Here is a 55,232-nt window from a genome sequence, read left to right as displayed (position 1 = left end):
AGCGGAACGGGTGGAGCCGCAACTTCGCCGCCGGGTCGCTGCGCAGTGCCTGGCCGGAGATCGTCGGGGAGAACATCGGCCGGCACACCCGTGTGGTGATGTACAACGAGAAGAAGCGCCAGCTGCACGTGGAGTGCGATTCCACGGCATGGGCGACGAATCTCCGGCTGATGCAGAGCACCATCCTGTCGACCATCGCCCGACGCGTCGGACCCGACGTCGTCGCGGAACTGAAGATCTACGGTCCGAAGGCACCGAGTTGGCGGCACGGACCCCTGCACGTGAAGGGCCGCGGTCCCCGTGACACCTACGGCTGAGCCCTTTTACCTGGTACAATGTGGGGGTTAACCCATTTGTCGAGAAGGAGCTGAAGCGACTGTGGCCGAGGCCGAGAACATCCCCGCCGAGAACACCCCCGCCAACGGAGAGTACGGCGCGGACTCCATCACCATCCTCGAGGGACTGGAGGCCGTCCGGAAGCGGCCGGGCATGTACATCGGGTCCACCGGTGAGCGTGGTCTGCACCACCTGATCTGGGAGGTCGTGGACAACTCCGTCGACGAGGCCATGGCGGGGCACGCCACCCACGTCGACGTCACCCTCCACGACGACGGCTCCGTCGAGGTCGCAGACAACGGCCGTGGAATCCCTGTCGAGATGCACCCGTCGGGCCGTCCGACCGTCCAGGTCGTGATGACCGAGCTCCACGCCGGCGGCAAGTTCGACTCCCAGGCGTACGCGGTCTCCGGTGGCCTGCACGGCGTGGGCATCTCGGTGGTCAACGCGCTGTCTACCCGCGTGGAGACCGAGATCACCCGCGACGGCTACCTGTGGCGCCAGACCTTCGACCGTTCGATCCCCGCTGAGCTGGAGCAGGTGAAGAAGGCCCGCGGCACCGGAACCCGCCAGCGGTTCTGGGCGGACCCGGAGATCTTCGAGACCACGGACTACAACTTCGAGACCGTGTCCCGGCGTCTGCAGGAGATGGCGTTCCTGAACAAGGGGCTGACCATCACCCTGGTCGACGAGCGGCTCACCGTCATCGAGCAGGAGAACGAGGCGGAGGCGGCCGCGGAGTCCGTGGAGGACGCCGCGGCGCCGAAGCCGGGGGAGGACGTCCGCCCGGCACCGAAGGAGCGCAAGAAGGTCTTCCACTACCCGGAGGGCCTGAAGGACTACGTCAACCACCTCAACCGGACGAAGAGCCCGATCCACCCCTCGATCATCGGTTTCGAGGCCGAGGGTGACGACCACGAGGTCGAGATCGCGATGCAGTGGAACTCGGGTTACTCGCAGTCCGTCCACACCTTCGCCAACACCATCAACACCATCGAGGGCGGCACCCACGAAGAGGGTTTCCGTGCCGCGCTGACGTACCTGATGAACAAGTACGCGCGTGACCACAAGCTGCTCAAGGAGAAGGACACGAAGCTCTCCGGCGACGACTGCCGTGAGGGTCTGGCCGCCGTGATCTCCGTCCGTGTCGGCGACCCCCAGTTCGAGGGCCAGACGAAGACCAAGCTCGGCAACACCGAGATCAAGAGCTTCGTCCAGAAGATGGTCAACGAGCACGTCTCCGGCTGGTTCGACGCGAACCCCGCCGAGGCGAAGGCGATCATCAACAAGGCCGTCTCCTCAGCGCAGGCACGCGATGCCGCACGGAAGGCCCGTGACCTGGTGCGACGCAAGTCCGCCACCGATGTCGGCGGGCTCCCCGGCAAGCTGGCGGACTGCCGGTCCAAGGACCCGGTGAAGTCCGAGCTGTACATCGTGGAGGGCGACTCCGCCGGTGGTTCGGCCAAGTCGGGCCGTGACTCGATGTACCAGGCGATCCTCCCGCTGCGCGGCAAGATCCTCAATGTGGAGAAGGCACGCCTGGACAAGGTGCTGAAGAACAACGAGGTGCAGGCGATCATCACCGCACTGGGCACCGGCATCCACGACGAGTTCGACATCTCGAAGCTCCGCTACCACAAGATCGTCCTGATGGCCGACGCCGACGTCGACGGCCAGCACATCGCGACGCTGCTGCTCACGCTGCTGTTCCGCTTCATGCGGCCGCTCGTCGAGGAGGGGCACGTCTACCTGGCACAGCCCCCGCTGTACAAGCTGAAGTGGGGCAAGGGCGAGCCGGGCTTCGCGTTCTCCGACGCCGAGCGGGACGCGCAGCTCAAGGAGGGCCTGGAGCAGGGACGCAAGATCAACAAGGACGACGGCATCCAGCGCTACAAGGGCCTCGGCGAGATGAACGCCAAGGAGCTGTGGGAGACCACCATGGACCCGTCGGACCGCATCCTGAAGAAGGTCACCCTCGAGGACGCCGCCAGCGCCGACGAGACGTTCAGCATCCTCATGGGGGACGACGTCGTCGCCCGCCGCAGCTTCATCACCCGCAACGCGAAGGACGTCCGGTTCCTCGATGTCTAGTGTCGATGTCGTGATGCCCGGTGGCAGCACGTCACCGGTACTGCTGTTCCCCGGGGAGTCGCGTCCCCTGGTCATGGTGTGGCCCGGTCTCGGAATGGGTGCCCGCTACTACCGCCCCATCGCCGAGGCCCTGGCGGCCCGGGGTTTCCCGGTGGCTGTCGGGGAACTCCGTGGACAAGGTGCGAGCACCGCCGTCGCCGGCCGGGACCAGCAGTGGGGCTACCATGACCTGGCGTCGGAGGACTACCCGCGCTCGATCCGGGAGGCGAAACGGGCGTTGGGCCTCCCGGAGGACCATCCCACCGTGCTGCTGACCCACTCGATGGGCGGGCAGATCGGCGCACTGTTCCTGTCCCGTCCCGAGGCACGTGAGCTCAACGTGCGGGGCATGATGGGCGTCGGCAGTGGGTCACCGTACTTCCGCACCTTCCCGAATCCGGAGCGCAACCGCCTGCGTTTCGGCGGGTACCTGATGCAGGGCGTGAGTCGGGTGCTCGGCTACTGGCCGGACGGCAGGCTGGATGTCACGAACTACGGGCGGCAGTCGGACGTCCACCTCGCCGAATGGGCCCGTTTCGGGCGGACCAACCGGCTCACTGACCTCCGCGGTGCGGACATGGACTACATGGCGGCGATGGCGGACGTCGACGTCCCCGTCCTGCTGACCAGGTTCAGCAACGACACCTACTGCACGGTCGACTCCTGCCGGGCGTTGTCCGGGCTGGTCCCGGCGCAGGTGGAGGAGTTCCCGGGGACGCTGGGCCACAACGCCTGGGCCCGGACCCCGGACGTTGTCGTGGACCGTCTCGACGAGTTCGTCTCGTCGCTCTAGAAGGCCAGCGGGTCCTGCCACAGGCGGTGCAACGCGGTCACGGCCGCGGCACGTGACAGGATGCCGTCGCCGGCCCGCTGGATGCTCAGCTGCCGGCCCGTCCCGCGCAGGCTCTCGGCGATGATCCGCACGGTCCCCGGGTCGGCGGTGAACGTCTCACCGGCGAAGACCACGGTGGACGGGTCCACGACGTCGACGGCCAGGGAGATGATCCGGGACAGGAGTTCCGCCCGCTCGTCCAGGATCGCCCGCGCGACCGGGTTGACCTCGGCGAGACCGACGAGGTCCGGCACCGTGGAGACGTTCAGCCCGCGGTGCCGTGCCGCGTCGAGGACCGCGGTGGATCCGAGGGGGTGGCCGTGACCGCCGGAGAAGCTGCCGGACCCGGCGATCTCGTTGAAGGCGGTGGGCGCGGAGCCGGTGTACGGCTGGTGGACGGCGTTGCCGACGATCCAGGCGTGGCCGACCAGCTCACGGGCGTACACGTAGAGCGTGGACGCCAGCGGGTCGCGTTCGAGGGACAGGGGTGAGCTGGTCAGCTCGGACCCGGCCATGGCACTGACACCGGTGGAGACGGCGACAGGGAGGTCGGGGTCGAGGTAGGCGACGGGGTCGACGTCCTCCCACCCGTAGGACGGTGAGGTGATGCGCCCGGCGTAGTCCACGTGGGCGGAGAAGGCGATCCCGAGGCCCACGGGTGACGGGAGATCGCGTCCGAGGGCCGAGAGAGCGTGCTGGACGGCCTCCATGGCCTCACCGGGGGTCAGGTCGGCGACAGGGAGCCGCAGCGTGCGCTTGCGCAGGGGGCGGCCCGCACCGTCGACGGCAACGAGCTGGGTACTGCGCAGGCCGACATGGGCGCCGAGGGCGGTGACGGCGCGGCCGTCGGGGCGCAGCGTGGTGCCGGGGCGGCCCACACCGCCCGCGGTGGTGGGGGAGACCTGTTCCACGAGGCCCGCGTCGATGAGGGCACTGACGTGCCGCGTCACGGTGGGCTGCGACATGCCGAGATCCTCGTGCAGCCGGCCCCGGGTGATCCCCGGGGTGGTGCGGATCTGGTGCAGGCACCGGGCAGGTCCGGTGACGGGTGCGGTGAAGTGCGCAGTCGCGGAGAGTCGGGCTGTGGTCATGGGGTTCAGGATAATTCAGTTCACGCTGAAAAGACAGACCGATCGGTCTATAGATTCACCGCGAACGAAATGTTGGCGGCGACGGCAGACCGAATGGTCTACTCATCCGTCATGACAGACTCACAGAACGTCACACTGCACTGGTTCCTCCCCACCTCCGGTGACTCGCGGGAGATCGTCGGCGGAGGCCACGGTGCCGGCCCGGAATCCGGTGAAAGGCCCGCTGACCTCGACTATCTTACCCAGGTCGCCCGCGCCGCGGAGTACAACGGATTCGAGTCGGTGCTCACCCCCACGGGTCGGTGGTGCCAGGACGCCTGGGTGACCACCGCGGCGCTGCTCGGGGCGACGACCAGGCTGAAGTTCCTCGTGGCTCTGCGACCGGGACTCATCGGGCCCACGCTGACGGCACACCAGGCACTGACCTACCAGGAACTCTCGGGCGACAGGCTGCTGCTCAACGTGGTGGTCGGGGGAGAGGACGCCGAACAGAGGGCTTTCGGGGACTTCACCACCAAGGCTGAGCGGTACGCGATCGCCGACGAGACGCTGCACGTCACCGACCACCTCTGGAACTCCCCGGAACCGCTGACGTTTCACGGGAAACATCTCAGTGTCGAGGAGGCGGCGCTCCGGCGTCGACCGGCGGTCAGCCCTCCGGTCTTCCTCGGCGGGTCCTCGGACGAAGGGATCGAGGTCGCGGCGAAACGTGCGGACGTCTACCTTACCTGGGGTGAACCACCCGAGCAGGTGGCGGAGAAGATCAGCCGGGTGCGTCGGCGGGCCGAGTTCCACGGACGTGAGCTGGAGTACGGGGTGCGTCTCCACGTGATCGCCCGACCGACGGCGGACGAGGCATGGCGTGAGGCGCAGCGACTCCTCGACTCCCTGGACCCCGAGCGCGTCCGTGCCGCCCAGGAAGGGCTCGCCACTTCCCAGTCTGAGGGGCAACGACGCATGACGGAACTGCACGGTGCAGGCTCCGACTTCGACAGGGGTCAGGACGCCCGTACCCTGGAGATCGCCCCGAACCTCTGGGCCGGCATCGGTCTGGTGCGCGGCGGGGCTGGCACGGCTCTTGTCGGGTCCTACGACGAGGTCGCTGAGCGGATCGACGACTACCGTCGCGTCGGCGTCGGTCACGTGATCCTCTCCGGAGTGCCGCATCTCGAGGAGACATTCCGGGTGGGGGAGGGGGTCGTCCCCGCACTCCGGGCCCGTGGCGTCACTGTGATGAATGCCGCCGCATGACGAACACCAGGAGACTTCCCCTTCATCTACTCGTCTTCGCCGGTGCGATCGCCCTCTGGTGGGCGATCGCCCGTTTCACGGGAATCGACCCGGTGCTCCTTCCCGGACCGGGGGAGGTGGCACGCAGGCTCGTCGAGACCAACCTCTGCGGCACACAGTGCGGAGTCCAGGACTACTTCCTCTGGCAGCACCTGCTCGCCACCCTCCAACGGATCGCCGTCGGACTGTCCGCCGGCATCGTCGTCGGGGTTCTGGTCGGATGGTGGCTGGGGTCCAACCCCACGGCGCGGAGTGTCGTCGAACCGTACCTGTCCTTCCTCCGCGCACTTCCGCCACTGGGCTACATCGGTCTGCTCATCGTGTGGTTCGGGATCGGAGACCAGTCGAAGGTCATCCTCCTGTTCCTCGCCGCCTTTCCCACAGTCGCCGTTGCGACGCTGCTCGGTGTCACCGGGGTCCGGCAGGACTGGATTCGGGCAGCGACGTCGCTCGGCGCAAGCCGTCGGCAGGTCTTCCGCACTGTCGAACTCCCCGCGGCACTACCCGAGATCATCAGCGGCTCCCGTGTGGCCGCCGGCCTGTGCTGGTCGGCGATCGTCGCCGCGGAGATGAACGACGGAATCCCGGGCATCGGCGGCCTGGCCTACATCTCGGGAACACAACTGGACACATCCCTCACCATCGCCTGCATCATCGTGATCGGCGTCGCCGCGTTGATCGTCGACACACTGATGCTGGCCGTAGAGGCCCGCTTCTCACCCTGGAGGACGAAACAGTGACTTTACGGAGAACCGGCGCGGTGGTCGCCGCGCTGACCCTGACGGCGGTCGCCGGCTGTGTCGGTCCGCCGGCCAGTGAGTGGAAGGACAGGGGAGAGGACGCGGTGTGTCCCGTGAAACCCTCCGAGGCTGAGGGCACGGTCCGTGTCGCCTACCTCGGCGGGCCGGCCACCGACCTGTACACCCAGGCGACGGGGCTCGCCGAGGCGTGCCTGCCGAAGGCGAAGGTCGAATGGACGCGTTACCCGACGGGGCAGGACATCGTCCAGGGCTTCGCCGCAGGCTCGGTGGATCTCGCCGCACTCGGTTCGACCCCGACGACGAAGGCGCTCAGCGCACCGTTGGACCTGGACGTGTCGGTGGTCCAGGCGAACTCGGTCATCGGGACGACGGAGGCGCTCGTCGCCAAGGACGCCACGGAGATCAAGGACCTCAAGGGTAGCCGTATCGCCGTGCCGTTCTCGTCCACGGCGCACTACTCGCTCCTCAATGCACTCATCGACGCCGGGCTCGACCCGGGCCGGGACGTCGAGATCACGAACATCTCGCCGGACAAGCTCCCGGCGGCGTGGAAGTCCGACAGGATAGACGCCGCGTATGTCTGGGATCCCACGCTCCAGGAACTGAAGGACGGCATGGGCGGGGCCATTCCCGGAACAGTGCTCACGGATTCCGAGGAGCAGGCCGCTCACGGACACGCCACCTACAACGTGACGTTGGCCTCGAACCCGTGGATGGAAAAGAACCCGGACCTTCTACGTACGTGGCTGGACCTCGAGGCACGGGTCGCGGACGACTCCGGGGACTCGGACGACTTCGTGTCGGTGAATGCCACGGCGTCCGGGATGGACGAGGAGGCGGCCAGGCTTCAGGTCGACGGACAGCAGTTCATCAGGGGTGCGGAGCAGGTGGAGTATCTCGGTGATGTCGCTGATGCTCTCCGTTCGACGGCGGAGTTCCTGGTGGACCAGGGAGACATACCGACAGCTCGGAAGGACTATTCGGACGTGGTACGGACTGACTTGTGGGAGGACAGGCGATGATTGCTCTTGAGGGTGTCGGTGAGGTGTACCGGACGCAGAACGGGGGAGAGGTGGAGGCGCTCCGCGATATCTCGCTGGACGTCCGGGACGGGGAGATCGTGTGTCTCGTCGGGCCGTCGGGGTGCGGGAAGTCGACTCTGCTGCGTCTGTTGGCGGGCTTTCTCCGCCCGACGTCGGGACGTGTGACTGCGGACGGGAAGGAGGTCCGGAGTCCGGGGACGGACCGCGGCGTCGTCTTCCAGCAGCCGACGTTGTTCCCCTGGTACACGGTCGAGGAGAACGTGCACCTGTCCCACCGGTACTCCGGTTCAGAGGGTAAGGCGGAGAGAGCGAAGGAGCTTCTCGGCCTGGTCGGTCTGTCGGAGGCGTCGGAACGTTATCCTCATGAGCTCTCCGGGGGGATGCAGCAACGTGTGCAGATCGCCCGGGTGCTCGCGGCGGGTCCGGAGCATGTCCTGATGGACGAGCCGTTCGGCGCCCTCGATCCTTTCACCCGTGAGCAACTTCAGGCTGAGCTTCTCCGGGTCTGGGCGACGTCCTTCCCTTCGATCGTGTTCGTCACGCACAGCGTGGAGGAGGCTCTCCTTCTGGGGCACCGGGTCGTGGTGATGGCTGCGCGTCCCGGTCGCGTGCTGGACGTGGTGGAGGTCCCTCATTCTCTCCGGATCGACGTCACCTCCGATGTTCCACGTGAAACCATCCAGGCTCGTCTGCGTGAACTCTCGACGAATCCCGAGATCGTCGAGCTCCGCCGCCGCGTCTCGGAGATGATCTCCTCGGTCAGTCACGTGTGAGGGTGGGGAGCGGCCCCGTCGGCCACCGTCCGCCGGGGCAGTGGTCTACCGTCACAGTGATGATATTCGACCCACCCCCGGAAGGGCGCGTCGGAAACCACCTCCGGGCGACGTTGCGCCCGCCCGCCACGCTGAGTCGGCGTCATGGACCCCGTCCCTGCCGTCCGGCTACGGCCCGGGAGCGGCCGACAATGATGCAGACCGCTCTGTCTACAATATATTCACGGTCCCACCAGGGGCGATGTCGAATTCCGCCGTCGACCCCCTTGCGCATTCGTAGACAGAGTGGTCTACTGGTCCTCATGATCACAGCACACACGGACACCGCGTCCGCACCCCGTCTTCCCCTGGCCGTCCTGGCAGCAGAGGTCAACGGTCGCATGATGTGTGTGGTCATCGACTCCTACTTCGACGAGAGTCTCGCCCCCGGCCTGGTCTCCGTCCGGATCCCCACCGACGACCCCGCCTGGCAGGAACTCCGCACCGCCCCGAGGCTGGGGATCTCGGTCCTGAACCCGCTCCAGACCATCGGCGTCGCGAACATCGCCCAGTCCCTGACCGCGGAGGGCGGAGTAGGTGTCGTCGAGGGTGCTGCGGTGCACCTCACGGCGCGTCTCTACCAGGAGTTCGACGCAGGTCGGCACACCGTGGCGCTGATGAGCGTCTCCGGGCGCCGCACCGGTGACATCGCCCCCGAGCAGCGCGACTACCTCTTCGCCGCTGCCTGAGCCTCGCTGGCCTCGATGTCCTCGGTGAACTCCCGCTTGCTGGCCTGCCACTCGTCCTCGACCATCCCGAGCCGCCAGTAGCCGGAGATCGACACCTCCGACTTCGGGACGCCGTTGTCCACGAAGAGGAACCGCCGCAGGTCGCGGATCATCTCCGCCACCCCGTGGATGAACCACCGGGTGTCCCCGGAGGGCACGCCTGCCGCGGTCACCGCGCGTACGAGCTCCGTGCCGTGGGTCGCCCCGTCGCGCGTCACCCAGTGGACGGTGGCCCCCGGGTGCGCGGGGTGGGGCAGCCGCGCCTCCGCGTCGGCCACCTCGATCCACGCCTCCGCTGTCGCCCCCGGCGGCAGTGCCTCGATGCCCGCCATGATCGCCGGTGCCGCGGCCTCGTCGCCGGCGAAGACCGTGTGCCCGTCCTCCGGGTGCCAGGCGCCGCCGGGGCCCATGAAGGCGATCTGGTCACCGGGCCGGGCGGCGTCCGCCCAGGGGCCGGCGAGGCCCGAGTCCCCGTGCGAGACGAAGTCGATGTCGACCGTCCGCGCGTCGGCGTCCCAGGACCGCAGCGTGTAGGTGCGGGTCACCGGCCACTGGTCGCGCGGCAGCTCCTCGCGGACCGCCGCGGGGTCGAAGGGCCAGGTGTAGGTGGCGCCGGCCGGCGGGAAGAGGAGCTTCACGTAGTGGTCGGTGTGGTGCAGTCCGGAGTAGGGGAGTGACTCGCACGAGAGGGTCACCCGCACCATGTCACGGGAGATCAGTGACGTTCCGGTCACGGTGGCGGTGTGGACGGGCCGGGCGGGACGGGGCATGGACAGGCTTTCCTTCATTACGGCGGTCGACGTCCCCGCCCATCGTACGCACCTGGCCCGGATATGGGCGGTGAAGTGGTAAGATTACCGGGTCTACACCTAGTCTTCTGGAAGGGATCGCACCGAAGTGAGCGACGACAACTACGGCGGCGGCGAGACGCTGTTCGACCGCATCACCCCCATTGACCTCAATGAGGAGATGCGGAACAGCTACATCGACTACGCCATGAGCGTCATCGTGGGCCGTGCGCTGCCCGAGGTCCGTGACGGACTGAAACCCGTCCACCGTCGCGTCCTGTACGCGATGTACGACAGCGGTTTCCGCCCGGACCGCAGCTACGTCAAGTCCGCCAAGCCCGTCGCCGAGACGATGGGCAACTACCACCCCCACGGCGACACCGCCATCTACGACACCCTCGTACGTATGGCACAACCCTGGTCGATGCGGTACCCGCTGGTCGACGGGCAGGGGAACTTCGGTTCCCGCGGGAACGACGGCCCTGCCGCCATGCGGTACACCGAGTGCCGGCTGACGCCGCTGGCCCTGGAGATGGTGCGCGACATCCGCGAGAACACCGTCGACTTCTCCCCGAACTACGACGGGAAGACCACCGAGCCGGACGTCCTGCCGTCCCGCGTCCCCAACCTGCTGATGAACGGTTCCGGCGGCATCGCCGTCGGTATGGCGACGAACATCCCGCCGCACAACCTCAACGAGCTGGCCGAGGCGGTCTTCTGGCTGCTGGAGAACCCGGAGGCGGACGAGCAGACCGCCCTGGACGCCTGCATGGAACGGGTGAAGGGGCCGGACTTCCCGACGGCGGGCATGATCGTCGGCGACTCCGGCATCAAGGACGCCTACACCACCGGGCGCGGCTCCATCCGCATGCGCGGCAAGACCTCCATCGAGGAGGAGGGCAACCGGCAGATCATCGTCATCACCGAGCTGCCGTACCAGGTCAACCCGGACAACCTGGTCGCCTCGATCGCCGAGCAGGTGCGGGACGGGAAGATCGCGGGCATCGCCCGGATCGACGACGAGTCGTCCGACCGTGTCGGCATGCGCATCGTCGTGACCCTGAAGCGCGACGCGGTGCCGCGCGTGGTGCTGAACAACCTGTACAAGCACTCGCAGCTGCAGACCAGTTTCGGCGCGAACATGCTGTCCATCGTCGAGGGGGTGCCCCGCACCCTGCGTCTCGACCAGATGCTGCGCTACTACGTGAAGCACCAGATCGAGGTCATCATCCGCCGGACGCAGCACCGGCTCGACGAGGCGGAGAAGCGGGCCCACATCCTGCGCGGCCTGGTCAAGGCGCTCGACGCGTTGGACGAGGTCATCGCCCTGATCCGTCGCTCCCAGACCGTCGACATCGCCCGTGAGGGCCTGCGCGACCTGCTCGACATCGACGACGTCCAGGCGGACGCGATCCTGGCGATGCAGTTGCGCCGCCTGGCCGCCCTGGAGCGCCAGAAGATCATCGACGAACTCGCCGAGATCGAGGAGACCATCGCGGACCTCAAGGACATCCTCGCGTCCCCCGAGCGTCAGCGCAGCATCGTCCACGACGAGCTCGCCGAGATCGTGGAGAAGTTCGGCGACGAGCGCCGCACCGAGATCGTCGGCGCCACCGGCGACGTGTCCGAGGAGGACCTCATCGCCCGCGAGAACGTGGTCGTGACGATCACCTCGACGGGTTACGCCAAGCGCACCAAGGTCGACTCCTACCGCTCGCAGCGCCGCGGCGGCAAGGGTGTGCGCGGGGCCGAGCTGAAGCAGGACGACATCGTCCGGCACTTCTTCGTGTGCTCCACCCACGACATCATCATGTTCTTCACGAACTACGGACGGGTGTACCGTCTCAAGGCCTACGAACTGCCGGAGGCGAGCCGTACTGCCCGTGGCCAGCACGTGGCCAACCTGCTGGAGTTCCAGCCCGGTGAGCAGATCGCGCAGGTCATCCAGATCCAGTCCTTCGAGGACGCCCCCTACCTGGTGCTGGCCACCCAGCAGGGCCGCGTGAAGAAGTCCCACCTGACCGACTACGACACCGCGCGCTCCGGTGGCCTGATCGCCATCAACCTCAACGAGGGCGACAAGCTCATCGGCGCACGCCTGTGCACCGGGGACGACGACCTGCTGCTGGTCTCCGAGGAAGGCCAGGCGCTGCGCTTCACCGCCGACGACGACACGCTGCGGCCCATGGGCCGCGCCACCGCCGGCGTGAAGGGCATGCGTTTCAAGGGCGACGACCAGCTCCTGGCGCTCACCGTCGCCGACGACAACTCCTACCTCCTGGTCGCCACCTCCGGCGGCTACGGCAAGCGCACCGCGGTGGAGGAGTACCCCGTCAAGGGACGCGGGACGCTGGGTGTGATGACCTTCAAGTACGACCCCAAGCGCGGCAAGCTCATCGGTGCGGTGACCGTGGGCCTGGACGACGAGGTCTTCGCCATCACCTCCGCCGGCGGGGTCATCCGCACCCCGGTGAAGCAGATCCGCAGCTCCTCGCGCGCCACCATGGGTGTCCGCCTGGTCGACCTGGCCAAGGGCGTCGAGCTGCTCGCCGTGGACCGCAACGTCGAGGACGAGGGTGAGGAAGCGGTCAACCAGACGGCGGAGCATTCATGAGGGCCTCGGTCCGGGAGGTCGCGCCGCTGAGCGCGCTGAAGATCGGCGCGATCCTCAGCGCCTGCGTCTTCGCCGCCTGGATGGTCGCCGCAGCCCTGATCTACATCTTCCTGGGGTTGGCCGGGGTGTGGGACCGGATGAACAACCTGCTGGCCGACCTCATCGGCGCCGACAGCCTCTCCGCGGGGCTGTACTTCGGTGTCGCGCTGGGTGTCGGGCTGCTGGAGTTCATCGTCGTGACCCTCTTCGCCCCGGTGATGGCGGTGCTCTACAACGCCGCGACGGGGCTGGTCGGCGGCCTGAGCGTGACCATCGACCCGGAGCGGGTGCAGGAGGCTGAGCCCACCGAAAACGAGTCCTGACCTGTCAGTTTGTATGTTCAGTGCCGGGTGGGTAAAGTTCTGTCTCGTTCGAGGGCCTATAGCTCAGGCGGTTAGAGCGCTTCGCTGATAACGAAGAGGTCGGAGGTTCAAGTCCTCCTAGGCCCACCAGTAAGACCCCTCGGGGCTGTAGCTCAATTGGTAGAGCATCTGCTTTGCAAGCAGAAGGTCAGGGGTTCGATTCCCCTCAGCTCCACTGAAGAAAACCCCCGCACCCCAGGTGCGGGGGTTTTCGGCGTACGGGTTCTACGGGCGTCCGTCCTGGGTTAGGGTTCTCGGTGTGAAAAGCCTCCGAATCACGCTCACTGTCCTCGTGGCGTCCGGTGTGCTGTCCTCCTGTGCGGCGACAGCCAGCCAGGCGGCCCAGGCGTCGTCCTGCTCGGGATCACTGTCCGCGAAGGGGACGGACGTGGCGGTCGCGACGCCGGACCCCTACGCGTCCGACGTGGCCTGCCGGGTCCTCCTCGACGGGGGGACCGCCGCGGACGCCGTCGCGGCCGCGCAGTTCACCCTGGGGCTGACCGAGCCGCAGTCGTCGGGCCCCGGGGGCGGCGCGGTGGCGGTCTACTACGACGCGGACAGCGACGAGGTGACCACCTGGAACGCCACCGTCCCGGCGCCGGAGGACGGCACCACCGTGACCGGGGTGCCGCAGACCCCGCGGCTGATGGTGTCGCTGCAGGAGAAGTACGGGGAGAAGGCGTTCGGTGACCTGCTGGAACCGGCGTCTGAGCTGGCCACGGAGGGTTTCAGGACGAGTCCGCGGCTGGCGGGGGCGGTGAAGCGGCGTCACGACGTGATCAGCGACGTCCCGTGGCCGGAGGTCGCGTCCGGGGGCCTTCCGCAGAAGGGTGACACGTTGACCAACCCGCGCTACGCGGAGTACCTGGACACCTTCACCGCCTCCGGTGGTCCCGGTGGTCTCCGTCCCGAGGAGCCGTTGTGCACCGGTTTCCGGGACCATGAGGTGTGCGGTTCCGGGTCCACGGGCACCGGCACGATGGTGGTCGGGGAGACCCTCGGCATCCTGGAGGGGCTGGAGTCCCTGGACGACCACGTGGTCACTGAGGCGGAGCGGCTCGCGTTGGCGAACGGGAACACGTGGATGCAGGACCCGGAGGTCGACCCGGACCTCTCCGAGGCGTACGTGGACTCGTTGGTCACCGACCCCGGTCACCTGGCGGCGCAGGGCAGGCGCATCGACCCGGACTCCACCCTCGGGACGATCGAACCGTCCCCGCTGCGCGGCCACTCCGGCACGTACCTGCCTAACGCGGAGGAGGGCACCTCCCAGATCACCGTGCGGGACGCCGCCGGCAGTGTCGCGAGCGTGACCAGTACCCTCCACCAGCACTTCGGGTCCGGCGAGGTGGTCGACGGTTACTTCCTCAACAACTCGCTGGAGAACTTCAGTTCGTCGTCGAAGGCCACGAACCAGCGTGAGGTGGGGGTGCGGCCGAAGACGGCGATGAGCCCGGTGATCGTGATGCGGGACGGTTCACCCGTGCTGGCGGTGGGGAGCCCGGGCGGCGGGTCGATCCCGTCCTACGTGGTCAAGACCCTCGTCGGCATCCTGGACCGCGGGCTGACCGCGCGGCAGGCCGTCGACGCCGACAACTACGGTGCCACGGGACGCGACGCCACCTACGTCGAGGGGGACGGCGGGGGCAGGGACAGTGCGCTCAGCGTGGTCACCGTGGAGGACGGTGTGGTGCGTGCGGAGGCGGACGACCGTGCGGACGGGGCGGCACGGGCCAGTTGACTCACTTCCCGGGGGAAGCATGTTCCCGTATGAACAAAACGTGAAGGTGAACTGTGCGGTAACTTCGTAACAACTTTGAAGAAAATGGACTTCTGGGCTGGCAATGCGAGTCAAGGTAGGTTAGCGTAACCCAACGGAAACGCTCCTACCTGGAGCGTTGATCGACATAATCGTTGACCCGGGCTATGCATGCCCTCAGAAGGAGTCCCACCCATGCTCTCTTTCCTGTCCCTTTCCGCGGCGGCCGCAGCCGCAGGAATGGCGACCTTCCACCGCAAGGAAGTCCGGCACAGCCGCCGGATGGAGAACCTGGACATCAACGTCCACGTCAACGGAATCAGAGGGAAGTCCACGGTCACGAGGATGATCGGCGGTGTTCTCCGCGAGGCGGGGAAGACCACCGTCGCCAAGACGACGGGGACCTTCGCCTGCGTCATCGACAGTGACGGCGGCGAGCACCCGATCCGCAGGACCGGACCGGCGAACATCAACGAGCAGTACCGGTTCCTCGCCGAGTGGCTCGACGGCACCGAGGCCCTCGTCGTCGAGTGCATGGCGGTGAAGCCGAAGTACCAGGCGCTGTGCCAGGACGTGATCCTGCGCTCGCCGATCACCGTGCTCACCAACGTGCGCCTGGACCACCAGGAGGACATGGGGGACACCCTGGAGGAGATCGCCGCCTCCCTGTGCACCACCGTCCCGCAGAACGGCCTGGTCATCACCGGTGAACGTGACCCGAAGCTGGTCAGGATCATCCGCCGGCACTGCGAGGCCCGGAACTCACGGCTGATCGTGGCGCAGGAGTCCGAGCTCTCACGCTCCCTGTGCACCGAGTTCGACTACCGCCAGTTCGAGGAGAACGTGGCGGTCGTGCTCGCCGTCGCCGAGGCACTGGGCATCAGCGCCGAGACCGCGGCACGCGGCATGCTCGCTGCGGCACCGGACCCCGGCACCACCCGCATCGCCCACGTCCGGGACGTGCAGGACGGCCCGTTCTACTGGGTGCCCATGTTCGCCGTCAACGACTGGGAGTCCACCACCCGCGTCTTCCACGACGTGGTCGACGAGGACCTCCCGTCCTGCCGCAAGGTCGTGGCCCTGAACAACCGCGCCGACCGCACCGACCGTGCCGCCATGTTCGTCGACCTCGTCGCACAGGACCTGGCCTCCGACATCGACCGCGTGGTGCTCTACGGGGAGATCCAGGACGCCGTCCGGCAGAAGCTGCTCAACGCCGGGGTGGACGACGGCATGATCGTCACCACCAGCGACCTGGACGGCGAACAGGGCGTCGACGGACGTGACCTCGTCACACGCGCACGGGCCGGGTTCGAGGGGGAGGACGTCGCCATCTTCGGCATGGTGAACATCCACACCGACCACGTCACCGCCATGGAGCGCTACGTCGGCGCCCTGGCCGCGGAGAACCTCGAGGCGGTTGCGGCGTGACCTACCAGTTCATCGGGTCGTACGGGTTCCTCACGGACCTCGTCCACGTCACCTTCCTCACCGGCCTCGTGGTCAGCTACCTGTACTTCCGTCGCCGGCAGATCTCCATCGGCGGGTCACTGGCGGTCGGCTACCTGGCGTCGTCGCTGTACATGCCGCTCAACGTCCTGGCGACGCTGCTGGCGGCGATGGTGGGGTACGTCCTCATCCGGTTCGTGGTCCTCAGGGTGTTCCTGCCCCGGCCGCGGCAGATCTTCGCCATCGGACTGGCCGTCGGCGTGGCCTGCGGCGCACTCTGGCTGGCGGTCACCTCGTGGGTGATGGGCGGCGCGCCGGACGACGGGCTGCTCCTCGTCGGCGTGATCGTCCCCGGCATGCTCTGCAACTCCCTGATCAAGCAGGGTGTGGTGCGCACCGTCGTGCCGCTGGCGTGGATGGTGCCGGTCACCGGCGCCGTCGGCCTGGCCGTCACGCTGCTGACATCCACGGTGTTCCCGCTGTCCCTGGCGGACACGCTGACCTCGTCGGACGTCGAACCGCTCCCGATGCTCTTCCTGATGAGCGCCCTCTCGGTGATCCTCGCCCTGCTGGTCCAGGAGGGTACCGTCCGGTCGCGCAAGCTGCGCACCGGCGGGTACGTCACCGCCGGCGTGATCGTCGTGGCGATGACCTCACCGGCCTACATCGCGGTCCTCACCCTCGGCACACTCCTCGTCCTCGCCGTGTACCTCCCGTACGCGCGGAGGGTGCCGCTGTTCGGCAAGGACCGGTTCATGATCCTGTGCGCGCTCTCCTTCGTCACGGTCACGGCGGTGGAACTCGTCGCGGCGACGATGTGGGGTGCCCGGTTCGGCGGGCCGCAGAACGTGGTGTTCTGCGTGCTCCCCGCCATCATCGCCAACGACGTGGTCCAGTACGGCTGGAAGCGCACGTCGCTCGGTATCGGCGTCCCCCTCGCAGGTTGTGCCGCCGTCGCGGCCCCGGTGATGGCGTGGGTCTGAGGCGCAGGGCGATTGTCGGGGTGCTGGTCCTGGCCACGGTGACGTCCTGTTCGGTGGACACCCCTGAACCGTTGCCGACGGCCCCGTCCGACTCCTGCCGGGACGGCGGGACGCAGGCGCGCGGGTCCGTGCGGGGAGGCATGGTGTCCACGCCCGACCCGGCGGCGACGGAGGCGGCGTGCGGTGTCCTCGCCGACGGGGGGACGGCGGCCGACGCCGTCGTCGCCGCGCAGTACGTCCTCGGCCTCACCGAACCGCAGTACTCCGGCCCGGGCGGCGGAGGTCTCCTCGTCTACCACGACGCGCAGACGGGCACCACGGCGAGCTTCGACGGCACGGTGTACGCGCCGGACGACCCGGAGGGGTCCGTCGGCGTGCCGCAGACCGACCGGCTGATGGACTCGGTGCGCGGACGCTTCGGCACGAAGTCCCTGGAGGAGCTCACCGCACCGGCGCGGACGCTGGCCTCCGACGGATTCGAGGTCACCGCACGCCTCGCCGACGCGATGGAGGCCCGCAGCGAACTCTTCGACGACCTCCCGGAGGCGGGGGACACCCTCACCAACCGCGAGTACGCCTACCACCTCGCCGGGCTCGACGGCACGGACGACCCCATCGAACCGTCCGACCCGCTGTGCGTCGACTACCAGGGGCATTCGGTGTGCGGTCCGCACTCCACGGCCACCGGCATGATGGTGGTCGGGGAGACTCTCGGCATCCTCGACCGGCTCGACCTGGCCCGGCTGACCCCGGAGGACGGCACAGCCCGGGCGACCGCCCAGCACCTCATGATGGAGGCCGGGCGCATCGCCTTCACCAACGCCAACACCTGGATGGGCGACGCGACCCCGGACTACGTCGACGAGATCGTCACCGGTGAGGACCACCTCGACGCGGCCGCCGACAGCATCCGCCAGAAGAAGACCCTCCGCGGGCTCGCGCCGGAGGACCTGCACGGGCGGACGCACCGCTACGAGGACAGTGAGGACCAGGGGACGTCGCAGGTCACCGTCCGCGATTCCGCCGGCAGCATGGCCAGTCTCACCACCACCCTGCAACGCAGCTTCGGCAGCGGGGAGAGGGAGAACGGCTACTTCCTCAACAATTCCCTGGACAACTTCAGCTCCCGGGCGCGTGCCGGGGAACCGAACCACAGGGAGGTCGGTGCCCACCCGCGCACCACGATGTCACCGGTCCTCGTGTTCGGTGAAGGCGACGAACCGCTCATGGCACTGGGGTCCCCCGGGGGACGCAAGATCCCCTCGTACGTGGTGAAGACCCTGGTCGGCATGATCGACTGGGACCTCACCCCGGAGGAGGCGGTGGCGTTGCCGAACGTCGGCGCCACCAACCGCAACAGCGTGTACGCCGCGAAGGACGGCCGGGAGCAGGCCAGGATGCGTGACCTGCTGGAGGACTGGGGCCACGACCTGGAGCCGGGGCGCTACGACTCCGGCCTGAGCGTGATCCGCGTCCGGGACCCCCGGGTGGCCGGTGCCGCGGACCCGCGCCGGGACGGTTACGTGGCCGGTGTGGACCTGCAGTGAGGTGCGGTTATGCACCTCGCGGAGGCCGGGTGTACGATCTTCTGTGTCGTCTCCACCGGAGACGTACGGGGCTATAGCTCAGTTGGTAGAGCGTCGCGTTCGCAATGCGAAGGTCTGGGGTTCGATTCCCCATAGCTCCACAAATGTGCGGTTCACGGACCGCGGGGGAAGGTCACACGGGCGGGACTTCGCCTGTCATGGCGACACTGCCGGAGGGGGCGTCCCAGGTGAACTGGGCCGTGGACTCTCCGGTTGGCCCGGCATTCGGTTCGCCCTCCCGAGGCCAGTGCCAGGTCACAGAGATCGTCGCGTCATCGACCCTGGAGACCGTGGGGTGGAAACCGTAGGCGTCGGAGGTGGCGGTACCGAGGTAGTCGCCGTCGTGGAAGAGCATGATCTGGTACGGCGAGGACGCCGTGCCGCCCTCGATCGGGAGGATGATCCAGGAGAGGTCCGCGCAGGGGTCGTAGCCGTCGGTCTCGGCCGCGGCGGGGTTCCACGGGTAGTTCTCGACATTCGGGGGCACGTCCCCGGCCCAGCGTTCGACTGCCTCGGCCCCGGTCAGGCCGGAGCAGGTGTCCGCGGGGGTGCCCGTCGGAGCGGGGGCGTCGGCGGTCGGCTGTGCGTCGGTGTTCTGTGCGTCGGTGTTCTGTACGGCGGTCGTCGGTGCCGGCGGGGCGGTGGTGGTTCCGGTGTCGCCGCAGGCGCCCAGCCCGGCGCCCAGCAGCAGCATTCCGGCGGCGACCCCCACCGTGCGGTGGACGGCCCTGGCAGATGTGGTGAACATGTGGATCAACCTCCTGCGTCGTCCACCAGTATCCGCCGCCGCCGGGGAGAAGTCCAGGGTCTACTGCGTGACGTCGGCGTCCCAGGTGCCCTGGTCGTCCTGCATCCAGGCGATCGTGCCGTTCTCGAAGTCCTGGGTCCAGCCCTGCATGGCGTCCCCGGTCTCCGGGGCGGTGGGCAGGCCGATGTCGTTGTCCAGGCCACCGTCGTCGACCCAGGTCTCGCCGATCTTCCCGATGAGCGGGACCACGTCGCCGTCGCTGTTCTCCACGGCCCAGGCGTGCTCGAACGTGGCCAGGGTCGCGCCGTCCCTGCTCTCGACACTCTTCACGGCGCCCCATTCGCCCTGCTCGCCGCCGGCCTCGTCGTAGGCGGCCTGCAGGCCCTCGGTGAGTTCGGTGTCGGAGGAGCCGGAGTCGGAGTCAGAGCCGTCGGCCGCGTCGGCCGCGTCAGTCGCCTCGGCCGCGCCGCTCTCCGCGGCCGTGCTCATCTCCGACACCGTGTCTGACGTGTCGTCGTCACCACATGCCGCGGCGCCGAGGACGAGTCCCCCGGCGGCGATGACGGTCACTGTGCGCTTGAGGTTGAATCTCATGGTGGACATGGTGGAACTGCCTTCCGTTGGTGTATCGCGGGTTGACGTTCACGCCCCGTTGTACATGACAGATCCACCATGAGCAGTTCCGCGTATTTCCCTTTGTGCGGTGAAAGATCCGTCTACTGTGGTCATCGTCACAGCGACAACAGGCAGTCACATCCACGGAAGGAACAGCATGGAATCTCTCATCGCACTCATCGAGTCACTCGTCGGGGTCGGCTCCTCCGCCCTGGAGCTCGGCTCGTCGATCCTCTCCGGGGACGGTTCGCTCGCCGTCGGTTCCGGTGTCCTGGATCTCGGCTCGGCCAGCATCGAACTCAGCGGCGCCGGCTCGGACGTCATCTCCGGGAGCTGACCGGGGGTAGCCGCGGCGTTCCTGTTGCGGCGGGGGAAGGGTTGCCTAAAGTAGTGGCCGTACAGCGACCGCTGGCACCCCTCCCACGAAAGGTCCACCATGGATGCCCTCCTCGAACCCCTCGTCAACCTCCTGTCCTCGCTCATCGGCCTCGGCTCGTCGGTCGCCACCGGCAACCCGGTCGGCATCGGTTCCTCCGCCCTGGAGCTCGGTTCCTCGGCCATCGACCTGAGCAGCGCCGGCTCATCCGTCCTGCAGGGCGCCGACGGGGCAGAGGCCGCCGCCAACTGATCAGGCGCCGCGTCGGCCCCTCAGCGCTGAGGCGCCGACCAAGGCCACGCCGACCGCCACCCAGGCGACCAGGACCCACACGGAGTGGGCCATTCCGGCGCCGTCGAAGAACGCCACCGACCTGGTGGCGTTCCCGGCGGCGCCGATCGGCATGTACTGGCCGACGGCACCCCAGGGGGACGGCAGCCACTGCCACCCGGTGGCGATGCCGGACAGGGGGTTGGACACGAAGAGCGTCAGCACGGCACCTACGGCCAGACCGGGGACGCCGAGCAGCGCCTCCAGGCCGAGCACGAACAGTGACGTCCCGGCCACGCCGAGTGCGAGCACGGCCGCCGTCTCCCAGTAGTTCCCGTCGAACGTGCCGAAACCGAACTGCAGGACCGCACCCACGGCCAGGCCGGCCGCCACGGAGAACCCCGCCGACCCGAGGACGCGCAGCAGGCGGCGGTCCTTCATCGTCATCGACAGCACCGCGGCGGACACCATGCCCCCGAACGCGAGGGGGAGCGCCAGGGCGTTGAGTCCGCCGGCGTTCGGATCGTCCTGTGTGGTGGGTGCGACGTCCTCGACCGTGGCGTCCATCCCGTCGGCGATCCCGGTCAGGACCTGGGTGTACGGCTGTCCGGCGCCGGACGCGGTGTAGACGGTGGCCCCGTCCGGGCCGACGGTGACCGCGCCGACGGCGTCCCGGTCGAGGACGGCCTGCCGGGCGTCCGACGGGTCGTCGTAGGTGGTGACGTCCGCCGTCGCACTGAGTTTCGCGACCACCGGGTCCGGTGCGGACACGGCGACGGGGATCCCGTCGGGGCCGGAGTTCATCGACGGGGCGAGGAAGGAGAGCAGCATCAGGGTGACGGCGGCGGTGAGGCCGAGGATGATGCCGCCGAGGGTGAGTGAGGTCTTCACGGGGGGCTCCTGCATGGTAGCGTGGCAAACGGAACACATCGCTCCGTTTTTGTGGAGCGTAATACTCCGGTTACCGAGATGCAAGGGGAGATGCCGATGCGGTCGGACGCACGGGAGAAACGGGCGGCGCTGATCGCCGCCACCTGGGACCTGTTCGCCCTCCACGGGCCGGACGTGCCGCTGCGCACCGTCGCGGCGGAGGCCGGCGTGGGCATCGGCACCCTCTACCGGCACTTTCCCACCCGCGACGACCTGGTCACCGGCCTGATCGAGGACATCGCCGAGCGTGTCGTGACGATCATCCGCCGCTACACCGACGGCTGGGACGGGACCTGGGGGACCTGGCGCAGCTTCGTCCACGAGATCGCGGACCTGAAACTCGCCGCCCTCGCCGGGCAGACCGTCGCCGTCACCCCCGTGGACAGCCCGGTGTGGGTCGACACCGAACCACTCCGCCGGCGGTTCCTCGCCGCCTACCGGGGCATCCTGGACCTCGCCGCGGACTGCGGGTTCGTGGAGCCCGGGCTGACCGCCTGGCGCTTCCACCTCGGGGTGGCGGCGGTCTCACGCCCCATGCCGGAACGGGCGGAGAGCTTCGCCCCCGGTCAGGCGGAGTGGCTGGTCGACACCTTCATCACGGGACTCGCGGGTAGTTCCGCACCGCGCGGGTGACCTCGCGCGCGGCGGTGGCGCTCAACGGGACGAGCGGCTCCACCCCCGCCGCCGACCAGGTGGCCACGAACCGCCCGCCGCGCACCACCGTCCTGCGGAACACCCCGCGGTTGCCCGGCGCCACCTGCTCGTGGTGGGAGGGGGACAGGTAGACCGACCGGTCACGGTACCCCAGCATCACCTCGTCGAAGGCGGGCAGGGCGAAGGTCCCGTGCGCCCGACGCCCCACCGCCGCGACCTCGTCGTACAGTCCCGGACGGTGGTGCAGGCCGTCGGTGGTCTCCACCTCGTCGGCGATCTCGGCGAAGGCCTCCTTCACCGTCCGCTGCGGCAGCTTCGTCCACCACGCGAAGTCCCTCAGGTCCGCCGGGCCGTGGCCGGTGAGGTAGCGCAGGAGCAGTTCCGCGGCGGGGGAGCGGTCCCCGGTGTAGGGGACCTGCGGTGCGGGAACGATGAGCTGGTCGGCACCGTCGAACGGTCCGTAGACCGCCGTGCCGTGCAGCATCATGTCCCGGATCATCAGGTACCGGAACCCGGTGTGGTCCGGGAAGCCGTGGCGGGCCCACAGGTCGCCGAGGGCGCTGCGGGTCAGGCCGGGGGAGGTGAGGAAGACGTCGTGGGCCCGGGCCACCTCCGCCGGGCTGAGCCCCTCCTTCTCCCAGCGGCGGGCGGACTCGCGGCGCTGCCGGCCGGCGCACAGTTCGGTGATCCAGCCGACGTCCCGGGCGGGCACCGCGAACACGGTGGAACGCATCGGGTAGCCGCGCACGAGATCACCGGCGGTGAAGGCGCCGCGCACGTCCGTGCCCGGCAGCAGTCGCAGGGCGAGGGAGCTGAGCACCCCCGTCAGGTCCTGGCCCTGCACGGGTCCCATGGCCTCGAGGAGACCGACGGCGGAGTCCGCCGGGGTGAGCAGCCGTTGTGCGACCAGTCGTGCCTCGAGGAGGGGGCGCATCTAGACGGCGCGGGACATCCGGTCGGCGATGTAGGTGGAGCCCTTCAGCGACGGGTGGATCATCATGTTGTAGTTCGGGGTGGTGGTGTCCAGGATCCCGGCCACGTAGCGGTTCCGGTCGGGCGAGCAGGTCGCGTTGCCGGCGGTCTCGGTCTTCAGGTCCACGAAGGACGCACCGATCTGGCGGGCCGCCTCCTGCTGGTTGCCGCGCAGCCACTTCTCCACGTCGGCGAGCACCGGGATCGGCAGGCCCGCGGGGAAGTCCGGGACGACGTTGGCGAAGCAGAACATCCCGTTCGAGGTGATGGCCATCTGGCCGGCCATCACGATCTTCGCGCCGGGGGCGGCGGCGCGCACCTTGGCGGCGGCGGCACGCACGTCGGAGAGGTAGCGGTTGCGCACGTCACCGGGGTTCAGGAAGTCCGCGCCGTTGTCCCGGCCACCGGGGCCGAAGTTGTTCATGCCGTAGTTCAGCACCACGGTGCGGGTGCCGCGGTGGATGTCGCCGGCGTTCACCGCGCGGTCGATGCGGCCCAGGGCGCTGTGCGAGGTCATGCCGGAGCAGGACCAGTCGTTCACGGCGAGGCCGTGGCGCTGCTGCATCAGGCGCGGCCAGTTGTTCGGAGCCTGCAGGCAGTTGCCGGTGACGGGGTAGTTGTCGGGCACGAAGCCGTCGATGCCGCGCAGCGTGTTGTAGTACTGGTCCGGGTTCGCGGCGTAGGAGTCGCCCATGATGACGACGTTGCCGGCAGGTGCGGCGGTGGCGGCCGGTGCGCCGACGAGGGCACCGAGGCCCACGGACAGTGCGCCGGCGACCGCCAGTGCACCGGCGCGGACGGTCCGGGCGAAGCGGCGGCGGGGCCTGGATGTACGGGTGTCTTTGCGGGTCGTCACGTCGTTCGTCCTCTCGAAACGCAGTCAGGGGTCGTCTGCGCAGGTGTGAAACAGTCAGAAACAGTCTAGGCAATGTCATCGCCCTAATGTGACGTACCGTTACTTTCCACTCGGAGAATATCGCCGGACGTGGGAGAATCACCGGTATGACCGAGATCGCGGACGACACGACCACCGCCGACCAGGCGCTGCGCCACCTGCGCACCGGAGGGTCGCTGCTCTGGACGGGGGACTTCCACAACGGCCGTCAGCTGCTCAAGGCCGTCGACCGCCGGCTGGCCGGGCGGAAGAGGAGAACACGGGCCCCGCAGGACGCGGCGACCCTGTTCCTCCGGCAGCGCGCCGAACGCGCCGAACGGGCGGACGTCCTGGGCCGCGTCCTCGTCGAACTGGGGGAGGACCTCTCCCTGGACCTGCGCCGGGCCCCGGACGTCCGCGACGCGTGCCGGCACGCCTACGGGACCGCCGGGCCGCGGACGGTCCCCTTCACCGAACTGCAGGGCGTGCTCGGGGCGTGGCAGTGGCACCGGCGCGGCGTGTGGGTCGAGGAACTCGGCGACCGCGTGTACCCGGACTACGGTGTCTTCTCCCCGACACGCAGCGAGTACGTCGGCCTGGTCGCCGGGCTCGCCGGTGACGCCGACCGGGTCGCCGGGCGCGGAGTCCTGGAGATCGGGACGGGCACCGGCGTCCTCGCCGCCGTCCTGGCACGCCACGGGGCGTCGGTGACGGCGACGGACGTCAGCCCGCGGGCGGTGGAGTGCGCCCGGCGCAACCTGGAGCGACTTGGGTGCGACGCCCGGGTGGTCGAGGCCGACCTGTGGCCGGAGGCCCACCGCGCCGACGTGGTGGTGTTCAACCCGCCGTGGCTGCCGGGCACGCCGACCTCTGACCTGGAACTGGGCATCTACGACGCCGGGTCCGGCGCGCTGCGGCGCTACCTCGCCGGGCTCGCCGACCACCTCACCGACGGCGGCGAGGGGTGGCTGGTGCTCTCCGACCTCGCCGAACACCTGGGACTGCGCACGCGGGAGCAGTTGGAGGGGTGGATCGCCGACGGTGGTCTGCGCATCCTCGGGCGCGAGGACACCGCACCGCGGCACCCGAAGGTGCGGGACGCCGACGACCCGCTGCACGTCGCGCGTTCCCGCGAGGTCACCTCGCTGTGGCGGCTGGGGGCCTGACCGGGGGTCTAGCGCTTCCTGCGGTAGTAGACCTGCCGGCGGACCCGTGCGACGGTGTCGCCGGCCTCGTCGGTGACGTCGACCTCGAACCAGTGCAGGTACTTCGCACCGTCCGCGGTGCGTTCCCGGATGAGCTCGTAGGTGGCGTCGTCGATGCGCATGTCGGCGGTGATGGTGCCGCGGCCGGGTTTCACGAAGTCCACCTCCGCCCGGATGTCCCACACGTTGTAGCCGCCACCCAGCCGAGACATGGAGGCGAGCATGTAGAACGGGTCGGTCATGGACAGGATGGTGCCGCCGAACGCCGTACCCACGGCGTTCTTCGTCAACCGCCCGGGACGGTGGGTCACGACGACGCGGGAACCGTCGTCGGCGAACTCCCTGATCTTCACCCCGGCGCCGAGGTACGGCGGCCAGAGCTGCATGAAACGGCGGAGCTGTCGTGGTGAGAAGGCCATACCCGTGTGTACCACGATAGGAAACTAGTTTCCTACGTTTCGGTGTTACCTGTCCGAACATCCGGTGAACACCGCTCCGTCCGCCCGGCGGAGCGTGCGCCGGGGCACTACCGTCATCGGCGTCACGTGAACCGACGTCCCAGGAGAACAGTGTCCCTCACCACCCGTGCCCTCACCGCCCTCGCCGCCCTCGTCACACTGGCGGTCGCCGCGGCCCCGGCCGCCGTGGCCGCCGACCTGCCCGGCAGCTCCATTCCAGGTAGTTCCGTTCCAGGCAGTTCCGGGACGCCGCAGGTCTCTCCCACCGACAACCTGCCGTCCACCTTCGACCTGCAGGCGCACCGGGGAGGACGCGGCGAACACACCGAGGAGTCCCGCGCCGCCTTCGACCACGCCCTGGACCTCGGGGTGACCACCCTGGAACTGGACATCCACCTGTCGCGCGACGGGGTGCCCGTGGTCTGGCACGACGCCTCCGTCCAGGCCGACAAGTGCACCGGGGAGTACGTGGGCGAGGACGTCCACGACCTCACCTGGGACCAGCTGCAGACCCTGAACTGCAACCTGCCCCTGGCGGACTACCCGGAGGCGGAGCACGCCGGTGACAACCGGATGCTGCAACTCGCCGACGTCTTCGACCTCGCCGCCCGCGACCCGCAGGTGCACTTCAACATCGAGACCAAGATCGAGGCGGAGCAGCCGGAACGTTCCGCACCGGCTGCACAGTACGTCGACGCGATACTCGACGCCGCCGACGAGGCCGGCACCACCGACCGCATCGCCGTGCAGTCCTTCGACTGGTCCTCCCTGCCGCTGGTGCGCGAACGCGCCCCGCAGGTACCGCTCGTCGCCCTGTGGGACGACACCACCTGGACCCCGGACTCGCCCTACCTGGGGCCGGTGGACTACGGCGACGGCGACGTCCTCACCGCCGCACGGGAGCTGGGGGTGGAGGTGCTCAGCCCCCACTTCCAGGCGGTCGACCCCGCCTTCGTCGGCCGGGCCCACGACGCCGGATTCCGCGTGGTGCCGTGGACCGTCAACGAGACCGACGACATGGAGGCCTTCCTGGCCGCCGACGGGATCATCACCGACTACCCGACCCGGCTGGCGGAGATCCTCGACGCCCGGGGCATCGCCTACAGGTAAGTAGTGTTCAATACAGAAATCAGCGGACAGGTGCGCGGCGGGGATGTATGTTGCACTACATGACTGAAAACAAAAGCATTTTCATCTCCGGTGGCGCAGCCGGCATCGGCCGCGAAGTGGCACTGAAGTTCCGTGACGCAGGCTGGACCGTCGGCGCCTACGACATCGACGAGCAGGGCCTTGAACTGCTCAAGGAGCAGTACCCCGACATCATCACCGGCCGTCTCGACGTCACGGACTACGCGTCCTGGGAGCAGGCGCTGGCCGACTTCACCTCCCACACCGGCGGGAAGCTGGACGTCCTCGACAACAACGCCGGCATCATCGGCGACCTCGACATCGCCGAGCAGGCCCCCGGCCTCATCGCCAAGCAGATCGAGATCAACTGCACCGGTGTCACCTTCGGTGCCCGCGCCGCGTACCCGTACCTGAAGAGGACCAAGGGCTCGCACATGGTGACCATGGGGTCGGCGTCGGGCATCTACGGCCAGCCGCACATCACCCCGTACTCCGCCTCGAAGTTCTACGTCCACGGCTTCACCCAGGCCATGAGCCTGGAGTGGCGCAAGGACAGGATCCGCGTGGTCAACATCATGCCGCTGTGGGTCAAGACCAAGCTGGCGGACGTCGAGGCGGCCTCCACCAAGCGGCTCGGCGTGCGGATCAGGACCGAGGACGTCGCCGACGCGGTGTGGAAGGCCGTGCACCCGAGGAACTGGTTCGAGCGTCAGCGTCAGGACTACTCCGTGTCCTTCCCCGACCTGGCCCTGCGTCTGGCCGCCCGCTTCTCCCCGGCGCCCGTCTCCCGCCAGTTCAACAAGATCATCGCCGGCTGACACCGTGACAACTGTCACGGCGCAACCGTGACACCGGGGCGGGGTACCGGCCCCGGGACCGCTGTTGGCTGGGGGTATGGACACGACAGCGGCAGTACAGGCAGGACGGCTCGGCAAGACCTTCCGGGGCGCCGGAGACCGCAGGGTCACCGCCCTGGACGGCGTCGACCTCACCGTGCACCGGGGCGAGATCGTGGCCCTGCTGGGCCCCAACGGGGCGGGCAAAACCACGCTCATCGACCTGGTCCTCGGACTGACCAGACCCACCACAGGCACCGTGGAGGTCTTCGGGGGGACACCGCGGCAGGCCGTCACCGGCCAACACGTCGGGGCGGTGATGCAGACCGGGGGACTGCTGCCCGACATGACCGTCGAGGCGACCGTGAAGATGATCGCCGCGACGCTGACACACCCCCGCCCCGTGGCGGAGGTGCTCGAGCACGCCAAGCTCACCGACATGCGCCGGCAACGGGTGGGCCGCTGCTCCGGCGGCGAGCAGCAACGGCTGCGATTCGCCCTCGCCCTGCTGGGCGACCCCGGACTGCTCATCCTCGACGAACCCACCACCGGCATGGACCCGACCAACCGGCACGGGTTCTGGGAGTCGATGCGGGTGCAGGCGGACCGCGGGGTCACCGTCCTGTTCGCCACCCACTACCTGCAGGAGGCGCAGGACTTCGCCCAACGCATCGTCCTGCTCGACAGGGGGACGGTCATCGCCGACGGCACCCCGGCCGAGCTGCGCGACGGTGACGTCGTCGTGGAGTACGACCTGGACGGCCACCACAGCGTGACCACCACCGACTCCGACACCCTGGCCCGCGACCTGCTCGACCGCGGTGCCTCGAACCTGCGGATCACCGCACAGACCCTGGAAGACACCTTCATCCGGCTGACCGACCACGGGAGTGAACAGCCATGACCACCACCCTGCGTTTCGCCCTCCACGACCTGCGCCGCCTCTACCGCGATGGTGCCATGCTCTTCTTCTCGATGGGCCTGCCTGTCCTGTTCTACCTGGTCTTCGGCCAGGCCATGGGGTTCGGCGACCAGTCCGTGGGGAAGGGCGACGTCTCCGCCTACATCATGATCGGCATGGCCCTCTACGCCGGTGTGACCGGTGCACTCGCCGCCGCCGGCCAGATCGTCGTCGAGAGCACCACCGGCTGGGGACGCCAGCTCGCGCTCACCCCGCTGACCCACGGCCAACTGCTGGCGTCGCGCCTGCTGGGGATCACCGTCCGCTCCGTCCTGCCGGTGACCGCGGTGTTCACCGTGGGTGCGCTGACCGGCGCGTCGATGCCGGGCACGGCGTGGGCGGCGTCGTTCCTGCTGTGCGTCGTCGGCGCGGTCCCCTTCGGCTTCTACGGGATGATGTGGTCGCAGATGTGGCCGACGGAGACCTCCGTGAGCATCGCGGGGACGAGCATCGTCGTCCTGGCGTTCCTCGGCAACCTCTTCATGCCCCTGCCGGAGACGATGATGACCGTCGGACGCTTCAGCCCCCTGTACGGGCCGGCCTCCCTGGCACGCTCACCGCTGACCCAGGGCTACCAGTCCGTCTCGTACGAGCCGGGGCTGGTGCACGACCCGCTATGGTGGGCGGTGGTGAACTTCCTGGCCTGGTCGGCGGTGTTCATCCTCATTGTCCTGGCACTGCACAACCGGGAGAAGGGACGGCGATGAAGAACTTCGACGGCGCCTCCAGCCTGATGGCCTCGGTCTGGCTGGTGGTCCTCGCCGTCCCCGCCGTGGTCCTGGTGGCCACCGAGGGGGTCACGGTGCGCACCGTCGCCGGCGTCGCCCTGCTCCTGGTGTTCAGCGCCGTCTACGCCACCGCCTTCGGGATGGTCGGCCAGTGGCCGGGCGGGTGGACGATGCCGCGGCGCTACCTCCTCTGGTTCACCCTGCTCGCCCTGGTCGCGGTGGTCACCGCCGCGGTGATCGGCAGCCTCGCGGCGTTCCTCGTCCCCTTCTTCGTCGCCGTCCTGGCCTTCCCGCTGCCGCTGTACATCAGCCTCCCCGCCATGCTGGCACTCGCCCTCGGGAGCACCGCCCTGATCCAGCTCACCGACCCCGCGGCGCTGCCCGGAGCACTCGGCGGGACCCTCGCCTCCCCGCTGATGGTGTACGCCGTGGCCCTGGTGACCCGCCGCTACGAGGAGAAGGCCCACCTCGAGCACGAACTCGCCATCGCCCGGGAACGGGAGTCCATCGCCGTGGACGTGCACGACCTGCTCGGGCACTCGCTGACCGTGGTGACGCTGAAGTCCGAACTGGCGTCACGGCTGGTGGACACCGACCCCGCCGCGGCGAAGGAGGAACTCGAGCAGATCACCCGCCTGTCCCGCACCGCACTGGCGGAGGTGCGCTCCACGGTGACCCGGATGCGCTCACCCGACCTCGCCGGGGAGGTCGAGGCCGCGCGCCGGGCGTTGACCACCGCCGGCATCCACGCCGTCCTGCCCGACGACGTCTCCGTGGCCGGCGTCAACGCGCACCTGTACTCCTGGGTCGTGCGGGAGGGCGTGACGAACGTCGTCCGCCACTCCCGCGCACGCCGCTGCGAGGTGCGGATGAGCGCCGACGGTGTGGACGTCATCGACGACGGTGTGGGCTGGGACCGCACCCGGGGCAACGGGCTGACCGGGCTGCACCGCCGGGTCGAGGACGCCGGCGGCACCCTGACCGTGACCGACGGACCCGCCGGCGGCACTCGGCTGTCGGTCTCGATGACGGGAGGCACACCATGATCCGCGTACTGGTCGCCGACGACCAGGACCTGGTCCGCGGGGCCCTCGTGGCACTGCTCGGCACCGAGGACGACCTGGAGGTCGTCGCCGACGTCGGCCGGGGCGACGAGGTCCTCGACGCGGTACGGGAACACCGGGTGGACGTCGCCCTCCTCGACATCGAGATGCCCGGCATGACCGGGATCGAGGCGGCCGAGGCGCTGCAGGACGTGCCGACCTGCCGGACGGTGATCGTGACCACCTTCGGACGTCCCGGCTACCTGCGCAAGGCCCTGGCCGCCGGTGTCAGCGGCTTCGTGGTCAAGGACACGCCGCCGTCCCAGCTGGCCGAGGCCGTGCGACGCGTCCACCAGGGCCTGCGGGTGGTGGACCCGGCCCTGGCGGAGGAGTCGCTGTTCACCCCGGACTCACCCCTGACCGACCGGGAGGTGGAGGTCTGCCGCGCCGCCCGCGGCGGGGCCGGCGTCCGCGAGATCGCCGCCGCACTGCACCTGTCGCAGGGCACGGTGCGCAACCACCTGTCCTCGGTGATCGGCAAGACCGGGGCGTCCAACCGCTTCGAGGCGGTGACCCTCGCCGATCAGAACGGGTGGCTGTGACGGGAGGTCACGACCGCGGACAACAGGCACACCACCGCACCGACGACGAACACGGTGACGTACCCGACCACCGGCGCCACCAGGGCGATGACGAAGGGGACGAAGAACCCCAGGTAGGTCAGTGCGTAGAACACCGCGGTGAGCGTCCCGAGCTCCTCCGGTGCGGCGATACGCTGCACCTCCCGCAGGCCGGAGACCATCATGATGCCGTAGGCAGTGCCCAGCACCATCGCCGTGGGCACCAGGAACCACACCGCCTGGGTGGTGACCACCACGACCGCCGCACCCATGCCGAGCGCCGCCGTGCACAGCGCGTACACCGGCGGTGTGATGCGCGCCGACGCCGGCAGCCTCCCCGCCCAGGGCTGCACGAATGTGCCGGTCAGCATCGCGACCCCGGCGATGAGACCCGTGTACGCCACCGGCGCCGACACCCCCGCTGTCACCAGCGGAGGGAGGACTGCGAAGGAGGTCGTCGCCAGGCCGAACGCCCAGGGCGCCCACAACGCCACCGTGAACAGGAACCGGGGGCTGCGCGCCGAGGGAGGGAACCGCAGGCGGGAGGGGGAGCGGCGTCCCGCCTCCGGGGTGACCCACACCAGCGGCACCAGGACGACGGTCATGGCCAGGTGCAGGAGCAGCGGGGTCACGTCCGGCCCCGGCAGCCACTCCGCCACCGGTCCACTGACCAGGGGGCCCATCCCGAACCCGGCGGAGGTGGCGGCGGTGGCGCGCCGGGCGGCGGCACCCTCGTCACCGACGGTGATCTCCTTGAGCCACGAGGCCCCGGCGGCGAGGACGAGGCCCACCGCCACGCCGGTGAGCATGCGCCCCGCGCTGAGCAGGACGGGCCCCCAGGCGGAGCCCACGCCGAGGTGGGCGGTGAGCGTCACCAGTGTGCCGGCCGCGGAGAACAGCAGGGCGGGACGGACGACGGCGCGTCGCCCCCGCCGGTCGGACAGGGGACCGCCGACCGTGAGGGCGGGGATGAGGCCCAGGACGTAGACGGCGAGGATGAGGTTCACCGGCGCCTGGCCGAGGCCGTGCACCTCGCGCATCACGGGCAGCAGGGGGGCGAAGAGGTTCGCGCCGTAGGAGACGGCGAACATCGCCGACGCGATCCGGACCCAGGGTGCGAGTGTCATGACTCACACTCTGGCATAAGTTTCTGTTGTTTATGGTCCCCGGGGGTCAGTTCACCACGAGACCGGACCGGGACGCACCGCGGGCACAGGCGTCCGGCAGGCCGTCGAGCTCGTTGAGCTGCTTGGACACGACCTCGACGTCCATCGTCTCGCCGACGTGGACGGTGTCCTTCCCCGGCAGCGTGACCGACGGGCGGCCGCCCTGGGTGACGAACTCGGAGTCCACCGGCAGGATGAGCGGACGCGGGGTGTTGTCGCCGCCGCGGTTGCCGAACTCCTTGAGCGCGAAGCAGGAGCCGGGGCCCACGACAAGCCTGCCGGACGTGCCGTAGGACTCGCCGTCCGGTGCGTCCTGCGTGGTCAGTGCGATCGGACCGCCGCCGGAGGCGGACACGGCGACGTGCCCCTCGGGCGTCTCGGTGGTCTCCGAGGTCTCTGACGCCTCCGACTCTGTCTCCGTGGCGTCGGTGGTCACGGTCTCGGTGACGTCGGTGTTCTCGGTGAAGCTGGGCTCGGCGGTGCTGTCGTCGTCACCGCAGGCGGCGACGGTTCCGAGGGCGAGGACGGCCGCCAGGGAGGCGGCGACGGCGCGGTGTCGTGTCATGGGTGTTCTCTCTCCACGTCTGAAATGGTCTCTTCCGCCATGTCTACCAGTCCGGATGCGGGTTGTGTGGTGGTGGGTCGGGGCGCGGGGGATTCACGTGTGCAGCATCCCGCACCGTTGATGTAGACTGATAGAAGCAGAATCGAGTACTGAGAAAACTCAGGAACATATGGCCCGCTTCTTGTGGAGCCGCTGGAGGAGATGTCGCCGTGGGAACTGTTCTCTTCATGCTGCTGCTGGTGGTGCTGACCGGGTTCAGCCTGTTCAGCCAGTGGCGGTCCCGGTCGGCGGGGGCGTCACAGCATCCCCGGGACCGGAGGTGCGCTGAGGCGTGGTCGCTGGTCGGGGCGCTGAGCGCCACCGTCGTCGGCCTCATGGCGTTGTTCGTCGTGGACAACACGGTGCTCTTCATCGCGCTGGTCGGTGTCGGCGTACTGAACGTCTGGGTGAGCGCGACGTACGCACTACGGCTCTGGCGCACGCGGGAGGCCGGACGTGCGGGGTCGTCGTGAGGGATCACTGAGCACAGGGGGCGCTCATGTGCGACGCGGCCGTCACACACCCAGCAGGCGTCGGAGTACCTGCACTACGCCGTCCTCCGAGTTGGCCGGGGCGGTGTAGTTCGCCGCGGCGGTGATGCCGGGGTGGGCGTTGGCCATGGCGAAGGACATGTCGCCCTCGCCGATCATCTCCAGGTCGTTGAGGTAGTCGCCGAACACGGCGGTGTCGGCACGGGAGATTCCCAGTTCCTCCTGCAGGTCACGCAGGGCGGCGCCCTTGTTGGCGTCCGTACGCATGATGTCGATCCAGTTCGCCCCGGAGATGACCACCGCGTTGTCCTCCTCCACCTCGGGGGCGGCGGCGTCCTCACCGTTGAACAGGTCCGGGGCGGCGTCCTCGGCGGAACCGAAGGCGAAGACCGCCACCTTCACCACCGGGGCGTCCACCTTGGTGAGGTCGTCGATCTGCGCCAGCGAGTGGTAGTACTTCGCGGCCTCGTCGAGGAACTCCCGGTCCGTGCTCTCCACGTAGGCGGTCTCCGGGGTACAGACCACCACACCGAGCCGCCGGTCCGTCCCGCGGACGGCGGCGATGCACTGCTGCACCGTGTCGTCGGCCAGGGGAGAGGTGGCCACGACCTCGTCGTCGTGCACCACCACGGTGCCGTTCTCCGCGAGGTAGGTACGGATCCCGTGGTCGCCGAACATGTCGCGCAGTGTGGCGTGCTGGCGTCCGGACGCGGGCACCACCACGATGCCGCGGTCCTGCATCACGGGAAGCAGATCCCAGAACCCCTCGGGCACGGTGCCGTCCGGCCGGAGCAGGGTGCCGTCCATGTCGAGCACCACCAGTCCGAGGTCAGGGGTGGGGGAGAGGTCGGTCCATGAGATCGGGGTGTCCGTCATGCCTCCATGGTTTCACATGAAACATCTCAGAGCGTCTCCGGAGTGTCCGGCGACTCACGCCGGGCGGCCGCCCCCAGCGCGGTACGGAAAGCGCGCACCCCGGGATGGCCGGCGTAACCGTCACGCACCGCGGTGAACAACTGCCGGTGCGGCGACCCCGGCATCGCCAACGCCTGGGTGTGGTCCAGGTGCGGTCCGGCCAGCATCGCCGGGATCACCGTGACCCCGTGACCCGTCCGGGCCATGTGCGCCCGCAGGATCGGGTCGGTGGTCTCACACTTCACCCGCGGCTCCACCCCGGCCTCCCGCAGGACGGTCCGCTCCCACCGGCCCTGCGGCATCGACGCCGGCTCCAGGATCCACGGTGCGTCGGCGAGGTCCGCCAGGCCGTCCAACTCCTCGGCCGGCACCGCCCACCGCCCCGTGGCCGGCAGGACCAGCAGCATCGGGTCGGCGAAGAGTTCCTCCCGGTGCAGCCCGGTGCGGACCGGCTCCGGCTGACCGGGGAACTCGTCACCGATGACCACGTCGTAGGAGTGCGCCGCCAGTCCCTCGAAGGCCTCGCCGACCTCCCGGTGGTAGACCTCCACATTCAGCTCCGGATGACGTTTCTCCAGCATCGTCAGGGCCGTGGGCAGAATCGTCGCCAGGGCGGACTGGAAACTGGTGACCCGCAGGGTGCCCTCCGCCCCGGGACGTGACGAGGCCAACTCGGCCTCGGCGGTGTCGAGGATCGTCAGCACCTCGTCCGTGCGCGCCACCAGCCGCCGGGCGGCCTCGGTGAGGCGCACCCCGCGCCCCACCGTCTCCAGCAGCGGGACCCCGGCCTCCCGCTCCAGCTGGCTGAGCTGGTGGGACACCGCGGACGGGGAGTAGTGCAGCTCGCGGGCGATGGCGGCCAGCGTGCCGCGCTGGTGCACCTCGCGCAACAGGGTGAGACGGTGAATGTTCAGCACAGTTCACCATTATCGTTCATATTCCTGAGATAGACGAACCAATGGCGTAGGCCCCACAATGAGTGGCATGAGCATCACCCGTTCCTCCGCCCTTGTCCTCGCGTCCTGCGCATCCCTGCAGTTCGGCGCGGCGACGGCCGTCGGCCTCTTCGACTCCCTCGGCACCTGGGGCGTCACCTTCCTGCGGCTGAGCATCGCCGGTACGCTCCTGCTGTTCGTCGCCCGCCCCGCACTGCGCTCCTGGTCCCGCGGCGACTGGCGCGCCGTGGTCTTCTTCGCCGTGATGATGGCCGCGATGAACGGGTTCTTCTACGCCTCGCTGGACCGCATCCCGATGAGCGCGGCCGTGGCCATCGAGTTCATCGGACCGCTCGTCTACGCCGGACTGACCTCACGCCGCCGCGGTGACCTGGTCTGGGTCGGTCTCGCCGCCGCCGGCATGGCCGTCCTCGGACTCGAGGCACTGTCCGACGCCGCACTCGACCCGGTCGGCATGCTGCTCGCACTGGTCGCCGGGGTGTTCTGGGTCGGCTACATCGTCGGCTCCGCCGCCGTGGGACGCCGCATCGCAGGCACCGGCGGACTCGCCGTGGCCATGCTGCTCGGCGGACTCATGCTCGCGCCCGTCGGACGCACCGCCGTCGACGGCGTCACCGCCGACCCCTGGCTGCTGGTCCCCGCCGTGGTCACCGCCCTGCTGGCCTCCGTGATCCCCTACTCGCTGGAACTGGCGGCACTGCGGCGCCTGCCGGCCGCCGTGTTCAGCGTCCTGATCAGCCTGGAACCGGCCTTCGCCGCGCTGGCGGGCTTCATCCTGCTCGACCAGGAGATGACGGCGATGCGCGGAGTGACCATCGTGCTGGTCATCGCCGCCTCCGTGGGGATCACCTGCTCGGCACACCTGCAGAGTGTCCGGCCACCTCAGGAAGTGCGCGTGCGACGTCCACTGCGGCGTCGTCGAACGCCATCTCCGCAGTGAGGTCACCGCGGGCCAGCTCCGGCCACTCCCGCAGGTAGTCCTGGCGGTACAACCACGGAGACCGGTCGCCCTGCCTGGGCGTGATGTGCTCCGAACGCCTGATGTAGCCCGCCTCGAACTCCAGCAGCGGCCGACGCTCCACGTCCTCACCCGGGAACACCGGGGCGGCGACGGACTCGCCCCGGTTGACCATGTGGTGCCACAGCCGGACCATGTACCGGGCCGTGAGATCCGCCCGGGTGGTCCACGACTGGTTCAGGTAGCCCACGGTGAAGCTCAGGTTCGGCAACCCCGACACCAGCACCCCGCGGTAGGCCACCGTCTTCGACGGGTCGACCTCCCGCCCGTCGACCTCGACCTCCGCACCACCGAAGAGCTGCAGCTGCAGGCCCGTCGCCGCGATCACGGTGTCCGCCTCCAGCACCGTCCCGTCGGTCAACCGGATCCCCTCCGGGACCAGGCGGTCGATCGTCCCGGTCACCACCTTCGCCCCCAGGTCCCGGATCGCGGCGAAGATGTCGCCCCCGGGGGCCTTGCACACCCGCTGGTCCCAGGGCTTGTAGGGCGGGGTGAAGTCGCGCCTGATCTGTGAGGGAGACAGCCACCGCAACTGCAGCGCGTGGAGGAAACCGCTGAAGAGGAACGGCGCTCCCTTGGCGATGTACCACTGCACCATGTCACGGGTGATGTGGTTGACCCGGGCGACCTTGTGGGCGACCGCCCTGTTCGGGATCAGCGTCTTCCAGATCGTGGAGATGGTGTCGAAACGCGGTAACGCCGCCACCCACGTCGGGGTGCGCTGCAGCATGGTGACGTCCGCCCCGTCCTCCGCCAGCGCCGGCAGCAGGGTCACCGCCGTGGCCCCGGACCCGATGATCACGATCCGCCGGCCGGCGACGTCACCCTGCTCCTCCGGACGCCATTGCTGCGCGTGGATCAGCTGCCCGCCGAAATCTTCCTCGCCGTCGAAGTGGGGTTGGAAGCCGGCCCGGTGGTCGTAGTAGCCGCACGCCATGTGCAGACGGCGGGTGCGGACGACGGTCTCCTCGCCGGCGTCCGCGGGTGCGTCCGGACGGTCGTCCGGGCCGTGACGCCACGCACGCACCGTGGTGACCTCCCAGTGGGGGCCGTGGGCCTCGGCGTCCTCCCCGGAGGTGACGAAGTTGACCCGCTTGACCCACGTCTCCAACTGGATCCGCTGCAGGAAGCCGTCCTCGCGGGCGGCGTCACGCAGGTACTCCCTGATGTGCGGGCCGTCGCCGAGGGTGCCCTTGTGCGGCCACGGCCTGTAGGGCAGCGCGAAGCTGGCCATGTCCGAGTCTGACCGGATGCCCGGGTAGGTGAAGGTGTTCCATGTGCCGCCGAGGTCGTCGTTGGAGTCGACGATCCGCCAGTTCCAGCCGGGGAACTCCGAGACGACATGGTGGGCGAGATCGATGCCGGCGATGCCCGCACCGACGATGAGCAGGTCGAGGACGTGGTCGTTGGTGGTGTCCGGGGTGTTCATGAACGCCACCTTACTGCGTGAGTGTTCGCTCCGGAACGAAACAACTGAGCCTGCCCGTGGAGACGGGGAAACCCCCGGACCGCCAGGGCGGTCCGGGGGTCAGCCGGTGTGAGACTCAGAGGCGGTGCTTGCCGCCGTCGTCCTCGGTGTCGTCGGCGGCCTTCGGGGCGCCGGGAGCACCCGGAGCACCCGGGGCGCCGGGGGCTGCAGGGGCGTTCTTCTTCGCCTCCTTGTTCTCCTTCGCCTCCTTGGCCTCTTCCTTCACCTCGTCGGCCTTCTCGGCCGCCTTCTCCTTGACGTCCTCCGTGACCTCGTCGGCCTTCTCCTCGGCCTTCTCCTCGGCCTTGGCCGCAGCGGCCTTCGGCTTCGCGGCGGCACCGGTCGCCGGAGCGCCGGTGGTGCGCGGGGTCTTCGCCGGTGCCGCAGAGCCGCTGCCCTTGGCCTTCTGCGCGACGAACGCCACGGCCGCGGCGATGATGGCGAGCAGCAGGACGTTACGCCCGGTGTGCTTCTTCCTGTTCGCCTTCGCGGCCTTCTTCAGCTCCTTCGCACGGACCTTCTCCGCCTTCTTCGCGGCGGTCTTCTTGATCTTGCGCTGCGAACGGGAAAGCTGCTTGTTCGCGGTCTTCACGTTCTTCTCCGCGAACTTCCGGGCCTGCTTCGCCTGCTTGGAGGCCTGCTTCCTGCCCTTGGCGCCTTCCTTCCTGGCGGTCTCGCCGACCTCGGAGGCGGCCTCCGAGGCCTGCTCCCAGGCGCTCTCCAGGGACTTGCGGGCGGAGGAGCTGGCCTTGCCGGCCTTCTTCTTCACGTCCTTGATGTCCTTGCCGTACTTCTTCTTCAGCTTCTTCTTGTTCTTCTTGGCGGCCTTCTCGGCGTCCTTGCCCGCCTTGCGGCCGGCCTCGGCACCGGTGGCGGCCAGGGCGGCCCCGGCCTTGCCCACCTGGGACGCGCGGTCACGCGCGTCGTCGATCGCGTCGCTGACGGCGTCGGACTCGAGGAAGGCGGAACTGCGCTCCTGGGCCTGGTGGAACAGCTCGCCCCCGCGCTCGGCGGCGGTACGGCCCCAGCGGGTCACGGTGTCGGTGAAGTCCGCGTCGGGAGCCTGACGCACCTGGTCGGCCAGTGCGGTGGCGCGGTCACCGGCGGCGGAGGTGACGGCGGAGAGCCGCTTCTCCACGTAGTCGCGGGGCGTCTCGTTCCTGCCGGCGGCCTTCTTCGCCACCTTGTGCTGACGCTTCAGGGCCTTGGCCCGGGTCTTGTCGGCCTTGGCCCGACGCTTCTCGGCCTTGGAGGTCACCTTGTCGGCCTTCTTCGTGGCCTTCGCCGCCTTCTTGCTGAGCTTCTCGGCCTTGCTGTCCTTCAGGGTCTCCAGGGTGCTCTCGGCCTCCTGTACGGCCTGGTCGAGACCTTGTGTGGTGTCATTCGTGATGGCGTTGCTCACCGTATTTCCTTTCGAGGCGGTTCTTCTGTCAGACGTCCTGGGGGCCGTGGAGGGCCGTGACCGGGCTGCCCGGTCCTCGGCGAGGAGCTGCTCCACGATCAGGCGGTGGTGGCCCGGTGCCGAGTCGAGGTCGCGTGACGCCCCCCGGGTCCCGGCGGTGGGACGCAGAGCGTAGAGACCGGAGATGTCACGGACGTCACCCTTCCGGCGCCTGCCGCCGAGGCCGGACGACACCTGCCGTGCGGCACGTAACGCGGTGAATGCGGTTGTCGGGTCCATGGACCGTGCATCTCCTTCTCGTTCTCGGCGGCCGACCGGCGGGAACCGGGATTCGGCGGACCGGTCGGTTGTCTGTCACTTCGCTAACGGTTCTTCTGTCGACACAAAATGGGTCGTCATCCAACGATAACCAAATCTGCTCCCGAGGGTAGTCGGATTCGGACGATCAGGGGTGCGCGAGCGACGTCCGGTAGCCTTGCTCCCATGACTGTTCAGAAAACCGCGACAGCGACCCTGCACACCAACTTCGGCGACATCGCCATCGACCTCTTCGGTGACCACTCGCCGGCCACCGTGAACAACTTCGTCGGCCTGGCCACCGGCGACAAGGAGAAGGCCCCCTACACCACCGAGAACGCCTCGGGCACCACGGAAGGCCCGTTCTTCGACGGCGCGGTCTTCCACCGCATCATCGACGGCTTCATGGTCCAGGGCGGCGACCCGACCGGCACCGGCCGTGGCGGCCCGGGCTACCAGTTCGCCAACGAGAACCACCCGGAACTGCAGTTCGACCGTCCCTTCCTCGTCGCCATGGCGAACGCCGGCCGCGACACCAACGGCTCGCAGTTCTTCATCACCGTCGGTGCCCACCCGCACCTCAACGGCGGCTACACCATCTTCGGTGAGGTCACCGACAAGGAGTCGCAGAAGGTCGTCGCCAAGATCTCCCGCGTCTCCACCGACCGCATGGACCGTCCCGCCGAGGACGTTGTCATCGAGTCCGTGGACGTGGCCTGATCACCAGGCGTTTCTTCGCCGGGGCCCCGGCCACCGCGGGTCTTGTCGTCGCCTGCCTGGTGGTCTACGTGGTCACCGGACTCGACAGCGGGAACCTGACGCAGCCCGCGTCGGCGCCCGGGGTGGCGTGGGACCTCATGGTCGACCCGCTGCTCATGACCGCCGACGGACAGTGGTGGCGTCTGGTCACCGGGGCGTTCGTGCATCTGGACCCGGGGCATCTCCTGATGAACATGCTGCTCATCGGGCTGATCGGCCGGGAGCTCGAGCGGGCCTACGGGACGTTCACCATGGTGGTGTCCATGCTGCTCTGCGCCGTCGGCGGCGGGCTCGCCGTGGTGTGGCTCCAGCCGGACAGTGTCGTCGGCGGCGCCTCGACCATCGGCTACGGCATGTTCGCCATGCTGGTCGGACTGTCCCTGGAGCAGCGGACGGACGTCCGTGCGCCGCTGGTCCTGATCCTGGTCAACCTGGCGTACTCGGCGACCGCCGGCGGGGTCTCCCTGCCCGGTCACCTCGGCGGCCTCGCCGCCGGTGCCGCGGTCGCGGTGGTGCTGACCGCGGTGCGTCGCCGACGGCCTACTTCCACCCCATGGTCATCAACAGACCCACGATGAAGAGCCCGAAGCCGATCAGGTAGTTCCAGGCGTTCAGGTCGGCCATGAAGGGGATCTGCGGGCCGGCGATGTAGTTCACGACCAGCCAGGCCAGGCCCAGCAGCATCAGGCCGAGCATGAGCACAATGTACCAGCGCGGCGTGCCGGTGGCGTTGAGCTTGACCGGCGTGCGGCGCTCGGCGGCGGATGCGCCGACGGAGGTGGCGGAGTTGTCCTCCGGTGAATCGGAGATCCGAGACTTCGGCATGTGTATCCCTCACTGACATGGTGACGTGTTCGAACTGAACCAACCCTACCAGCACGAACCGCGGTCCCCGGTACGGGATAGTATGAGCGTCATGCGCATCCTCGTCATCGACAACTACGACAGTTTCGTCTACAACCTCGTGCAGTACCTCGGGGAACTCGGCGAGGACTGCACCGTGTGGCGCAACGATGCCGCGGAGCTCGGCTCCACCGACGGGGACCTCGTCGCCGCACTGGAACCGTTCGACGCGGTGCTGGTCTCCCCGGGGCCCGGGGACCCGTCCTCCGCGGGGAGGAGCCTGGCGGTGATCGCCCACTGCGCGGCCCACCGTGTGCCGCTGCTGGGCGTCTGCCTGGGCCACCAGGCGCTGGCCCAGCACTTCGGTGCGGACGTCGTCCGGGCCGACGAGATCTTCCACGGCAAGACCAGCCCCGTCACTCACGACGGCACCGGTGTGCTCGCCGGGATCCCGAGCCCCTTCACCGTCGCCCGGTACCACTCCCTGACGGTGGACCCCGCCACCGTGCCGGCGGAACTCGTCGTGGTCGGCCGGGTCGCCTCCGGGATGATCATGGCGATGCGGCACGAGTCCCTGCCGCTGCACTCCGTCCAGTTCCACCCGGAGTCCGTGATGACGGGCAACGGGCACCGCATCCTGGCGAACTGGCTCGCGGACGCGGGACGGCCCGTCGACGAGGCGGAGCTGGCGCGGCTGGCCGAGCGCCACGCCGCGACACTGGCGGGCGCCGCCGCCGTGGCCGGGAGCTGACCCTTACGGGATACCCAGGGCGTTGACCCGCACCGTGATCGGCGCGTTGCGGTCGATCGTCTCGCCCTCCCGGGCGGACTGCCCGACGACGCGGTCGACCGCCAGGGGGTCCAGCTGGTTGACGTTGGTCCGGGTCACCCGGTCCGGGCCGCCGCGCCACCCCGCCTGCTGCAGGATGCTGTACACCTCGTCGTAGTCCTTGCCCACGAGCTGGGGCATGGTGAACTGGTTGCCGCGCGAGACCTCGATCGTGACGGTCGTGCCGCGGGGCTGGGTGGTTCCCTCGTTCGTCGCGGAGAGCACCCGGTTCTCGTCCTCGGTGGAGTCCACCATGGTCACGTCCACCTCGAACCCGGCGTCCTCCAGGTTCTGCACCGCATCGTCCCGCGTCTGGCCGGTGACCCGCGGGACACGGATCTCCTCCGGGCCGGTGGACACGGTGATGCCCACCTCGGTGCCCTTGGACACCTGTGACCCCGAGGGGTGGGTCTGCTCGATGACGTGGCCTTCCTCGACATCGTCGCTGGGCTCCTCGGAGACCTTCGACCGCAGCCGCAGCCCGGCGTCGGCGAGGGCCTTCTGCGCCTGCTGGGTGGTCTTGCCGCTGAGGTCGGGGACGTCCGTGACCTCCTGGCCCGAGGAGACCAGCAGGGTCACCTTGGAGCCGCGGAGCACGGTGGACTTGGCGTCGGGATCGGTGCCGATCGTCTCGTCGCGGGGGATCTCGGCGTCCGGGCGGTCCTCGACGGTGACGTCGAACCCGGCCTCCTCGAGGGTGGACATGGCCTCGTCGCGGGGCTGACCGGCGACGTCCGGGATCTGGACCTGCTCGTTCGCCTGACTGTCGGAGTCACTGAACCAGTTCCAGGCCACTGCCGTCCCGCCGCCGACGAGGGCCAGGACGGCCACGATCCACAGGGCCACGACCCACCCGTTGCGGCGCTTCTTCTCCTTGCGCGGCACAGGCTCGGGCGCCGGTTCCGGCTGCTCCGCCGGCACCGGGGCAGCGACGGGCATGTGGGTGGTCGTCGGTTCATGCACCGGCTCGTCGGTGTAGGCCTGCGCGGCCAGAGGCATGCGGCCCTCCGCCATGCGCTGCAGGTCGGCGGCCATGTCGGCGCAGTTGTCGTAGCGGTCCGACGGGTCCTTCGCCATGGCGGTCAGCGTGACCGCGTCGAGGGCGAGCGCCGGGTCCGGGTCCAGGTGCATGCCCGGGACCTGGGACGGCGGCAGCGGTGTCTCCTGCACGTGCTGGAAGGCCACGGAGAAGGGCGACTCCCCGGAGAACGGGGGCTGGCCGGTGGTGATCTCGTAGAAGACGCAGCCGGCGGCGTAGATGTCGGAGCGGGCCTCGGCGGACTTGCCGCGGGCCTGCTCCGGGGAGAGGTACTGTGCCGTGCCGATCACCGCGGCGGTCTGCGTCATCGCCGAACTGGTGTCCGACAGGGCACGGGCGATGCCGAAGTCCATCACCTTCACCGCGCCGGTGTTGGTGATCATGATGTTCGCGGGCTTGATGTCGCGGTGGATGATGCCGGCCTCGTGGGAGAAGCCCAGGGCCCGGCACACCTCCGCCATCACCCGCGACGCCTCGTCCAACGGGAAGGGGCCGGAGTCGCGCACGATGTCGCGCAGCGTCTGGCCGTGGACCCGCTCCATCACGATGTACGGCACGGAGCCGTGGGCCTCGTCGGTCTGACCGGTGTCGTAGACGGCGACGATGGCGTGGTGGTTCAGCTTCGCCGCGTTCTTCGCCTCACGGCGGAAGCGCTCGAGGAAGGTGTCGTCACGGGCGAGGTCCGCCCGCATCATCTTCACCGCGATGTCGCGTCCGAGCAGTTCGTCGGTCGCCGCATAGACGTCGGACATTCCTCCGGTCCCGATCACGGGCCCCAGGAGGTACCGACCGCCGAGCCGGGTGTTGCTCAGGTCCATGCTGCTCCCTTCCTCTGGTTCTGGCGTGGTTGACGCCGTGAACACTCCTTCTTCAGGAGAGTACCGATGTCACGGCCATCGGCGCGAATAACAACCGTCACAGACGTCCCATGACAGTCAGGCCGGACTCCTCGTCAGGGGAGTCACCGTCCCCCGGGGCCCCGGTGTTACCACTGGGGTCCGGCTGCTCCTGGGACGCCTGGTCAGAGGTGTCAGGCACCGTCGGCTCCTCCGTCGGCACCTCGGGGTCCGGGTCGGTCGGCTGCGTCGGCTGCCCGGGGTCCGTGGTGTCGGTGGGGCCGTCACCCGGACCGTCCGTGGGGGCGGTTCCGGTGGGCGTGGGAACGGTCGTCGTCGGAACGACGGGCTCCCCGGTCTCGACCGGCTCAGGCACGACCGTCTGCTCCTCGGTGACCTCACTGGTCACCGTGGTCGTCTCCGTCGGCGGTGCCGCCGGGTCCCCGTCCTGCTGGGTGAGGAACCACACCAGCACCCCGAGCAGGGCCACCAGCCCGATCCCCAGTGCCCAGATCCAGCCGCGGCCGCCGCGGGTACGCGGCGCCGGGCCCATGTTCGCCTCGTCGGTGACCTCGCTGAGCCGGCTCTGCCCCGTCGGGGTCTGCGCGACCGGCACCGGCGCCGGGGCCATCCCGCCCGCCGGGTCCGGCGGCATCTCACCGTCGCGCACCGGGACGGTGGCCGCGGCGAGCGCCGCACCGTCCTGGTAGCGGCTCTCCGGGTCCTTGCGCAGGCAGATCGAGATCAGCCGGCGCATCGGCGCACTGATGTTCTCCGGGAGGTCCGGTGCGGGCTCGTTGATGTGCTTCAGCGCCACCGACACCGTGGAGTCCCCGGAGAACGGCCGTTCCCCGACGAGCACCTCGTAGCCCACGACACCGAGGGAGTAGACGTCGCTGGACGGCCGGATGGCCAGTCCCTGCGCCTGCTCCGGGGACACGTACTGGGCCGTGCCCACGACCATGCCGGTGCGCGTCAACGGCACGGCGGACGCCGCCTTCGCGATGCCGAAGTCCGTGATCTTCACGACCCCGTCCGCGGTGACCATGAGGTTGCCGGGCTTGATGTCACGGTGGATGAGCTGGCGCTCGTGGATCGCCTGGAGACCGACGGCGGCCTGGGCGACGAGGTCGAGGACCATCACCTCCGGCAGGGTGCGCTGCCGGCCGAGGATGTCGGCCAGCGACTCACCCTGCACGTACTCCATGACGATGAAGCAGTAGGCGACGCCGCTGCCGTCGACGTCGTCCTGCTCGCCGTAGTCGAAGGTGCGCACCACGTTCTCGGAGTGGATGGTCTCCGCGGCCTCGGCCTCCTGCCGGAAGCGGTCGCGGAACTCCACGTCGTCGGTGAGCTCGGGTTTGAGCACCTTGACGGCCACGTCCCGCTCGCCGACGGTGTCGTAGGCCAGCCAGACGGTGGACATGCCGCCGCGGCCGATGATGCGGGACACCTCAAAACGCCGGCCCGCGGCGGAGTCGTAGTGGGCGTCGAGGACGCGCTGCAGACGGTCCGCGGCCGCCCGGTCGCGTGGCGTCATGTGCGCGGGGTCCACGGGGCCGGAGTGCTCTTCGGGGGTGCTGAAGACCCGGGTGCCGTCGGTGTCGCCGGGGTCGCCGGGGTTACCGGGGTTGCCGGGGTTGCCGGGGTTGCCGCGGGGGTTGTCGCGGTCGTCGGGTCCGGTCACGTCTGTCACCTCGCTTACTGTGCTTCCTGGAGTGCCGCGTCGATCACGGCGCGGCCGATGGGTGCGGCGACGGAGCCACCGGTGGCGGCCTGCCCGGCGTCGCCGCCGTTCTCCACCAGCACGGCGACGGCGACGTCGGCGTCCTCGGCGGGGCCGAAGGCCACGTACCAGGCGTGCGGGTTGGAGTTGCGGGAGTCCTCGCCGTGCTCGGCCGTACCGGTCTTCGAGGCGATGTTCGACGACCCGCCGGCGTACTCCTCGGCCCCCTGCATCAGCTCGGTGAGCTGGGCGGCGACGCCGGAGTCGATGGCGCGTCCGGCCTCCTTGGGGCGGGTCTCCTTGATCACGTTCAGGTCGGCGCCGGTGACCTGCTTGATGATGTGCGGCTTCATGCGCACACCGTCGTTGGCGATGGTCGCGGCGATGACCGCGTTCTGCAGCGGGGTCAGGGCCACGTCACGCTGGCCGATCGCGGACTGGCTCAGCGCCGCGGCGTCCGGGATGTCACCGATCGTGGAGTTCTGGATCGGCAGGCCGAAGTCCTCGTCGTCCTCCGCGCCGATGCCGAAGCCTTCGGCGGTGGCGCGGAAGGAGTCGACCCCGTGGCGGTTCACCAGGTCCACGAAGGAGGTGTTGCAGGACTTCGAGAACGCGGTGCGCAGCGGCACCTGGGGCCCGCCGCAGGACGCCCCGTCGTAGTTCTCCAGGGTCGTCACCGTGTCCGGCAGGGTGATCTGCGACTCGCCGTTGACCATGGTGTCGGCGTTGTCGCCGGCGGCCAGGGCGGCGGCCGTGGTGATCAGCTTGAACGTGGACCCGGGCGGCTGGGTCTGCTGGGTGGAGCGGTTCAGCAGCGGGGCGTCCGGGCTGGCCTGGAGCTGCTCGAAGGCGGCGTCGGCGGTCTCGGTGTCGGTGCTGCTGACCACGGAGGGGTCGAAGCTGGGGGTGGAGGCCATGGCCAGCACCTCGCCGGTGGACGGCCGGATGGCCACCACCGAGCCCTGGTAGCCGCGCGAGGACAGCTGGTCGTACGCGACCTGCTGCACGTTGGGCTGAAGGGTCAGCTCCACGTTCGCCCCACGGCGTTCCTTGCCGGTGATGGTGTCCCAGGCGCGGGAGGCGAAGAGCGAGTCGTCCGTCCCGTCCAGGATGGAGTTCTGCGAGGCCTCGATACCGGACGCCCCGTAACGGTCGGTGAGGTAGCCCAGCACCGCGCCGTAGGACGCGGGCGTGGTCGGGTAGTCGCGGGTGTAGAGCCCGTCCTCGCCCTCGAGGGACTCCGCCAGCACCTGGCCGCCGGCGGAGATCTGGCCGCGCGGGATGGACTTCATCTCGTAGTACTGGCGGGAGTTCAGGGCGTTCTCGGCGTACCGGGACGTCTGGAACCCCTGGATCCAGGTGAGGTTGACCAGGAGGATCACGACCAGCACGAAGGTGAAGACCGAGACATTGCGGATGGACCTGTTCATGAGCGGGCCTCCCCGGCGTTCTGGGCGGTGTTCGGGTGGTTGACGACCGGGTGGACGGAGGTCTGCGGGTCGGAGTCCGGCGCGGGTGCCGCAGGCGCCGCCTTGCGGGTGTTCACGTCGTGGGAGATCTTCAGCAGGATCGCCAGCAGAATGTAGTTCGCCAGCAGGCTTGACCCGCCGTGCGACATGAACGGCGTGGTCAGACCCGTCATCGGCAGCAGCTTGGAGATGCCGCCGGTGACCACGAACACCTGGATGGCCAGGGTCAGTGACAGGCCGGCGGCGACGAGCTTGCCGAAGGCGTCCGGCGTCTTCAGCGCGATGATGAACCCGCGGGTCACGAAGACGGCGAAGAGCATGAGCACCGCGGCCAGGCCCACGAAGCCGAGCTCTTCACCGATGGAGGACATGATGAAGTCCGCGTAGGACACCGGCACGTTCTGCGGGTAGCCCTCGCCGAGACCGGTGCCGGTGAGCCCGCCGAAGGACATGCCGAACAGGGCCTGGGACAGCTGGTAGCCGGTGTTGTCGTAGTTGGCGATCGGGTCGATGAAGTTGGTGAAGCGCTCCTGGATCTTCTCCGAGATCTGGAAGACGATGTACACGCCAACCACGGCGAGGCCGAGGCCCAGCACCAGCCAGGAGGACCGGCCCGTGGCCATGTACAGCATGCCCAGCACCGTGCCGAACAGCAGCAGCGCCGGGCCGAAGTCGTTCTGCAGGGCGGAGATCAGGATCGCCAGACCCCAGACCAGCAGGATGGGCCCCAGGTCGCGCACCCGGGGGAACTGCAGCCCCAGCACGCGGTAGCCGGCGACGGAGAACAGGGCACGCTTGTTCACCAGCAGGGCGGCGAAGAAGATCAGCAGCATGATCTTCGCGAACTCGCCGGGCTGGATGGAGACCGGGCCCAGGGTGATCCACACCTGGGCGTCCGCGGACAGGTCCGAGGGGAACACCCGCGCCCACACGATCGGCAGGGCGGAGAGGAACAGGCCGCCGAGGCCGAGCAGGAAGGCGTAGTTCTGCAGGCTGTTGTGGGACTTCAGGAACCAGATCACCCCGGAGAAGATCACCAGGGCGATCACCGTCCACATCACCTGTGAGTTGGAGCGGGTGGTCTCCGCGGCGAGGTCGATGCGGTAGATCATCACCAGGCCGATGGCGTTGAGCATCGCGGCCACGGGCAGCATGATCTGGTCGGCGTTCGGGGCCCTGAGGCACATCACCACGTGGGCGACGCCGAAGACGGCGACGTACCCGCCGACGAGCACGGCCACCTCGGAGTTCAGCTCGTTGCCCTGCGAGAACTGCAGGGCGATCAGGGCGATGCCGAGGATCACCGCGGAGAAGACCAGCAGCGCCAGTTCGGTGCCGCGGGCGTGGGCGTCACGGAACATCTCAGTTCACCTCCCTGCAGGACACCCCGGGGGTGGTGAGGTCGGAGGGCTCCCCGCCCCGGGAGCCTGCCCGGTCGTCCCGGGTGACGCAGACGGGGAGGGTCTGTTCGGCGAGGCGGCGGATCTGCCCCTGGATCTCGTCGTAGGAGTCCGTGGGCAGGTTGTCGAGTGTGCCGCGCGCCGCCGGGGTGAGGTCGGAGGTGGAGAACCGGTGGCAGTCGTCGTCGCTGCCGGCGGGCAGCAGACGCACGTCGGCACTGTCGGAGAGGCACACCTCCTGGTACACCGACTGCGTGGAGATGCCCAGGATGCTTCCCGGGGCGCCCTGGTAGATCTGGATCGGCGAGCCGGCGTCCGTGGCAGCCGTGGTGGTCGGCGCCGGGGACGACGGGGCGCCGGACGTGGCGGACGTGCCGGTCACCGGCGGCGTGGACACCGTCGTGGTGGGGGAGGCCCCGCCGTCGGCGACGGCGATGAAGTAGGACTGGCTGAGCGAGTCGCGCACGTACCAGACCGCCGCACCGGCGGCGAGGATGAGGACCAGGGCGGCCGCCAGGCCGATGAACAGGCCCTTACGGCGCCGCTTCCGGGGCTCGGGCTCCTCCGCCTCGGGGGCCGGTGCCGGGGTCTCCGACTCCGGTTCCACGGCACGGGGACGCTGGACGACGTTCACCGCCGAGGCGCGTCCGGCGGAGGTGTTCGGCCGGGGGAGTTCCGGGGCGTCGGTGTTCACCGCGCCGGCCAGGGCCGGTGCGGTGGGCAGCACGGCGCCCTCGGGCAGCGAGTCGGGGTCGACGACGTCGGCCACCACCACGGTGACGTTGTCCGGCCCCCCGCCGCGCAGGGCGAGGTTGATCAGCTGGGAGCCGGCCTCCTCCGGGGTGCCGGTGGCGAGGACGTCGCGGATGGTGTCGAAACTGACCGGGTCGGACAGCCCGTCCGAGCACAGCAGGTAGCGGTCGCCGGGCAGGGCCTCGCGCAGGGTGAGCGTGGGCTCGACCGGGCGGCCGGTGAGCGCCTTGAGGATCAGCGAGCGCTGCGGGTGGCTGCTGACGTCCTCGGGCGCGAGCTTGCCCTCGTCCACCAGGGACTGCACGAAGGTGTCGTCCTTGGTGATCTGGGTGAGCTCACCGTCGCGCAGCAGGTAGCCGCGGGAGTCGCCGACGTGGCAGACGCCCAGCGACGAGCCGTCGAAGAGCATGGTCGTCAACGTGCAGCCCATGCCCTCCTGGGTGGGGTTGTCGTCGACGTGGGCGGCGATGGCGCGGTTGCCGTCGTCCATGGCCTCGGCGAGCATGGTCAACAGCCGGTCGCCGGACGGTTCGACGCCCTGGGACAGCGTGTTCTCCAGGACGTAGAGGGAGGTGATCATCAGCTGGGAGGCGACCTCACCGGCGGCGTGTCCCCCCATCCCGTCGGCGAGGGCCAGCAGGTGGGGGGACGCGACGGCGGAGTCCTCGTTGTTCGACCGCACGAGACCGCGGTCTGAGAGGGCCGCGTAGTTCAGGGCGAGCGGGCGTGCGGTGGTCTCTGTCATGCTTCCAACCTCACCGTCGTCTGGCCGATGCGGATCTCCTGGCCTGCGGAGAGCTGTTCGGGCTGGTCAATGCGCTGGCCGTTGAGGAAAGAGCCGTTGCGGGAGTCGAGGTCCTCGAGCAGCCAGGTGTCGCCCTGGCGGAACAGCCGGGCGTGCGTCCCGGAGGCGAAGTCGTCCTCCAGGACGACGGTGCAGGAACCGGACCTGCCCAGGGTCACGTCCCGGTAGCCCTGCAGGTTCAGTGTCGTACCGGTCAGTGGTCCCGATGTCAGCGTCAACGACCCCGGGGGAGTGGCACGGCGGAAGCCGCGCCCACCGGAGGGCTTGGGGCCGGCGGACGGGCCGGAGGCAGGCGCAGCACCTGCTGTGGCTGCCATGGCGTTCACGTCCTTACGCATGGCGCGGACGGCCACCCAGACGAACAGCCACAGCACGACGAGCAGGGCGATCTTGGCGAGCAGCACCAGAGTCGTCTGCATTCGGGGTCATCTCCTTCGTGCCGGTGGGTTGACCGGTCGGTCAACGATTGATCCTACCGGCTGAATCTACCTTCCGGAGGTCCCGTCAGCTGAAACGAACGTCGATCTCGCTGTGGCCGATCGTGATCACGTCGCCGTCGGCGAGCAGCCAGCTGTCCACCGGAATCTCGTTGACGGTGGTGCCGTTGGTGGACTTCAGGTCGGTGAGCACGGCGTCGTAGCCGTCCCAGGTGATCTCGGCGTGCTGACGGGACACACCGGTGTCCGGCAGGCGGAAGTCGACGGCGTTGCCGCGGCCGATCACGTTCGTTCCGTGCTGCAGCAGGAAACTGCGGGCCGAGCCGTCCTGCAGGTACAGGGTGACGGTGGTCTGGGGGACCTGCTCGCCGGCGGCGGCGTTGGCCGCCCCGGTGGCCTCGTCGGCGTTGTTCGCCGGGGCCTGGGCGTGGTGGGAGATGACCTCGGTGCCGGGGTAGCTCTGAAGCGGTTCATCCGGTTCGGCGGCAGGCCCCTGCTGGTCCAGCTGGCCGGCCTGGGACGACGGGGTGGGGCGGACCACCCCGGCCAGCGGGTTGGGGTCGGCCGGTTGTGCGGGTTCGTCGGCGTCGTAGGCGTGGGCCACGGAGCTGCGGCCGGAGTCCGGTTCGCTGCGGGGCCAGTGCGGTTCGGGCTGCTCGGTCCTGTCGAAGGAGGACTGGGCCTTGAGCTGGCCGGTGTGCAGGCCCTCGTCCTTGATGAGCTCCACGGCGACGGGGTGGTGGCTGTCCCACCCTTCGTTGCGGATGAAGCGTTGGAGGCGGCCGCGCAGTTCGTTGGCCAGGTCCGGGCGCTTCTCCAGCAGGGCGGCGTGGTCGTGCTCGGAGACGTGGACGCGGTAGGAGGAGGGGGCGTAGACGGTGCCGGTCCGGTCCTCCATGAGCGTGTCCTCGACCTCCTGCTTCAGCAGTTCGTCGATTTCGGCGGGGACGACTTCGCCGCCGAAGACGCGTGCGAAGCCGTTGTCCAGCCCGCGCTGCAGGGAGCTGTCGAGCTTACGGAAGCGACCGAAGAGGTCCATGGTGGTTGCGCCTCACCTTTCGTTCTCTCGTCCTGCGGGGCCGGATGCTGCGGCCGGGTGCCGTTGTCCGGGTGGATGGTTGTGTCGTTGTGTCTACGGCACACGTTGTCGGCCCACTATACGGACTGCAGCTGAGAAGTGGGTGCAGGTCGGCGGGCGTGTACTGGCAGAAGCCCGAGTTCCCGCTGGTGACCTGCGACTTTGTGTGAGTCGGGGGACGGTGCTAATGTTGCTCTCCGTTGCAGACGCAACCCACGTCGATCCAGATCGATGCCACGGGCGAGTGGCGGAATGGCAGACGCGCTGGCTTCAGGTGCCAGTGTCCTTCGGGACGTGGGGGTTCAAGTCCCCCTTCGCCCACAGTGAGCGGTTCGCGAACTGAACCGGCCGGAGGTCACAAACTCGAAAGGGTTTGTGAGCTCCGGTTTTTCGTTGTTCGGGTGTCACGCCCTTCGAGATTAGCAGTTGGGGGAGTTGCGCGGCGAAGTCCCGAACAGCGGAGGGCGGGGCGGATTTCCCGAGGGTTTCCGGTGGGGTGGCGGCTTCAACCACGGGTGCGCCGAGCAGCACTGTCGAGGGTTCCCCAAGGTGGGCAGCTAGTGAAGAAAGGGGGTTACCAGAACATGTTACCCGTCGTTGGGGCAGGCACTCGACGTTCCGGCTCCCCCAGGTACACAGCCAGCAGATCGCCGAACTCTTCGCGGGTGCAGTCCACCAGATTCCGGAACTTCAACTTCGATGTCGAACGCCCTCCTTCTCCGCCGCTGTGACTGATCGTGACAACCGGGCCGCCGGCACTGCCGTTGGTACTCGCGTACTCCACCATTGCGGCGTCCGAGTATTCTCTGACCCACACATCTTTTCCGAAGTACGTCCATGCCCACACGACGTGATTCTGCGACACCGTGCACCACAGCCCGACCGGGATAAACAAAACCGTAAATATCAGGAGCGCTAAGCACAGAACACCGAGGAGCGTATAGTGCAGTTCCCACGTCGGTCGATCAGGGAAGAACGAATGATCAAACAATCCTGCAAGCGTTATTGAAGTAAGTAACGGGACAATTGGGCCAATCACCAGAACGCAGGCCTTCCAAGATGAAGCCATCCTTAGACCTGGCAAAGCACTGTCAACTCTGGTGAAATAGCGCCCTAGCCTTTCGGGAAAGTGTGCCGGCTCAGTCCCAGGTAGCAGAATCGACGAGATTCCGAGAGTGAACAGGGTACTGATGGCCGTCGCCATTACGCCGCTTCCCGCTTTATACTGGTACCCGTACCAGGTCATAGGCACGGCTATGATCGTAAAAACGAGTATTCGGATCTTCCAGCTGGGTATGACGGCTACTGCCCTCCCGGACGGCTACACAAAACACGGACTACCTCGTCGGGAAGATCCGTTATTTGTGGCTCGGGACCATCGACCGGCGAGTTGAATACTCGCTGCACCAATACCCCATCCGCGGGCAGGTCATTCTGTGAGGGAATCAGTATATCAAACCACGATTCCCCTACCAGATGAAGACCCTCGACGGAGTAGGTGTTCCTGGACCACAGCCGCGCACCGTTACTGAGATGAGTGGGCCCTTCTTGTTGGCTGGAGATGCTTCTAGCTGCAGGCGGAAGCGTGTCCTTCCATCCTGTCAGGAGTTCCGCGGGTGACACAGAGCCTTTCAGTGCCCATGCGGAGGTGATGGCCACTGATGTTTGCCCCCCTGCAGTTTCCGCAAGGTTTGCAGAAACCATGTTCTCCGGTGGAAGTTTTTCATCGTCCATGTGGGTCCAACCATCGGGGAACTCCCAGAAAATACCGGGGGTGACCGTGCTGCGTAGATACAGTGGGGAAGATGCTACGCCGGAATTAAAGAGGTTACCCACCAGAGTATTTATTTTAGTCATCGAGTCTCCCCTGAAGATAGTCGGTGGTCACATACGCTACGCCTGCTCCTACCATAAACCCAAGTGCTGTACCAACTCCTGGAACTGGAATAAACGTTCCGAAGAATGCTCCGGTTGCTGCTCCGGCAGCCCATCCGGCGGTTGCTCCGGCCGCGTTGGTCGTGATCGCATCGGTTGCATCCATCCCTTCGTTCATGTCCATCGCTGTACCGAGGACGGCTCCGAAGGCCGCACTGGACGCCCCGCGTGCGAGACCTTCTCCGGTCTTTCCCAAGATCGAAGTGGCAGTACTTGGCCCTGCGATGCCCTCTGCGGTTCCGTCGATCATGGCCCCACTGATGAGGCTTGCTGATTGCTTGGCTGCGGTGGGCGGGCCGTCGTCGCCGTCGGCGGACGCGCCCTCAAGAACCTCCCGCGTGAAAGGGTCGTGGTCGGCAACGACGGGGGAACCGTCGGGGTTCCACTCCAGGCGTCTGACGACTGCAGCTTCGCCCGATGGCTTCACTATCACCCAGTCCGTGCCGCCATTGTCATTGTCCATTCCCCACACGAGGTTGCCGTCATCCAGGCGGTATACCGGGGTATCAACACCGTCCACAATCGCACCCTTGACCCACTCCCCGGTGTCGGGGTTGTAGAAACGCCCGGTGTTCGGGTCCGGCTCGCCGCCCTGCGAGACATCGTTGCCGGCGTCGTCCAGCGGGACGACGGTCTCACCGTCAGTGCTCACCCGTGAGCCATCCTGGTCGTCGACCTGCGTGCTCACCCCGGCGTCGTCACGTTGGGTGGACTGGATGTCCGAGGTGGTGTTGTCTGGGTTGTGTACCTGCATCTGGTACTGGTTGTCGTCGGTGCGCTCGTAGTCACCGTAGGACTGAGTACCGTCCGGATTGTCGGCCACCACCGTGCCTTGCGAGTTGTCGGCGTTGGCCTGCGAGGTGATATCAGGCTGCACAGGAGCTTGGGGAGTAGGTGCAGTGTCGTAGTGCTCGGAGTAGTGGGTGCCGTCGTCCTGGTTGGACTGTGCGTATGCGGATGTTCCGTCGTCATTGTTGGACCAGGCGTCCCAGCCGCCGACATCGTTTCTCGTGCTGCGGGTGTCGGTGAATGTGCCGTCTGCGCGCTCGATCCTGGAATCGATGGTCTCTCCGCCGGTGCCCTCAACGATGGTGTGTGTTGCGGTCTCGCCGTTGCCCAGGTCTTCGGTCCACGTGTCTCCGTCGGAATGCCCGGTGGTGTCGATGATCCCGACGCTGGATTTCTGCTTGTCGGGGTCGGCGAGGATCGGCAGCAGGGTCGTGCGGTCGGGGTCGACGACCTGCACCAGTTCACCGGTGTCGTTGTCGACCTCGTAGTGGGTTTCCACCGGTCGGCCGAGTGCGTCAAAGGCCCAGGGGGCTTTGACGTGCTCGATGACGTTGCCGTCGGCGTCGAGGACGTCGACGCTGCCGTCGGGGTTTGTCACCATCTGCCCGCCGTCGGGCACATCCATGTCGAAACGGTGCTCGCGTGGGGAGTCGGGGCCTTCCAGCAGGATCAGGGACTGCTCACGGCCGTTGCCCCAGTTGATGTCACCGCGGTGGGCGCCGTCCCGGCGTCGCCGGTCGGCCAGGATCGCTCCGGCAGCCCCGGCGAGCGCTCCACCGGCACCCAACGGTCCGACCGGCAGACCACTGTCCCCGTCGCTTTCCCCGCCGCGTTCCTCGTCGGTGACGGTGCTGTCGTCCACACCGGGGGCCGGTGGGGCAGCGGACGTCGGCGCGGCACTGGAGGTGTCATCACGGCCGGCACGGTCGTTGTTGCTGTCGGTGGGGTCGGTGAGCTGCCGGCCTGCCAACCCGTCCTGACGAGTCACACTAGTGACCTCGGAGTCGGTGTCGGTGGTCAGAATCTCACCGGTGGCGGTGCCGTCGGGGTTGACCACTGCCGGGCCGTCGGGAGTGTCCACGACCCGGACCTCACGAGAGGTGCCATCGGAGTCAGTGACAGTTGTGTCCCAGGGGGTGACCTCCCGCACGTTGGAGCGGGCGGTGTCCCCGGCCGAGGGGCGGGTGGGGTCGGTG

The 55,232-nt window shown here is 68.7% G+C and carries 53 protein-coding genes, 4 tRNA genes and 1 pseudogene (1 of these 58 running past the window's edge); 33 read left to right on the top strand and 25 right to left on the bottom strand.

Translation table 11 applies throughout. From position 1 onward, the window contains the following. From Q0A34_RS02395 to Q0A34_RS02385, 3 genes are all read left to right on the top strand, one after another. A protein-coding gene (locus Q0A34_RS02395) for a DciA family protein (RefSeq protein WP_291478128.1) crosses the window boundary here: on the top strand, positions 1-317 show its 3' portion. The gene continues 154 nt to the left of window position 1, outside the view; the window shows 317 of its 471 coding nt (coding positions 155-471); the start codon falls outside the window, past its left edge; its stop codon occupies positions 315-317. Positions 318-378: 61 nt separating this feature from the next. Beyond that, entirely contained in the window at positions 379-2,427 is a 2,049-nt protein-coding gene (gene gyrB / locus Q0A34_RS02390; protein WP_291478113.1) for a DNA topoisomerase (ATP-hydrolyzing) subunit B, read from the top strand. Further along, complete coding sequence (locus Q0A34_RS02385) at positions 2,420-3,259, top strand: alpha/beta fold hydrolase (RefSeq protein ID WP_291478108.1); 840 nt, start codon at positions 2,420-2,422, stop codon at positions 3,257-3,259. Before gyrB ends, Q0A34_RS02385 begins: the two co-directional genes overlap by 8 nt. Here Q0A34_RS02385 and Q0A34_RS02380 read toward each other — a convergent pair. Further along, positions 3,256-4,389, bottom strand: a complete 1,134-nt coding sequence (locus Q0A34_RS02380) for a MarR family transcriptional regulator (protein ID WP_291478106.1) — start codon at positions 4,387-4,389, stop codon at positions 3,256-3,258. The two genes, Q0A34_RS02385 and Q0A34_RS02380, sit on opposite strands and share 4 nt — an antisense overlap. Positions 4,390-4,500: 111 nt before the next feature. Between Q0A34_RS02380 and Q0A34_RS02375 the strand changes: the two genes are divergently transcribed. The 5 genes from Q0A34_RS02375 (at position 4,501) to Q0A34_RS02355 (ending at position 8,984) form a co-directional block, all read left to right on the top strand. Continuing rightward, entirely contained in the window at positions 4,501-5,640 is a 1,140-nt protein-coding gene (locus Q0A34_RS02375) for an LLM class flavin-dependent oxidoreductase (protein ID WP_291478103.1), read from the top strand. Beyond that, positions 5,637-6,419, top strand: coding sequence for an ABC transporter permease (locus Q0A34_RS02370; protein WP_291478101.1), 783 nt, complete (start codon positions 5,637-5,639; stop codon positions 6,417-6,419). Before Q0A34_RS02375 ends, Q0A34_RS02370 begins: the two co-directional genes overlap by 4 nt. Beyond that, positions 6,416-7,462: a glycine betaine ABC transporter substrate-binding protein gene (locus Q0A34_RS02365; protein WP_291478099.1), complete on the top strand. Its 1,047-nt coding sequence runs from the start codon at positions 6,416-6,418 to the stop codon at positions 7,460-7,462. Before Q0A34_RS02370 ends, Q0A34_RS02365 begins: the two co-directional genes overlap by 4 nt. Continuing rightward, on the top strand, positions 7,459-8,256 hold the full coding sequence (locus Q0A34_RS02360; RefSeq protein ID WP_291478098.1) for an ABC transporter ATP-binding protein: 798 nt from the start codon (positions 7,459-7,461) through the stop codon (positions 8,254-8,256). The genes Q0A34_RS02365 and Q0A34_RS02360 overlap by 4 nt, the downstream gene beginning before the upstream one ends. 302 nt (positions 8,257-8,558) lie before the next feature. After that, positions 8,559-8,984 carry a flavin reductase family protein gene (locus tag Q0A34_RS02355; RefSeq protein WP_291478097.1) on the top strand — a complete coding sequence of 142 codons (426 nt, stop codon included), beginning with the start codon at positions 8,559-8,561 and terminating at the stop codon, positions 8,982-8,984. Here Q0A34_RS02355 and Q0A34_RS02350 read toward each other — a convergent pair. Further along, positions 8,963-9,793, bottom strand: a complete 831-nt coding sequence (locus Q0A34_RS02350; RefSeq protein WP_291478095.1) for a siderophore-interacting protein — start codon at positions 9,791-9,793, stop codon at positions 8,963-8,965. The genes Q0A34_RS02355 and Q0A34_RS02350 overlap by 22 nt on opposite strands. A 127-nt stretch (positions 9,794-9,920) precedes the next feature. On the opposite strand from Q0A34_RS02350, the gene gyrA reads away from it, so the two are divergent. The 9 genes from gyrA (at position 9,921) to Q0A34_RS02305 (ending at position 18,704) form a co-directional block, all read left to right on the top strand. Further along, the gene (gene gyrA, locus Q0A34_RS02345) at positions 9,921-12,425 is read left to right on the top strand and encodes a DNA gyrase subunit A (RefSeq protein ID WP_291478094.1); all 2,505 of its coding nucleotides are present in this window, start codon (positions 9,921-9,923) and stop codon (positions 12,423-12,425) included. Next, positions 12,422-12,787: a DUF3566 domain-containing protein gene (locus Q0A34_RS02340; RefSeq protein ID WP_291478092.1), complete on the top strand. Its 366-nt coding sequence runs from the start codon at positions 12,422-12,424 to the stop codon at positions 12,785-12,787. Before gyrA ends, Q0A34_RS02340 begins: the two co-directional genes overlap by 4 nt. 52 nt (positions 12,788-12,839) lie before the next feature. Beyond that, positions 12,840-12,916 (top strand) — tRNA-Ile (locus tag Q0A34_RS02335). A gap of 12 nt (positions 12,917-12,928) precedes the next feature. Continuing rightward, positions 12,929-13,001: transfer RNA gene (locus tag Q0A34_RS02330), tRNA-Ala, on the top strand. Positions 13,002-13,085: 84 nt separating this feature from the next. Further along, complete coding sequence (locus Q0A34_RS02325; RefSeq protein ID WP_291478090.1) at positions 13,086-14,567, top strand: gamma-glutamyltransferase; 1,482 nt, start codon at positions 13,086-13,088, stop codon at positions 14,565-14,567. A gap of 213 nt (positions 14,568-14,780) precedes the next feature. Next, positions 14,781-16,016, top strand: a complete 1,236-nt coding sequence (gene pgsB / locus Q0A34_RS02320; protein ID WP_291478088.1) for a poly-gamma-glutamate synthase PgsB — start codon at positions 14,781-14,783, stop codon at positions 16,014-16,016. Continuing rightward, the gene (locus Q0A34_RS02315; RefSeq protein WP_291478086.1) at positions 16,013-17,017 is read left to right on the top strand and encodes a poly-gamma-glutamate biosynthesis protein PgsC/CapC; all 1,005 of its coding nucleotides are present in this window, start codon (positions 16,013-16,015) and stop codon (positions 17,015-17,017) included. The genes pgsB and Q0A34_RS02315 overlap by 4 nt, the downstream gene beginning before the upstream one ends. Then, positions 17,008-18,564, top strand: coding sequence for a gamma-glutamyltransferase (locus Q0A34_RS02310; RefSeq protein ID WP_291478084.1), 1,557 nt, complete (start codon positions 17,008-17,010; stop codon positions 18,562-18,564). Before Q0A34_RS02315 ends, Q0A34_RS02310 begins: the two co-directional genes overlap by 10 nt. 67 nt (positions 18,565-18,631) lie before the next feature. Continuing rightward, positions 18,632-18,704, top strand: a tRNA-Ala gene (locus Q0A34_RS02305). Positions 18,705-18,736: 32 nt separating this feature from the next. Here Q0A34_RS02305 and Q0A34_RS02300 read toward each other — a convergent pair. Continuing rightward, complete coding sequence (locus tag Q0A34_RS02300; protein ID WP_291478082.1) at positions 18,737-19,351, bottom strand: LppP/LprE family lipoprotein; 615 nt, start codon at positions 19,349-19,351, stop codon at positions 18,737-18,739. 60 nt (positions 19,352-19,411) lie between these two features. After that, a complete protein-coding gene (locus Q0A34_RS02295) occupies positions 19,412-19,945 on the bottom strand; it encodes a hypothetical protein (protein WP_291478081.1) in 534 nt (177 codons plus the stop codon). Positions 19,946-20,123: 178 nt separating this feature from the next. On the opposite strand from Q0A34_RS02295, the gene Q0A34_RS02290 reads away from it, so the two are divergent. Then, entirely contained in the window at positions 20,124-20,303 is a 180-nt protein-coding gene (locus Q0A34_RS02290) for a hypothetical protein (RefSeq protein WP_291478080.1), read from the top strand. 99 nt (positions 20,304-20,402) lie between these two features. Then, on the top strand, positions 20,403-20,594 hold the full coding sequence (locus tag Q0A34_RS02285; protein WP_291478078.1) for a hypothetical protein: 192 nt from the start codon (positions 20,403-20,405) through the stop codon (positions 20,592-20,594). Here the strand turns inward: Q0A34_RS02285 and Q0A34_RS02280 are convergent, their stop codons facing one another. After that, complete coding sequence (locus Q0A34_RS02280; RefSeq protein ID WP_291478076.1) at positions 20,595-21,503, bottom strand: ABC transporter permease; 909 nt, start codon at positions 21,501-21,503, stop codon at positions 20,595-20,597. Positions 21,504-21,599: 96 nt separating this feature from the next. Here Q0A34_RS02280 and Q0A34_RS02275 point away from each other — a divergent pair, with 96 nt between their 5' ends. Continuing rightward, positions 21,600-22,175 (top strand): TetR/AcrR family transcriptional regulator, encoded by a 576-nt coding sequence (locus tag Q0A34_RS02275; protein ID WP_291478074.1) that lies wholly within the window; start codon positions 21,600-21,602, stop codon positions 22,173-22,175. Here the strand turns inward: Q0A34_RS02275 and Q0A34_RS02270 are convergent. Both Q0A34_RS02270 and Q0A34_RS02265 read right to left on the bottom strand, forming a co-directional pair. After that, positions 22,138-23,130, bottom strand: a complete 993-nt coding sequence (locus Q0A34_RS02270; protein WP_291478073.1) for a crosslink repair DNA glycosylase YcaQ family protein — start codon at positions 23,128-23,130, stop codon at positions 22,138-22,140. The genes Q0A34_RS02275 and Q0A34_RS02270 overlap by 38 nt on opposite strands. Next, positions 23,131-24,024: a GDSL-type esterase/lipase family protein gene (locus Q0A34_RS02265; protein WP_291478071.1), complete on the bottom strand. Its 894-nt coding sequence runs from the start codon at positions 24,022-24,024 to the stop codon at positions 23,131-23,133. 146 nt (positions 24,025-24,170) lie between these two features. On the opposite strand from Q0A34_RS02265, the gene Q0A34_RS02260 reads away from it, so the two are divergent. Then, complete coding sequence (locus Q0A34_RS02260; RefSeq protein WP_291478069.1) at positions 24,171-25,208, top strand: methyltransferase; 1,038 nt, start codon at positions 24,171-24,173, stop codon at positions 25,206-25,208. Positions 25,209-25,216: 8 nt separating this feature from the next. Here Q0A34_RS02260 and Q0A34_RS02255 read toward each other — a convergent pair whose 3' ends face one another. Further along, positions 25,217-25,666 (bottom strand): DUF4442 domain-containing protein, encoded by a 450-nt coding sequence (locus Q0A34_RS02255; RefSeq protein ID WP_291478068.1) that lies wholly within the window; start codon positions 25,664-25,666, stop codon positions 25,217-25,219. 150 nt (positions 25,667-25,816) lie between these two features. Here Q0A34_RS02255 and Q0A34_RS02250 point away from each other — a divergent pair, with 150 nt between their 5' ends. The 6 genes from Q0A34_RS02250 to Q0A34_RS02225 all read left to right on the top strand — a co-directional run bounded on the left by Q0A34_RS02250 (position 25,817) and on the right by Q0A34_RS02225 (position 31,003). Continuing rightward, positions 25,817-26,815: a glycerophosphodiester phosphodiesterase family protein gene (locus tag Q0A34_RS02250; RefSeq protein ID WP_291478067.1), complete on the top strand. Its 999-nt coding sequence runs from the start codon at positions 25,817-25,819 to the stop codon at positions 26,813-26,815. A 59-nt stretch (positions 26,816-26,874) separates the two neighbouring features. Beyond that, on the top strand, positions 26,875-27,651 hold the full coding sequence (locus tag Q0A34_RS02245; protein ID WP_291478065.1) for an SDR family oxidoreductase: 777 nt from the start codon (positions 26,875-26,877) through the stop codon (positions 27,649-27,651). A 76-nt stretch (positions 27,652-27,727) separates the two neighbouring features. After that, positions 27,728-28,573: an ABC transporter ATP-binding protein gene (locus tag Q0A34_RS02240; protein WP_291478063.1), complete on the top strand. Its 846-nt coding sequence runs from the start codon at positions 27,728-27,730 to the stop codon at positions 28,571-28,573. Further along, the gene (locus tag Q0A34_RS02235) at positions 28,570-29,337 is read left to right on the top strand and encodes an ABC transporter permease (protein WP_291478061.1); all 768 of its coding nucleotides are present in this window, start codon (positions 28,570-28,572) and stop codon (positions 29,335-29,337) included. The genes Q0A34_RS02240 and Q0A34_RS02235 overlap by 4 nt, the downstream gene beginning before the upstream one ends. Then, positions 29,334-30,404 (top strand): sensor histidine kinase, encoded by a 1,071-nt coding sequence (locus Q0A34_RS02230; protein WP_291478059.1) that lies wholly within the window; start codon positions 29,334-29,336, stop codon positions 30,402-30,404. The genes Q0A34_RS02235 and Q0A34_RS02230 overlap by 4 nt, the downstream gene beginning before the upstream one ends. Beyond that, the gene (locus tag Q0A34_RS02225; protein WP_291478056.1) at positions 30,401-31,003 is read left to right on the top strand and encodes a response regulator transcription factor; all 603 of its coding nucleotides are present in this window, start codon (positions 30,401-30,403) and stop codon (positions 31,001-31,003) included. Before Q0A34_RS02230 ends, Q0A34_RS02225 begins: the two co-directional genes overlap by 4 nt. On the opposite strand, the gene Q0A34_RS02220 is transcribed toward Q0A34_RS02225, so the two are convergent. Beyond that, entirely contained in the window at positions 30,985-32,148 is a 1,164-nt protein-coding gene (locus tag Q0A34_RS02220) for an MFS transporter (protein ID WP_291478055.1), read from the bottom strand. The two genes, Q0A34_RS02225 and Q0A34_RS02220, sit on opposite strands and share 19 nt — an antisense overlap. A gap of 46 nt (positions 32,149-32,194) precedes the next feature. Then, the gene (locus Q0A34_RS02215; protein ID WP_291478053.1) at positions 32,195-32,752 is read right to left on the bottom strand and encodes a hypothetical protein; all 558 of its coding nucleotides are present in this window, start codon (positions 32,750-32,752) and stop codon (positions 32,195-32,197) included. A gap of 209 nt (positions 32,753-32,961) precedes the next feature. Between Q0A34_RS02215 and Q0A34_RS02210 the strand changes: the two genes are divergently transcribed. Beyond that, positions 32,962-33,264, top strand: coding sequence for a hypothetical protein (locus Q0A34_RS02210; RefSeq protein ID WP_291478051.1), 303 nt, complete (start codon positions 32,962-32,964; stop codon positions 33,262-33,264). A 42-nt stretch (positions 33,265-33,306) separates the two neighbouring features. Here Q0A34_RS02210 and Q0A34_RS02205 read toward each other — a convergent pair whose 3' ends face one another. Together Q0A34_RS02205 and Q0A34_RS02200 are read right to left on the bottom strand one after the other, a co-directional pair. Then, the gene (locus Q0A34_RS02205; protein WP_291478049.1) at positions 33,307-34,158 is read right to left on the bottom strand and encodes an HAD family hydrolase; all 852 of its coding nucleotides are present in this window, start codon (positions 34,156-34,158) and stop codon (positions 33,307-33,309) included. 26 nt (positions 34,159-34,184) lie between these two features. Continuing rightward, positions 34,185-35,114: a LysR family transcriptional regulator gene (locus Q0A34_RS02200; RefSeq protein ID WP_291478047.1), complete on the bottom strand. Its 930-nt coding sequence runs from the start codon at positions 35,112-35,114 to the stop codon at positions 34,185-34,187. Positions 35,115-35,181: 67 nt separating this feature from the next. Between Q0A34_RS02200 and Q0A34_RS02195 the strand changes: the two genes are divergently transcribed. Then, positions 35,182-36,093: an EamA family transporter gene (locus Q0A34_RS02195; RefSeq protein ID WP_291478045.1), complete on the top strand. Its 912-nt coding sequence runs from the start codon at positions 35,182-35,184 to the stop codon at positions 36,091-36,093. Here Q0A34_RS02195 and Q0A34_RS02190 read toward each other — a convergent pair. Together Q0A34_RS02190 and Q0A34_RS02185 are read right to left on the bottom strand one after the other, a co-directional pair. After that, the gene (locus Q0A34_RS02190) at positions 35,999-37,600 is read right to left on the bottom strand and encodes an NAD(P)/FAD-dependent oxidoreductase (RefSeq protein WP_291478043.1); all 1,602 of its coding nucleotides are present in this window, start codon (positions 37,598-37,600) and stop codon (positions 35,999-36,001) included. The two genes, Q0A34_RS02195 and Q0A34_RS02190, sit on opposite strands and share 95 nt — an antisense overlap. A 115-nt stretch (positions 37,601-37,715) precedes the next feature. After that, a complete protein-coding gene (locus Q0A34_RS02185) occupies positions 37,716-39,320 on the bottom strand; it encodes a hypothetical protein (RefSeq protein ID WP_291478041.1) in 1,605 nt (534 codons plus the stop codon). Positions 39,321-39,524: 204 nt separating this feature from the next. Here Q0A34_RS02185 and Q0A34_RS02180 point away from each other — a divergent pair, with 204 nt between their 5' ends. Beyond that, a complete protein-coding gene (locus tag Q0A34_RS02180) occupies positions 39,525-40,058 on the top strand; it encodes a peptidylprolyl isomerase (protein ID WP_291478039.1) in 534 nt (177 codons plus the stop codon). A 68-nt stretch (positions 40,059-40,126) separates the two neighbouring features. Beyond that, entirely contained in the window at positions 40,127-40,675 is a 549-nt protein-coding gene (locus Q0A34_RS02175) for a rhomboid family intramembrane serine protease (protein ID WP_291478037.1), read from the top strand. Here Q0A34_RS02175 and crgA read toward each other — a convergent pair. Continuing rightward, positions 40,638-40,922: a cell division protein CrgA gene (gene crgA, locus Q0A34_RS02170; RefSeq protein WP_291478035.1), complete on the bottom strand. Its 285-nt coding sequence runs from the start codon at positions 40,920-40,922 to the stop codon at positions 40,638-40,640. The genes Q0A34_RS02175 and crgA overlap by 38 nt on opposite strands. A gap of 91 nt (positions 40,923-41,013) precedes the next feature. Between crgA and Q0A34_RS02165 the strand changes: the two genes are divergently transcribed. Then, the gene (locus tag Q0A34_RS02165; protein ID WP_291478033.1) at positions 41,014-41,691 is read left to right on the top strand and encodes an aminodeoxychorismate/anthranilate synthase component II; all 678 of its coding nucleotides are present in this window, start codon (positions 41,014-41,016) and stop codon (positions 41,689-41,691) included. A gap of 3 nt (positions 41,692-41,694) precedes the next feature. Here Q0A34_RS02165 and pknB read toward each other — a convergent pair whose 3' ends face one another. The 7 genes from pknB to Q0A34_RS02130 all read right to left on the bottom strand — a co-directional run bounded on the left by pknB (position 41,695) and on the right by Q0A34_RS02130 (position 51,273). Further along, positions 41,695-43,626, bottom strand: a complete 1,932-nt coding sequence (gene pknB, locus Q0A34_RS02160; RefSeq protein WP_291478031.1) for a Stk1 family PASTA domain-containing Ser/Thr kinase — start codon at positions 43,624-43,626, stop codon at positions 41,695-41,697. Positions 43,627-43,723: 97 nt separating this feature from the next. Then, positions 43,724-45,331, bottom strand: coding sequence for a serine/threonine-protein kinase (locus Q0A34_RS02155; RefSeq protein ID WP_291478029.1), 1,608 nt, complete (start codon positions 45,329-45,331; stop codon positions 43,724-43,726). A gap of 14 nt (positions 45,332-45,345) precedes the next feature. Next, positions 45,346-46,800 (bottom strand): penicillin-binding protein 2, encoded by a 1,455-nt coding sequence (locus tag Q0A34_RS02150; RefSeq protein WP_291478027.1) that lies wholly within the window; start codon positions 46,798-46,800, stop codon positions 45,346-45,348. Next, entirely contained in the window at positions 46,797-48,200 is a 1,404-nt protein-coding gene (locus Q0A34_RS02145; protein ID WP_291478025.1) for an FtsW/RodA/SpoVE family cell cycle protein, read from the bottom strand. The genes Q0A34_RS02150 and Q0A34_RS02145 overlap by 4 nt, the downstream gene beginning before the upstream one ends. 1 nt (position 48,201) lies before the next feature. Further along, the gene (locus Q0A34_RS02140) at positions 48,202-49,737 is read right to left on the bottom strand and encodes a protein phosphatase 2C domain-containing protein (protein ID WP_291478023.1); all 1,536 of its coding nucleotides are present in this window, start codon (positions 49,735-49,737) and stop codon (positions 48,202-48,204) included. Next, entirely contained in the window at positions 49,734-50,216 is a 483-nt protein-coding gene (locus Q0A34_RS02135) for an FHA domain-containing protein (RefSeq protein WP_291478022.1), read from the bottom strand. Before Q0A34_RS02135 ends, Q0A34_RS02140 begins: the two co-directional genes overlap by 4 nt. 85 nt (positions 50,217-50,301) lie before the next feature. Further along, positions 50,302-51,273, bottom strand: a complete 972-nt coding sequence (locus tag Q0A34_RS02130) for an FhaA domain-containing protein (protein ID WP_291478020.1) — start codon at positions 51,271-51,273, stop codon at positions 50,302-50,304. A 277-nt stretch (positions 51,274-51,550) separates the two neighbouring features. Here Q0A34_RS02130 and Q0A34_RS02125 point away from each other — a divergent pair. Continuing rightward, a tRNA-Leu gene (locus Q0A34_RS02125) sits at positions 51,551-51,633 on the top strand. A 253-nt stretch (positions 51,634-51,886) separates the two neighbouring features. Here the strand turns inward: Q0A34_RS02125 and Q0A34_RS02120 are convergent. The 3 genes and pseudogenes from Q0A34_RS02120 to Q0A34_RS02115 form a co-directional block, all read right to left on the bottom strand. Then, on the bottom strand, positions 51,887-52,381 hold the full coding sequence (locus Q0A34_RS02120) for a hypothetical protein (RefSeq protein WP_291478018.1): 495 nt from the start codon (positions 52,379-52,381) through the stop codon (positions 51,887-51,889). A gap of 233 nt (positions 52,382-52,614) precedes the next feature. Further along, entirely contained in the window at positions 52,615-53,169 is a 555-nt protein-coding gene (locus Q0A34_RS13695) for an LpqN/LpqT family lipoprotein (protein ID WP_363316417.1), read from the bottom strand. Beyond that, a pseudogene (locus Q0A34_RS02115) lies at positions 53,162-55,232 on the bottom strand (hypothetical protein); the annotation flags it as partial. The gene Q0A34_RS13695 and the pseudogene Q0A34_RS02115, both read right to left, overlap by 8 nt.

This window comes from Corynebacterium sp. (genome assembly GCF_022712195.1).
GTDB lineage: Bacteria > Actinomycetota > Actinomycetes > Mycobacteriales > Mycobacteriaceae > Corynebacterium.
The sequence above is the reverse complement of the archived record's forward strand: the minus strand, read 5'-3'. Positions and strand labels throughout refer to the sequence as shown.

Excerpts from the sequence above, each read along its gene's own strand:
- Q0A34_RS02385 (WP_291478108.1), top strand. The coding sequence starts at position 2,420 with ATGTCTAGTGTCGATGTCGTGATGCCCGGTGGCAGCACGTCACCGGTA.
- Q0A34_RS02380 (WP_291478106.1), bottom strand. The coding sequence starts at position 4,389 with ATGACCACAGCCCGACTCTCCGCGACTGCGCACTTCACCGCACCCGTC.
- Q0A34_RS02375 (WP_291478103.1), top strand. The coding sequence starts at position 4,501 with ATGACAGACTCACAGAACGTCACACTGCACTGGTTCCTCCCCACCTCC.
- Q0A34_RS02370 (WP_291478101.1), top strand. The coding sequence starts at position 5,637 with ATGACGAACACCAGGAGACTTCCCCTTCATCTACTCGTCTTCGCCGGT.
- Q0A34_RS02360 (WP_291478098.1), top strand. The coding sequence starts at position 7,459 with ATGATTGCTCTTGAGGGTGTCGGTGAGGTGTACCGGACGCAGAACGGG.
- Q0A34_RS02355 (WP_291478097.1), top strand. The coding sequence starts at position 8,559 with ATGATCACAGCACACACGGACACCGCGTCCGCACCCCGTCTTCCCCTG.
- Q0A34_RS02350 (WP_291478095.1), bottom strand. The coding sequence starts at position 9,793 with ATGCCCCGTCCCGCCCGGCCCGTCCACACCGCCACCGTGACCGGAACG.
- Q0A34_RS02340 (WP_291478092.1), top strand. The coding sequence starts at position 12,422 with ATGAGGGCCTCGGTCCGGGAGGTCGCGCCGCTGAGCGCGCTGAAGATC.
- pgsB (WP_291478088.1), top strand. The coding sequence starts at position 14,781 with ATGCTCTCTTTCCTGTCCCTTTCCGCGGCGGCCGCAGCCGCAGGAATG.
- Q0A34_RS02300 (WP_291478082.1), bottom strand. The coding sequence starts at position 19,351 with ATGTTCACCACATCTGCCAGGGCCGTCCACCGCACGGTGGGGGTCGCC.
- Q0A34_RS02295 (WP_291478081.1), bottom strand. The coding sequence starts at position 19,945 with ATGAGATTCAACCTCAAGCGCACAGTGACCGTCATCGCCGCCGGGGGA.
- Q0A34_RS02290 (WP_291478080.1), top strand. The coding sequence starts at position 20,124 with ATGGAATCTCTCATCGCACTCATCGAGTCACTCGTCGGGGTCGGCTCC.
- Q0A34_RS02285 (WP_291478078.1), top strand. The coding sequence starts at position 20,403 with ATGGATGCCCTCCTCGAACCCCTCGTCAACCTCCTGTCCTCGCTCATC.
- Q0A34_RS02275 (WP_291478074.1), top strand. The coding sequence starts at position 21,600 with ATGCGGTCGGACGCACGGGAGAAACGGGCGGCGCTGATCGCCGCCACC.
- Q0A34_RS02270 (WP_291478073.1), bottom strand. The coding sequence starts at position 23,130 with ATGCGCCCCCTCCTCGAGGCACGACTGGTCGCACAACGGCTGCTCACC.
- Q0A34_RS02260 (WP_291478069.1), top strand. The coding sequence starts at position 24,171 with ATGACCGAGATCGCGGACGACACGACCACCGCCGACCAGGCGCTGCGC.
- Q0A34_RS02255 (WP_291478068.1), bottom strand. The coding sequence starts at position 25,666 with ATGGCCTTCTCACCACGACAGCTCCGCCGTTTCATGCAGCTCTGGCCG.
- Q0A34_RS02245 (WP_291478065.1), top strand. The coding sequence starts at position 26,875 with ATGACTGAAAACAAAAGCATTTTCATCTCCGGTGGCGCAGCCGGCATC.
- Q0A34_RS02240 (WP_291478063.1), top strand. The coding sequence starts at position 27,728 with ATGGACACGACAGCGGCAGTACAGGCAGGACGGCTCGGCAAGACCTTC.
- Q0A34_RS02235 (WP_291478061.1), top strand. The coding sequence starts at position 28,570 with ATGACCACCACCCTGCGTTTCGCCCTCCACGACCTGCGCCGCCTCTAC.
- Q0A34_RS02230 (WP_291478059.1), top strand. The coding sequence starts at position 29,334 with ATGAAGAACTTCGACGGCGCCTCCAGCCTGATGGCCTCGGTCTGGCTG.
- Q0A34_RS02225 (WP_291478056.1), top strand. The coding sequence starts at position 30,401 with ATGATCCGCGTACTGGTCGCCGACGACCAGGACCTGGTCCGCGGGGCC.
- Q0A34_RS02220 (WP_291478055.1), bottom strand. The coding sequence starts at position 32,148 with ATGACACTCGCACCCTGGGTCCGGATCGCGTCGGCGATGTTCGCCGTC.
- Q0A34_RS02215 (WP_291478053.1), bottom strand. The coding sequence starts at position 32,752 with ATGACACGACACCGCGCCGTCGCCGCCTCCCTGGCGGCCGTCCTCGCC.
- Q0A34_RS02205 (WP_291478049.1), bottom strand. The coding sequence starts at position 34,158 with ATGACGGACACCCCGATCTCATGGACCGACCTCTCCCCCACCCCTGAC.
- Q0A34_RS02195 (WP_291478045.1), top strand. The coding sequence starts at position 35,182 with ATGAGCATCACCCGTTCCTCCGCCCTTGTCCTCGCGTCCTGCGCATCC.
- Q0A34_RS02190 (WP_291478043.1), bottom strand. The coding sequence starts at position 37,600 with ATGAACACCCCGGACACCACCAACGACCACGTCCTCGACCTGCTCATC.
- Q0A34_RS02185 (WP_291478041.1), bottom strand. The coding sequence starts at position 39,320 with ATGGACCCGACAACCGCATTCACCGCGTTACGTGCCGCACGGCAGGTG.
- Q0A34_RS02180 (WP_291478039.1), top strand. The coding sequence starts at position 39,525 with ATGACTGTTCAGAAAACCGCGACAGCGACCCTGCACACCAACTTCGGC.
- crgA (WP_291478035.1), bottom strand. The coding sequence starts at position 40,922 with ATGCCGAAGTCTCGGATCTCCGATTCACCGGAGGACAACTCCGCCACC.
- Q0A34_RS02165 (WP_291478033.1), top strand. The coding sequence starts at position 41,014 with ATGCGCATCCTCGTCATCGACAACTACGACAGTTTCGTCTACAACCTC.
- pknB (WP_291478031.1), bottom strand. The coding sequence starts at position 43,626 with ATGGACCTGAGCAACACCCGGCTCGGCGGTCGGTACCTCCTGGGGCCC.
- Q0A34_RS02150 (WP_291478027.1), bottom strand. The coding sequence starts at position 46,800 with ATGAACAGGTCCATCCGCAATGTCTCGGTCTTCACCTTCGTGCTGGTC.
- Q0A34_RS02145 (WP_291478025.1), bottom strand. The coding sequence starts at position 48,200 with ATGTTCCGTGACGCCCACGCCCGCGGCACCGAACTGGCGCTGCTGGTC.
- Q0A34_RS02140 (WP_291478023.1), bottom strand. The coding sequence starts at position 49,737 with ATGACAGAGACCACCGCACGCCCGCTCGCCCTGAACTACGCGGCCCTC.
- Q0A34_RS02135 (WP_291478022.1), bottom strand. The coding sequence starts at position 50,216 with ATGCAGACGACTCTGGTGCTGCTCGCCAAGATCGCCCTGCTCGTCGTG.
- Q0A34_RS02130 (WP_291478020.1), bottom strand. The coding sequence starts at position 51,273 with ATGGACCTCTTCGGTCGCTTCCGTAAGCTCGACAGCTCCCTGCAGCGC.
- Q0A34_RS02120 (WP_291478018.1), bottom strand. The coding sequence starts at position 52,381 with ATGGCTTCATCTTGGAAGGCCTGCGTTCTGGTGATTGGCCCAATTGTC.
- Q0A34_RS13695 (WP_363316417.1), bottom strand. The coding sequence starts at position 53,169 with ATGACTAAAATAAATACTCTGGTGGGTAACCTCTTTAATTCCGGCGTA.